At 74.9% G+C, this 55,169-nt stretch carries 53 protein-coding genes, 4 tRNA genes and 1 riboswitch (1 of these 58 running past the window's edge); of the genes, 28 read left to right on the top strand and 29 right to left on the bottom strand.

The window, feature by feature from the left end; genetic code table 11:
- Positions 1 to 69: the 5' end (the start) of an Ig-like domain-containing protein gene (locus tag IE98_RS0126625; protein ID WP_030273160.1), read on the bottom strand. Its footprint begins 2,544 nt before the window's first position; the window shows 69 of its 2,613 coding nt (coding positions 1-69); it begins with the start codon at positions 67 to 69; its stop codon lies beyond the left edge, outside the window.
- A gap of 262 nt (positions 70 to 331) precedes the next feature.
- Between IE98_RS0126625 and IE98_RS0126620 the strand changes: the two genes are divergently transcribed.
- Together IE98_RS0126620 and IE98_RS43145 are read left to right on the top strand one after the other, a co-directional pair.
- Positions 332 to 760, top strand: a complete 429-nt coding sequence (locus tag IE98_RS0126620; protein WP_052391002.1) for a globin family protein — start codon at positions 332 to 334, stop codon at positions 758 to 760.
- Between the two features lie 10 nt (positions 761 to 770).
- A complete protein-coding gene (locus tag IE98_RS43145) occupies positions 771 to 1,970 on the top strand; it encodes a globin domain-containing protein (RefSeq protein ID WP_052391001.1) in 1,200 nt (399 codons plus the stop codon).
- 64 nt (positions 1,971 to 2,034) lie between these two features.
- Here the strand turns inward: IE98_RS43145 and IE98_RS0126610 are convergent.
- The 3 genes from IE98_RS0126610 to IE98_RS0126600 form a co-directional block, all read right to left on the bottom strand.
- A tRNA-Arg gene (locus IE98_RS0126610) sits at positions 2,035 to 2,110 on the bottom strand.
- 36 nt (positions 2,111 to 2,146) lie between these two features.
- A tRNA-Arg gene (locus tag IE98_RS0126605) sits at positions 2,147 to 2,222 on the bottom strand.
- Between the two features lie 251 nt (positions 2,223 to 2,473).
- A tRNA-Ser gene (locus IE98_RS0126600) sits at positions 2,474 to 2,564 on the bottom strand.
- Between the two features lie 232 nt (positions 2,565 to 2,796).
- On the opposite strand from IE98_RS0126600, the gene IE98_RS0126595 reads away from it, so the two are divergent.
- A complete protein-coding gene (locus IE98_RS0126595) occupies positions 2,797 to 6,009 on the top strand; it encodes a PAS domain-containing protein (protein ID WP_030273156.1) in 3,213 nt (1,070 codons plus the stop codon).
- A 7-nt stretch (positions 6,010 to 6,016) separates the two neighbouring features.
- Here IE98_RS0126595 and IE98_RS0126590 read toward each other — a convergent pair whose 3' ends face one another.
- Positions 6,017 to 6,553: a DUF4396 domain-containing protein gene (locus IE98_RS0126590; protein WP_030273155.1), complete on the bottom strand. Its 537-nt coding sequence runs from the start codon at positions 6,551 to 6,553 to the stop codon at positions 6,017 to 6,019.
- 89 nt (positions 6,554 to 6,642) lie between these two features.
- Positions 6,643 to 8,301, bottom strand: a complete 1,659-nt coding sequence (locus tag IE98_RS0126585) for a long-chain fatty acid--CoA ligase (protein WP_030273154.1) — start codon at positions 8,299 to 8,301, stop codon at positions 6,643 to 6,645.
- 189 nt (positions 8,302 to 8,490) lie between these two features.
- On the opposite strand from IE98_RS0126585, the gene IE98_RS0126580 reads away from it, so the two are divergent.
- Positions 8,491 to 9,249 (top strand): group II truncated hemoglobin, encoded by a 759-nt coding sequence (locus IE98_RS0126580; RefSeq protein WP_030273153.1) that lies wholly within the window; start codon positions 8,491 to 8,493, stop codon positions 9,247 to 9,249.
- A gap of 19 nt (positions 9,250 to 9,268) precedes the next feature.
- Here IE98_RS0126580 and IE98_RS0126575 read toward each other — a convergent pair whose 3' ends face one another.
- Complete coding sequence (locus IE98_RS0126575; protein WP_052391000.1) at positions 9,269 to 10,174, bottom strand: DUF1906 domain-containing protein; 906 nt, start codon at positions 10,172 to 10,174, stop codon at positions 9,269 to 9,271.
- 141 nt (positions 10,175 to 10,315) lie between these two features.
- Between IE98_RS0126575 and IE98_RS0126570 the strand changes: the two genes are divergently transcribed.
- Complete coding sequence (locus IE98_RS0126570; protein ID WP_234443681.1) at positions 10,316 to 11,410, top strand: EamA family transporter; 1,095 nt, start codon at positions 10,316 to 10,318, stop codon at positions 11,408 to 11,410.
- A gap of 439 nt (positions 11,411 to 11,849) precedes the next feature.
- Here IE98_RS0126570 and IE98_RS0126565 read toward each other — a convergent pair whose 3' ends face one another.
- Both IE98_RS0126565 and IE98_RS0126560 read right to left on the bottom strand, forming a co-directional pair.
- Positions 11,850 to 13,214, bottom strand: coding sequence for an FAD-binding oxidoreductase (locus IE98_RS0126565; protein ID WP_030273147.1), 1,365 nt, complete (start codon positions 13,212 to 13,214; stop codon positions 11,850 to 11,852).
- 167 nt (positions 13,215 to 13,381) lie between these two features.
- Complete coding sequence (locus tag IE98_RS0126560) at positions 13,382 to 13,999, bottom strand: hypothetical protein (RefSeq protein WP_030273145.1); 618 nt, start codon at positions 13,997 to 13,999, stop codon at positions 13,382 to 13,384.
- 358 nt (positions 14,000 to 14,357) lie between these two features.
- On the opposite strand from IE98_RS0126560, the gene IE98_RS0126555 reads away from it, so the two are divergent.
- Positions 14,358 to 15,302, top strand: a complete 945-nt coding sequence (locus tag IE98_RS0126555) for a hypothetical protein (protein ID WP_063749007.1) — start codon at positions 14,358 to 14,360, stop codon at positions 15,300 to 15,302.
- 108 nt (positions 15,303 to 15,410) lie between these two features.
- A complete protein-coding gene (locus IE98_RS0126550) occupies positions 15,411 to 15,800 on the top strand; it encodes a peptidase inhibitor family I36 protein (protein ID WP_043175178.1) in 390 nt (129 codons plus the stop codon).
- A 168-nt stretch (positions 15,801 to 15,968) separates the two neighbouring features.
- Here IE98_RS0126550 and IE98_RS0126545 read toward each other — a convergent pair.
- A tRNA-Ser gene (locus IE98_RS0126545) sits at positions 15,969 to 16,054 on the bottom strand.
- A gap of 90 nt (positions 16,055 to 16,144) precedes the next feature.
- A complete protein-coding gene (locus IE98_RS0126540) occupies positions 16,145 to 17,815 on the bottom strand; it encodes a S1C family serine protease (RefSeq protein ID WP_030273140.1) in 1,671 nt (556 codons plus the stop codon).
- A gap of 245 nt (positions 17,816 to 18,060) precedes the next feature.
- Positions 18,061 to 18,204, top strand: a riboswitch (TPP riboswitch).
- Here IE98_RS0126540 and IE98_RS0126535 point away from each other — a divergent pair.
- The 4 genes from IE98_RS0126535 to IE98_RS0126520 all read left to right on the top strand — a co-directional run bounded on the left by IE98_RS0126535 (position 18,197) and on the right by IE98_RS0126520 (position 22,444).
- Positions 18,197 to 19,576 (top strand): purine-cytosine permease family protein, encoded by a 1,380-nt coding sequence (locus tag IE98_RS0126535; protein ID WP_030273138.1) that lies wholly within the window; start codon positions 18,197 to 18,199, stop codon positions 19,574 to 19,576. (Overlaps the previous riboswitch by 8 nt.)
- A gap of 210 nt (positions 19,577 to 19,786) precedes the next feature.
- Positions 19,787 to 20,533, top strand: coding sequence for a glycerophosphodiester phosphodiesterase (locus tag IE98_RS0126530; RefSeq protein ID WP_030273136.1), 747 nt, complete (start codon positions 19,787 to 19,789; stop codon positions 20,531 to 20,533).
- Positions 20,534 to 20,773: 240 nt separating this feature from the next.
- Positions 20,774 to 21,343 carry an ATP-binding protein gene (locus IE98_RS0126525; RefSeq protein WP_063749006.1) on the top strand — a complete coding sequence of 190 codons (570 nt, stop codon included), beginning with the start codon at positions 20,774 to 20,776 and terminating at the stop codon, positions 21,341 to 21,343.
- Between the two features lie 120 nt (positions 21,344 to 21,463).
- Positions 21,464 to 22,444, top strand: a complete 981-nt coding sequence (locus IE98_RS0126520; protein WP_030273132.1) for a DUF5926 family protein — start codon at positions 21,464 to 21,466, stop codon at positions 22,442 to 22,444.
- Positions 22,445 to 22,655: 211 nt separating this feature from the next.
- Here the strand turns inward: IE98_RS0126520 and IE98_RS0126515 are convergent, their stop codons facing one another.
- On the bottom strand, positions 22,656 to 23,306 hold the full coding sequence (locus tag IE98_RS0126515; RefSeq protein WP_030273130.1) for a bifunctional DNA primase/polymerase: 651 nt from the start codon (positions 23,304 to 23,306) through the stop codon (positions 22,656 to 22,658).
- A gap of 478 nt (positions 23,307 to 23,784) precedes the next feature.
- Between IE98_RS0126515 and IE98_RS0126510 the strand changes: the two genes are divergently transcribed.
- Positions 23,785 to 25,233: a PP2C family protein-serine/threonine phosphatase gene (locus IE98_RS0126510; RefSeq protein ID WP_043175176.1), complete on the top strand. Its 1,449-nt coding sequence runs from the start codon at positions 23,785 to 23,787 to the stop codon at positions 25,231 to 25,233.
- A gap of 113 nt (positions 25,234 to 25,346) precedes the next feature.
- Positions 25,347 to 26,840 carry an aminopeptidase P family protein gene (locus tag IE98_RS0126505; RefSeq protein ID WP_030273127.1) on the top strand — a complete coding sequence of 498 codons (1,494 nt, stop codon included), beginning with the start codon at positions 25,347 to 25,349 and terminating at the stop codon, positions 26,838 to 26,840.
- Between the two features lie 495 nt (positions 26,841 to 27,335).
- Here IE98_RS0126505 and IE98_RS0126500 read toward each other — a convergent pair whose 3' ends face one another.
- A complete protein-coding gene (locus IE98_RS0126500) occupies positions 27,336 to 27,788 on the bottom strand; it encodes a rhodanese-like domain-containing protein (protein WP_043175175.1) in 453 nt (150 codons plus the stop codon).
- A gap of 193 nt (positions 27,789 to 27,981) precedes the next feature.
- Here IE98_RS0126500 and IE98_RS0126495 point away from each other — a divergent pair, with 193 nt between their 5' ends.
- On the top strand, positions 27,982 to 28,959 hold the full coding sequence (locus IE98_RS0126495) for a helix-turn-helix domain-containing protein (protein ID WP_043175197.1): 978 nt from the start codon (positions 27,982 to 27,984) through the stop codon (positions 28,957 to 28,959).
- Between the two features lie 19 nt (positions 28,960 to 28,978).
- Here IE98_RS0126495 and IE98_RS0126490 read toward each other — a convergent pair whose 3' ends face one another.
- A complete protein-coding gene (locus tag IE98_RS0126490) occupies positions 28,979 to 29,743 on the bottom strand; it encodes a MerR family transcriptional regulator (RefSeq protein ID WP_030273121.1) in 765 nt (254 codons plus the stop codon).
- A 173-nt stretch (positions 29,744 to 29,916) separates the two neighbouring features.
- On the opposite strand from IE98_RS0126490, the gene IE98_RS46770 reads away from it, so the two are divergent.
- Entirely contained in the window at positions 29,917 to 30,774 is an 858-nt protein-coding gene (locus tag IE98_RS46770) for an aquaporin (RefSeq protein WP_234443679.1), read from the top strand.
- On the opposite strand, the gene IE98_RS0126480 is transcribed toward IE98_RS46770, so the two are convergent.
- The 7 genes from IE98_RS0126480 to IE98_RS0126450 form a co-directional block, all read right to left on the bottom strand.
- Complete coding sequence (locus IE98_RS0126480; protein WP_030273117.1) at positions 30,660 to 31,220, bottom strand: flavodoxin family protein; 561 nt, start codon at positions 31,218 to 31,220, stop codon at positions 30,660 to 30,662. The two genes, IE98_RS46770 and IE98_RS0126480, sit on opposite strands and share 115 nt — an antisense overlap.
- Before the next feature lie 121 nt (positions 31,221 to 31,341).
- Entirely contained in the window at positions 31,342 to 31,767 is a 426-nt protein-coding gene (locus IE98_RS0126475; protein WP_030273115.1) for a PPOX class F420-dependent oxidoreductase, read from the bottom strand.
- Positions 31,768 to 31,860: 93 nt separating this feature from the next.
- On the bottom strand, positions 31,861 to 32,283 hold the full coding sequence (locus IE98_RS0126470) for a MarR family winged helix-turn-helix transcriptional regulator (protein ID WP_030273112.1): 423 nt from the start codon (positions 32,281 to 32,283) through the stop codon (positions 31,861 to 31,863).
- A gap of 257 nt (positions 32,284 to 32,540) precedes the next feature.
- Complete coding sequence (gene trxA, locus IE98_RS0126465; RefSeq protein WP_030273111.1) at positions 32,541 to 32,870, bottom strand: thioredoxin; 330 nt, start codon at positions 32,868 to 32,870, stop codon at positions 32,541 to 32,543.
- An 11-nt stretch (positions 32,871 to 32,881) separates the two neighbouring features.
- On the bottom strand, positions 32,882 to 33,322 hold the full coding sequence (locus IE98_RS0126460; protein ID WP_030273109.1) for a MerR family transcriptional regulator: 441 nt from the start codon (positions 33,320 to 33,322) through the stop codon (positions 32,882 to 32,884).
- A gap of 55 nt (positions 33,323 to 33,377) precedes the next feature.
- Complete coding sequence (locus tag IE98_RS45100) at positions 33,378 to 33,800, bottom strand: hypothetical protein (protein ID WP_052390997.1); 423 nt, start codon at positions 33,798 to 33,800, stop codon at positions 33,378 to 33,380.
- A 95-nt stretch (positions 33,801 to 33,895) separates the two neighbouring features.
- Positions 33,896 to 34,366 carry a MarR family winged helix-turn-helix transcriptional regulator gene (locus tag IE98_RS0126450; protein ID WP_030273105.1) on the bottom strand — a complete coding sequence of 157 codons (471 nt, stop codon included), beginning with the start codon at positions 34,364 to 34,366 and terminating at the stop codon, positions 33,896 to 33,898.
- A gap of 124 nt (positions 34,367 to 34,490) precedes the next feature.
- Here IE98_RS0126450 and IE98_RS0126445 point away from each other — a divergent pair, with 124 nt between their 5' ends.
- Complete coding sequence (locus tag IE98_RS0126445) at positions 34,491 to 34,901, top strand: organic hydroperoxide resistance protein (RefSeq protein WP_030273103.1); 411 nt, start codon at positions 34,491 to 34,493, stop codon at positions 34,899 to 34,901.
- A 93-nt stretch (positions 34,902 to 34,994) separates the two neighbouring features.
- Here the strand turns inward: IE98_RS0126445 and IE98_RS0126440 are convergent, their stop codons facing one another.
- The 3 genes from IE98_RS0126440 to IE98_RS0126430 form a co-directional block, all read right to left on the bottom strand.
- Complete coding sequence (locus IE98_RS0126440; protein WP_030273101.1) at positions 34,995 to 35,753, bottom strand: sporulation protein; 759 nt, start codon at positions 35,751 to 35,753, stop codon at positions 34,995 to 34,997.
- 88 nt (positions 35,754 to 35,841) lie between these two features.
- Positions 35,842 to 36,786 carry a M56 family metallopeptidase gene (locus tag IE98_RS0126435; RefSeq protein WP_030273100.1) on the bottom strand — a complete coding sequence of 315 codons (945 nt, stop codon included), beginning with the start codon at positions 36,784 to 36,786 and terminating at the stop codon, positions 35,842 to 35,844.
- Positions 36,787 to 36,789: 3 nt separating this feature from the next.
- Positions 36,790 to 37,245 (bottom strand): BlaI/MecI/CopY family transcriptional regulator, encoded by a 456-nt coding sequence (locus tag IE98_RS0126430; protein WP_030273099.1) that lies wholly within the window; start codon positions 37,243 to 37,245, stop codon positions 36,790 to 36,792.
- Between the two features lie 230 nt (positions 37,246 to 37,475).
- Here IE98_RS0126430 and IE98_RS0126425 point away from each other — a divergent pair, with 230 nt between their 5' ends.
- Positions 37,476 to 38,051, top strand: a complete 576-nt coding sequence (locus IE98_RS0126425; RefSeq protein ID WP_030273098.1) for a TerD family protein — start codon at positions 37,476 to 37,478, stop codon at positions 38,049 to 38,051.
- 24 nt (positions 38,052 to 38,075) lie between these two features.
- Here IE98_RS0126425 and IE98_RS0126420 read toward each other — a convergent pair whose 3' ends face one another.
- From IE98_RS0126420 to IE98_RS0126410, 3 genes are all read right to left on the bottom strand, one after another.
- Positions 38,076 to 38,957 carry a GNAT family N-acetyltransferase gene (locus tag IE98_RS0126420; RefSeq protein ID WP_030273097.1) on the bottom strand — a complete coding sequence of 294 codons (882 nt, stop codon included), beginning with the start codon at positions 38,955 to 38,957 and terminating at the stop codon, positions 38,076 to 38,078.
- Between the two features lie 137 nt (positions 38,958 to 39,094).
- The gene (locus tag IE98_RS0126415; protein ID WP_052390996.1) at positions 39,095 to 39,586 is read right to left on the bottom strand and encodes a hypothetical protein; all 492 of its coding nucleotides are present in this window, start codon (positions 39,584 to 39,586) and stop codon (positions 39,095 to 39,097) included.
- A gap of 295 nt (positions 39,587 to 39,881) precedes the next feature.
- The gene (locus tag IE98_RS0126410) at positions 39,882 to 40,823 is read right to left on the bottom strand and encodes an AfsR/SARP family transcriptional regulator (RefSeq protein ID WP_159401075.1); all 942 of its coding nucleotides are present in this window, start codon (positions 40,821 to 40,823) and stop codon (positions 39,882 to 39,884) included.
- Between the two features lie 422 nt (positions 40,824 to 41,245).
- Here IE98_RS0126410 and IE98_RS0126405 point away from each other — a divergent pair, with 422 nt between their 5' ends.
- The 7 genes from IE98_RS0126405 to IE98_RS0126375 all read left to right on the top strand — a co-directional run bounded on the left by IE98_RS0126405 (position 41,246) and on the right by IE98_RS0126375 (position 50,239).
- On the top strand, positions 41,246 to 42,733 hold the full coding sequence (locus IE98_RS0126405) for a vanadium-dependent haloperoxidase (RefSeq protein WP_030273093.1): 1,488 nt from the start codon (positions 41,246 to 41,248) through the stop codon (positions 42,731 to 42,733).
- A 27-nt stretch (positions 42,734 to 42,760) separates the two neighbouring features.
- Positions 42,761 to 43,309 carry an HPP family protein gene (locus tag IE98_RS0126400; RefSeq protein WP_078661322.1) on the top strand — a complete coding sequence of 183 codons (549 nt, stop codon included), beginning with the start codon at positions 42,761 to 42,763 and terminating at the stop codon, positions 43,307 to 43,309.
- Positions 43,310 to 43,377: 68 nt separating this feature from the next.
- Entirely contained in the window at positions 43,378 to 44,244 is an 867-nt protein-coding gene (locus IE98_RS0126395; RefSeq protein WP_052390994.1) for a sulfurtransferase, read from the top strand.
- Positions 44,237 to 44,653: a cupin domain-containing protein gene (locus IE98_RS45095; RefSeq protein ID WP_030273079.1), complete on the top strand. Its 417-nt coding sequence runs from the start codon at positions 44,237 to 44,239 to the stop codon at positions 44,651 to 44,653. Before IE98_RS0126395 ends, IE98_RS45095 begins: the two co-directional genes overlap by 8 nt.
- A 143-nt stretch (positions 44,654 to 44,796) precedes the next feature.
- Complete coding sequence (locus IE98_RS0126385; protein WP_030273077.1) at positions 44,797 to 45,294, top strand: cobalamin B12-binding domain-containing protein; 498 nt, start codon at positions 44,797 to 44,799, stop codon at positions 45,292 to 45,294.
- Positions 45,291 to 48,536, top strand: a complete 3,246-nt coding sequence (locus IE98_RS45090; RefSeq protein WP_052390993.1) for an FAD/NAD(P)-binding protein — start codon at positions 45,291 to 45,293, stop codon at positions 48,534 to 48,536. The genes IE98_RS0126385 and IE98_RS45090 overlap by 4 nt, the downstream gene beginning before the upstream one ends.
- On the top strand, positions 48,533 to 50,239 hold the full coding sequence (locus IE98_RS0126375) for an AMP-binding protein (RefSeq protein ID WP_052390992.1): 1,707 nt from the start codon (positions 48,533 to 48,535) through the stop codon (positions 50,237 to 50,239). The genes IE98_RS45090 and IE98_RS0126375 overlap by 4 nt, the downstream gene beginning before the upstream one ends.
- 28 nt (positions 50,240 to 50,267) lie before the next feature.
- Here the strand turns inward: IE98_RS0126375 and IE98_RS0126370 are convergent, their stop codons facing one another.
- Positions 50,268 to 50,858 (bottom strand): TetR/AcrR family transcriptional regulator, encoded by a 591-nt coding sequence (locus IE98_RS0126370; protein ID WP_030273070.1) that lies wholly within the window; start codon positions 50,856 to 50,858, stop codon positions 50,268 to 50,270.
- A 123-nt stretch (positions 50,859 to 50,981) separates the two neighbouring features.
- On the opposite strand from IE98_RS0126370, the gene IE98_RS0126365 reads away from it, so the two are divergent.
- Together IE98_RS0126365 and IE98_RS45085 are read left to right on the top strand one after the other, a co-directional pair.
- The gene (locus IE98_RS0126365; RefSeq protein WP_030273068.1) at positions 50,982 to 51,527 is read left to right on the top strand and encodes a carboxymuconolactone decarboxylase family protein; all 546 of its coding nucleotides are present in this window, start codon (positions 50,982 to 50,984) and stop codon (positions 51,525 to 51,527) included.
- Positions 51,528 to 51,643: 116 nt separating this feature from the next.
- Positions 51,644 to 52,624: a LysR family transcriptional regulator gene (locus IE98_RS45085; RefSeq protein ID WP_052390991.1), complete on the top strand. Its 981-nt coding sequence runs from the start codon at positions 51,644 to 51,646 to the stop codon at positions 52,622 to 52,624.
- A gap of 48 nt (positions 52,625 to 52,672) precedes the next feature.
- Here the strand turns inward: IE98_RS45085 and IE98_RS0126355 are convergent, their stop codons facing one another.
- A complete protein-coding gene (locus IE98_RS0126355; protein WP_030273063.1) occupies positions 52,673 to 52,948 on the bottom strand; it encodes a hypothetical protein in 276 nt (91 codons plus the stop codon).
- 218 nt (positions 52,949 to 53,166) lie between these two features.
- Here IE98_RS0126355 and IE98_RS0126350 point away from each other — a divergent pair, with 218 nt between their 5' ends.
- Together IE98_RS0126350 and IE98_RS0126345 are read left to right on the top strand one after the other, a co-directional pair.
- The gene (locus IE98_RS0126350) at positions 53,167 to 53,859 is read left to right on the top strand and encodes a response regulator (RefSeq protein ID WP_030273061.1); all 693 of its coding nucleotides are present in this window, start codon (positions 53,167 to 53,169) and stop codon (positions 53,857 to 53,859) included.
- Positions 53,860 to 54,146: 287 nt separating this feature from the next.
- A partial coding sequence (locus IE98_RS0126345; protein ID WP_043175186.1) for a cbb3-type cytochrome c oxidase subunit I occupies positions 54,147 to 55,169 on the top strand: 1,023 nt, incomplete at its 3' end.

Below are 55,169 nucleotides of genomic sequence, written 5' to 3'. Positions count from 1 at the left end.
AAGTCCGGCGGCCGCCGCGGCCGCCAGGACCCGGCGGGCGGGGGACGTCGGGCGGAACCGTCGGTTCATCCGGCGCTCCTTCGCTGCCGTGGCCGGGCCGCAGCCGGAGATGACGCGGCCATAACATCCGACAAGAGCGAAGCACGGCCGACGGGCCGTCACGTTCCGACACCCGTGCACGCGTCCCGAGGTGCACCCGATTGGTCGCCGCTCCCCGCGGCCGCCGCACCGGCGGTTTCCGGCCGGATCGCGATCCGGCCGCCCGGGGCTCTCCGATCACGTCCCGAGGCACCCTGTTCGACATGACGGACCGTCAGTAGAGTCGGCCCACGTGAGCATCGACCCCATACTCGTGAAGAGCAGTTTCGCCGCCGTCGAGCCCCACGGCACCGAGGTGACGGCCTGGTTCTACCAACACCTCTTCGAACACCACCCGGCCGTCCGGCCGCTGTTCGCCGAACACCTGGACGACCAGCAGGACCGACTGTTCGCCGCGCTCGGCGCGCTGGTCGAGCACCTGGAGGACACCGACACCCTGGTCGGCATCCTCACCGACCTCGGCCGGCGGCACGCCGGCTACGGCGCCCTGCCGGAGCACTTCCCGGCGGTGGGCGTCAGCCTGCTCGCCACCCTGCGGCACTTCGCCGGCGACGCCTGGTCGCCGCAGGCGGAGGCGGCCTGGGCGGCGGTCTACGGCGTGGTCGCGGACACCATGGGACGGGCGCTGGTGGCCGCCGGCCCGGCCGGGGCGGACGGGTGAGGACGCGCAGGTGGCCTTCGACCCCGCGGTCCTGCGGGCCGGCCTCGCGGTGGTCGAACGCCGCGCCGACCAGCTGACCGCCTACTTCTACGCCCACCTGTTCGCCCACAACCCGGGTGTCCGCGCGCTCTTCCCCGAGCGGATGGAGGAGCAGCGCGACCGGCTGCTCGCCGCGATCACCCATCTGGTGCAGCGCCTGGACGAGCCCGAGCGGCTCGCCGGCTACCTCGCCGCCCTCGGCCGCGACCACCGCAAGTTCGGTGCCGGGCCCGAGCACTACCCGGCCGTGGGGGCGAGCCTGCTCGCCGCCCTGCGGCGGTTCGCCGGCTCCGCCTGGAGCGAGGAGCAGGAGAAGGCCTGGACGGAGGCGTGGACTGTGATCTCCCAGGCGATGATCGACGCCGCCGAGGCCGTCCCCGCCGGCACCCCGGCCTGTTGGCAGGCGGAGGTGGTGCGGCGGTGGCCCGCCGCCCCGGACGTGACGGTGCTCACCCTGGCGCCCGACCGCCCCTACCCCTTCGCCCCCGGCCAGTACCTCACCCTCTGTTCGCCGCGGGTGCCGCAGGTCTGGCGCCCGTACTCGATCGGCTGCGCGCCGCGCGCCGACGGCACCCTCGACGTGCACGTCCGCCGGGTGCCCGACGGCCTGCTGTCGCCCGTCCTGGTCGACGCGGTGCGGCCGGGCGAGCAGTTGCGCCTCGGGCCGCCGCTCGGCGCCGCGGTCCTCGACCCGGTCTCCCGCCGGCCGCTGCTGGCCGTGGCCGGGGGCACCGGCTGGGCCCAGGTCAAGGCGGTGGTCGAGGCGCTCGCCCGGGAGGGCACCCGGCCGGCCACCGTCCTGCTCGGCGCCCGGTGCGACGCCGACCACTACGACCTGGACGCGGTGCGCGACCTCGTCGAGCGGTACGTCCGGCTGGAGGTGGTGCTCGCCGCCCCCGCGGACGGGGCCGGTCGGGCCGAGGCGGTGGCGCTGCTGCACGCGGGACTCGACCGGCTCGGCGACTGCGCCGGACGGGACGTGCTGCTGAGCGGCCCGCCCGACCTGGCGCCGGCGGTCGCCGCCCGGCTGACCGCGCTCGGCGCGGACCCGTCGCTCGTCCGCCACGACCCGGTGCCGCGGACGCTGGACCGCAGCCGTCCGGCCAGCGCGGCGGAGCGCTTCCTGCAGCCGCGGGACATCGCCTGGATCAACCGCACCGAACTGGCCTGAGCCGCCCCGGAACGGGCGGCGACGACAACGACGAAGGCCCCGGACGATGTCCGGGGCCTTCGGGTGGTGCGCTCAGCAGGATTCGAACCTGCAACCTCTTGATCCGTAGTCAAGTGCTCTATCCGTTGAGCTATGAGCGCCTGGGCGATCCCCTGGAGGACCGCTGCGGCGGGTTGTGGTGCGCTCAGCAGGATTCGAACCTGCAACCTCTTGATCCGTAGTCAAGTGCTCTATCCGTTGAGCTATGAGCGCTCGCCCTGGCGGCTGGCCTCCGGGGCGGTGCGGGGACAACATTACATGACCGTCGACCGGGGGTGAAATCGATTGATCCCGGGCGCCCGCGGCGCCTCCCCGGGCACCTCCGGAGCCACCCCCGGGCACCCTCCGGACGCGCTCGGGGGCCGCGCCCGGGACGTGCTCTGCGGTGTGCCCGGGACGCACTCGGCGGTGCGCCGGGAAAAGCGAGAGCCCCGTCGACAGTGTCGACGGGGCTCTCCACGAGGCGGAGGCTGAGGGATTTGAACCCTCGATGGGCTTGAAGGCCCAAACCGCATTAGCAGTGCGGCGCCATAGACCGGACTAGGCGAAGCCTCCTCCACCCGGACCGCGACCGGAACCCCGGAAGCACTCCGTGCGCAAGTGATGATGCCACAGCCCACGGGCCCGACACCAACCACCGACAACGTTACTAGGCGGGTCGTCCACAGCGCAAAGAACAATGAGATACTGCCGGGGCCCGAGGAGAGCGCGAGCCGCGAGCGCCCGCCGTGACAACCAGCCGGCGAGCCCCGCCGACGTGGCCCAAGCCGTGAGGAGACCTGTCGACGTGAGCAGCAGGCCGACCCGAGGCGCTGCTCGCCTCGCCGCGATACTCGATGCGCTGCCCGACGCGCTGCTGCTGGTGAACAGCAACGGCACCGTGGTGGACGCGAACAAGGCCGCCGTGGAGGCCCTGCAGGCCCCCGGCACCTCGTTGGTCGGGCGGGGCGTGCTGGACCTCCTGCCCGAGTTCGACCCCAGCCGGATCCCCGGCTCGATGCGCCCGGCCACGACCGAGGCGGAGGGGCTGGACAAGCCGGTCCGGATGACCGCCCGGCGCACCGACGGCGGGACCTTCCCGGTCGAGGTGTCCGGCAACGACTTCACCGACGACGGCGCCGCCGGCGAGGGCCGCGGCTACGTCCCCTACGACCCGTACCGCGAGGGCTCGGGCCAGGACCTGCTGCTGCTGCTCGTCCGCGACCTGTCCGGCCGGCTCGGCGTCGAGGCGGAGCTGCGCCGGCAGCACAAGCAGACCGAGATGATCCTGCGGGCGGCGGCCGAGGGCGTGCTGGGCGTCGACCTCGACGGCCGGGTGGTCCTGGTCAACCCGGCGGCGGCGCACATACTCGACTACCGGGCCAGCGAGCTCGGCGGCCGGGAGCTGCACCCGCTGGTCCTGCACTCCCAGGCGGACGGCACTCCGGTCGCCGCGGAGAGCTCCGCCCTGATGGACACCCTGCTGTCCGGGCGCAAGCACCGGGTGCGCGGCGCCGTGCTGTGGCGCAAGGACGGCACCCCGGTCACCGTCGACCTCACCACCGCCCCCGTCCGGGACGGCGACCAGCTGGTCGGCGCGGTGATGACGTTCACCGACCGGACGAAGGAGCTCGCGCTCGTCGCCCGCAACGAGCACCTCACCGCCGTCCTGGAGACGGAGCTCGGCGACGCCCTCACCGCACTGCACCGCCGGATCGACGCGCTCGCCGCGGACCCGGCCGGGCAGCTGTGGCCGGAGGCCAACTGGACGCTGCGCCGGCTCGCCGACGAGTGCCGCCGGTTCGGCACCCTGATCGAGGGCGTGCTCGCCCACCAGGCCTTCGAGACCGCCGCGGAGAGCGGGCGGCAGCAGCTCAAGCGCAAGCCGGTCGGGCTGGACGCGGTCGTCCAGCGTGCGGTGGAGCACGCCGGCGAGCTGGTCGGCCCCGGGCGGGTGCGCTACTCGGTGCACGCGGCCGCCGTCGACGTGACCGCCGACCGCGAGCGGCTGGCCCGCGCGCTCGCCCACCTGGTCGCGGACGTCAGCGGCATCACGCCGTCGCTGGACGCGCCCGGGACGGGTGCGTCGCCGACCCTCGGCGTGCCGGCCCTGCCCCCGGTCGGCGGCGAGGCCCCGATGGTGGTGGTCGCGGCCGCGCAGCGCGGCGAGGTCGCCCGGATCGAGGTCCGCGGTCCGGCCCGGCGTTCCAGCCCCGTCCACCTGCCGATCGCGCGCGGCACGGTCGAGCGCCACGGCGGCGTGCTGCAGCGGCACGAGCTGCCCGGCGGCGCGGGGACGACCTACGTGGTCGAGCTGCCGCTCGACCCGGCGGCGGCGCGCGCGGCGGACCGGCCGAGCGTGCCCAAGGAGACCGACACCGCGATGCTGCCGGACCTCCCCGAGGTCCGGTCGGCCGAGCCGCGGGAGAACGGCCCGGCCGAGCCGGCCGGACGCAACCGGCAGGAGCCCGCCGACCACGACCGCAGCGGACCGGTCCCGCTCGGGCCGATGGCGGTCGCCCCGGTCGAGCAGGCACCGGAGCGCCGTGCCGCGGCCGCCGAGGGGGACACCCCGCCGGGCGGCGTGCCTGTGGACGCGGCCGCCCGCCCGGCGGCTGACGGCCCGTCGGAGCCGGCGTCCGGCGAGGAGTCCCGGCCGTCCCGGCGCCGCCGCCGGGCCGCGGCCGACGAGACCCCGGCCGGCGCCATCGCCCTGCCGGGGGTGCCGGAGCCCGGCCTGCCGGTCTACCCGGGTCTGGAGAACGCGCTGCCGGCCGGTCCGCCCGCCGTGGCCGCGCCGCCCGTGCAGCCGACCGGCCGCCGCCGCCGGCTGGCGGTGCCGGCCGAGCCGGAGCCGGCCGCGTCCGACGCCGCGCCGCAGCAGCCCGCCCCGGACGCCCTGCCGGTGCCGGCCGCCGCCGCACCGACGCCGGGTGCCGAACTCGAACCGGCCCGGCCCGCCGTGCCCGAGCCCGCCGTGCCCGTCCCGGCGCAGCCGCAGCCGGTCGGCAGCGGCCTCGGCGAGCTGAGCCCGCCGCGGCCGCTGCAGAACGCCTTCGCCGCGGCCTTCCCGAGTGCCTTCCCGCAGCCGGAGGCCGTCGCGAACGGCAACCGGCCCGGGGCCCCGGAGCTGCCGGCGCTGCCCGCGCCGACCCGGCCCGCGGAGCCGGCCGCCGCGAGCGCGCCGGAGCCGCGGACACCTCCCCGACCGCTGTCCGAGCTGGCCCCGGCCGGGGCGGCGCCCGTCCCCACCGACGAGCCGACCGTGCTGGTGCCGGCGATCGACGGCGGGCCGCGGCGGCTGCTGGTGTGGCCCGAGCCGGACGCCTCCACCAGGCAGGCACTGCAGGACCGCGGCTACCGGCCGGTGATCGTGCGCTCCCGGGAGGAGGTCGACGCGCAGGTGTCGGGCTTCCCCGCGGCGCTGTTCGTCGACCCGCTGACCGGGCCGATCACCCGCACCGCGCTGGAGTCGCTGCGCACCGCCGCGCTGAACCGGCGGGTGCCGGTGCTGGTCACGGCCGGTCTCGGGCAGGCCGCCCGGGACGCGGCGTACGGTGCCGACCCGGCGGTGCTGCTGCGGGCGCTGGCTCCGCGGGACAGCGAGAACCACGCCCCGCGGGTGCTGCTGGTGGAGTCCGACCCGGACGTCGCCGGTGCGATGATCGCCAGTCTGGAGCGGCGCGGCATGCACGTCGAGCACGCCCCGGACGAGAACGAGGCGGTGGCCCGGGCCAGCAGCGTCCAGCCGAACCTGGTGGTGATGGACCTGCAGCGGATCGAGCGCCGCCAGCTGGGGCTGCTGGACTGGCTGCGCGCCAACGACCGGCTGCACCGCACCCCGCTGGTCGTCTACACCACGGACGGCCTGGACCGGGAGGCCCTGCCGCGGCTGCGGACGGGCGAGGCCGTGCTGTTCCTCGCCGAGCGGTCGACGACCGAGGACGTGCAGTCCCGGATCGTCGACCTGCTCGGCCGGATCGGCTCCCTCTCGGAGGCCGGTACGGTCGCCGGCGGCTGACGCCGGCTCAGTGGTGGGCGTGGGCCGCCGCGTGGCCCCGCCCGCGGGAGATCAGCCAGTGGTTGACCGGCACGGTGAGGGCGAAGGCGATCACCAGGGAGAGCAGCAGGGACGCCCAGAACAGCGGCCTGCCGAGTCCGGCGTCCATGGCGCCGGGGACGGTGACCATGACGGTGTTGTCGATCAGTTCCATGACCAGGATCGACACGGTGTCGGCGGCGAGCGCGACCTTCAGGGCCGCGCCGAGCGGCAGCCCGGCCCGGCGCACGCCGTACATGGTGAGGGCGTAGCCGAGGACGAAGGCCAGCGCGACCGAGAGCACGACGGTGGCGCCGTTGTGCAGGCCGAGGGCGGTGCCGACGACCATGCCGAGGATCTCGCCGGCGGCACAGCCGGTGAGGCAGTGCAGGGTGGCCCGGACGGCGGTGGACCAGCCGGATCCGCGGTCGGCGGCCTGCTGTCCGTGCCCGTGGTGCGGGTGTTCCCGGTGCTCGTGGTACTCGGTGGAATGGTGCTCGGCGGTGTGGTGCGGGTGGTGCTCCATGGTGCGGGCTCCTCTCCCCTCGCGGGTTCCACCGGGAGGAACGACATACCCCCCGGGGGTATTCCCGCGAGGGGAGAGGAGCCCGTCCGTCACTCCTTGCCGAGCGTCGTGACGGCGAGGCGGTCCGCGGCGTAGTCGGCCCGGATCACCTTCTTGTCGAACTTGCCGACCGAGGTCTTCGGGACGGCCTCGACGATCGACCAGCGCTCCGGCAGCTGCCAGGAGGCGACCCGCCCGGCCAGGAAGGCGCGCAGTTCGCGCAGGTCTGCGGTGGCGCCGGGGCGCAGCACCACGGTGGCCAGCGGGCGCTCGCCCCACTTCTCGTCCGGCACGGCGACCACGGCGGCCTCGGCGACCTGCGGGTGGGCCATCAGGTGGTTCTCCAGCTCGACCGAGGAGATCCACTCACCGCCGGACTTGATGACGTCCTTGGCGCGGTCGGTGAGGGTGAGGTAGCCGTCCGGGGTGATGGTGCCGACGTCGCCGGTGCGCAGCCAGCCGTCCTCGCTGAACTTGTCCTCGGGGCGTTCCGGCTCGTGTCCGGCGCCGCCGAAGTAGGCGCCGGCGATCCACGGGCCGCGGACCTCCAGCTCGCCGGCGGCCCGGCCGTCGTGCGGCATCCGCTCGCCGCCGGGGCCGATCAGCCGGGCCTCGACGGAGGCCGGGAAGAGGCCCTGGGTGAGCCGGTAGGGCCACTCCTCCTCGGCGGTGAGGCCGCCCGGCGGCAGCGAGAAGGTGCCGAGCGGGGAGGTCTCGGTCATCCCCCAGGCGTGCACCACGTTGATGCCGTGGCGGTCCTCGAAGGCCTTCATCAGGGCGGGCGGGCAGGCGGAGCCGCCGATGACCACCATGCGCAGGCTGGAGGTGTCGTACGAGCCGGCGTCGAGCTCGTCGAGCAGGCCGGTCCAGATGGTCGGGACGGCGGCGCTGACGGTGGGCCGTACCCGGTCGATCATCTCGGCGAGCGGCCTGGGCTGCAGGTGGCGGTCGGGCATCAGCAGGTTCGCGCCGGACATGAAGGCGGTGTGCGGCACGCCCCAGGCGTTGACGTGGAACATCGGCACGACCGGCAGGGCGGTGTCCCGGGCGGTGAGGCCGAAGCTGTCGGCGGCCATGACCTGGAGGCAGTGCAGGTAGACCGAGCGGTGGCTGTAGACGACGCCCTTGGGGTCGCCGGTGGTGCCGGAGGTGTAGCAGAGGGCGGCGGCCCGCTGCTCGTCGAGCTCGGGCCAGGGGTAGTCGGTCGGGCGGCCGGCGATCAGGTCCTCGTACTCGTGGACGGTGCCGGCGAAGCCGTCGAGCAGCGAGCGGTCGCCCTCGCCGCTGACCACGATGTGCCGGAGGGTGTCGGCGAGCTGTCCGAGCACGCCGGCGAGCAGCGGCAGCACGCTGCCGTTGACGACGATCACGTGGTCGGCGGCGTGGTTGACGATGTAGGCCAGCTGCTGGGCGGGCAGCCGGAGGTTGAGGGTGTGCAGCACGGCACCCATCGACGGGACCGCGAGGTAGGCCTCCAGGTGCTCCGCGTTGTTCCACATCAGGGTGGCCACCCGCTGGTCGCCGGTGACGCCGAGCTCGTCGCGCAGGGCGTGGGCGAGCTGGGCGGCGCGGGCGCCGACCTCGGCGTAGCTGCGGACCACCGGGCCGGTGCCGTCCCAGGTGGTCACGGTGGAGCGGCCGTGGACGGTCGACCCGTGCGCCAGGATCCGGGCGACGGTGAGCGGTACGTCCTGCATGGTGCTGAACACGCGGGTCCTCCTTGACCGGTGGTGGGTCTCGCGGGCGCCGACTCGCAAGTAGTCGCCGCTGACGTGCCGATTCTTTCCCCGGCCGGGGCCCGGTGTCAGCATCCGTGGCGGAGTTGAGACCAGCGTCTCCGGGGCCGGCCGGACGGCGGCGCGGTTGCCCCGTGCGGCGGGCCGCGCTTCAGTCGTGCCATGACCGTCGAGTACATCCGGTACCGGCTCGCCGGGCCGCAGCACCGTGCCGCCTTCGAGGCCGCCTGCCGCCGGGCGGTGGCCGGCCTCGGCGGCGCCGGGGAGTGCGTCGACTACGCGCTGGAGCGCTCGGCCGGCGATCCGGACGGCTACCGGCTGCGGATCCGCTGGACCTCCGACGAGGGACGCCGGGCGTTCTGGGAGGGCCGGGAGGGCGAGGCCCTCGTCGAGGCGGTCGCGCCGTACGCGGAGCCGGCCGGGATGTCGGTGGAGGAGGCGACGCCGGTGGCCGGGCGCGGCGGCTCGACCCCGACGCTCTACGCCTGGGCGGGCGGCGCGCCCGCACTGGAGCGGCTGTTCACCCGCTTCTACGAGCGGGTGGACGAGGACGCGCTGCTGGCGCCGGTCTTCGCCGGCAAGGACCCGGCCCACGCGCAGCACGTCGCGGCCTGGCTGGGCGAGGTGTTCGGCGGGCCGCCGCGGTACAGCACGGAGCACGGCGGGCACCGCCGCATGGCCTCCCGGCACCTCGGCCGGGGGATCACCGAGGAGCAGCGCCGCAGGTGGATCGCGCTGCTGACCGACACCGCGGACGAGGTCGGGCTGCCGGACGACCCGGAGTTCCGCGCGGTGCTGGCGCACTACCTGGAGTGGGGCACCCGGATGGCGGTGCTCTACTCCGGGCCGAATCCGCCGCCGCTGCCCGAGGCTCCGGTGCCGCACTGGGACTGGGGGATCACCCCGCCGTACCGGGGCTGAGCCGGGCGGGACGGCGTCCTCAGCCGACGAACGAGTCGAGCTCGTCGCGGTCGACGGTGAGGGCGTTGCCGCCGTAGGACTCCTGGACGTTCCCGCGGTGCTGGTGGATCCGGCCGTGGTCGGTCCAGAGGTCGGGGTTGAGGGCGCCGGCCCCGTCGGTGGTGTTGGCGTGGTCGTCCCAGCGGGCGTACCAGACGGCGTCCGGCAGCGGGGAGCTGCCGGCCCGGGCCGCGGCGGCCAGGTCGGCGATGCCGGACTCGGCGGAGGAGTAGAAGCCGGCCAGGTGGCCCGCGGCGTGCAGGGCCTGCGTCCATCCGACGGCGAAGTCGGTCACGGCCTGGCTGCAGCGGCTGTCGCCGCCCGGGTAGGCCTCGATGTCGAGGTAGACCGGGCTGCCGTCGCCGAAGCCCAGGGCGCGCATCGCGGTGACGGCCTCGGCCGCCTCCTGCTGCCCCTGGGCGACCGCCCGCGCGGGGTCGATGTGCCGGGGCTTGCTGCCGTTGGTGCTGCACGGCGCCTGCAGGCCGACGTGGGTGGGGACGAAGCGCCAGCCCATCTCGCGGGACTGCGCCACCCAGTCGGCGGTCAGCCGGGACTGGGCGCAGCCGCGCTGGGAGCCGCTCACGTAGATGCCGACCGCGCCGTACGGCGAGTCGTCCCACCAGGTCTGCATGGTGGCGAGCGACGGTGCGGTGCACGCGTCGAAGCCCGGGCCCTGGTAGAGCTCGCCGGCAGGCAGCCGGGCGCCGGAGGCGGGGTCGGCGGCCGGGTCGGCGAGGACGGTGCGGGTCAGCCGCGGCGCGGCCGGGAGCGGTGCGGTCGGGGCCGCCGGGGCGGGCGCGGCGGAGGCCGCGGGGGCGCCGACGGTGCCGAGCAGCAGGACGGAGGTGGCCGCGGCCAGCGCGGCGGTTCCCAAGGAGCGCACTTCACAGTCGTACTGACGGATCGTCGGACCCGTCCGTCAGGCGCGCGCCGCCCGGCCGCCGATTCACCCGACCGGTGGGCCCGTCCCGCATAGTGGTAACGGGTTTGCACCCTTGTCACTCCTTACGTCAGACTCGGCGGCATGTCCGCTGCCAACACCTTCGAGCCGCTCCGCGCGGCTCCCACCGGCGACGCCGTCGCCGACGCCTTCGCCATGCCGCCCTCCCCCAAGGGCGAGCCCGCCGGCGAGCGCGGTGGTTGGCGACGACGCGGCCCCGCCGCCGCTGCACCCCCGGACGGGGGCACGGGCACCACCCGGGCCGAACGGCACCGGCCACCGGCCGGCCGTCCCGGACGGACCACCACCCCGCAGCGGCGCCTGGGATCGATCCCGGCGCCGCTGCTCTGTGTGGCGGCCATGGTCACCTGCCAGCTCGGCATCGCCTCCTCCAAGTCGCTGTTCGGCGTGCTCGGCGTCGGCGGGGCCACCTTCCTGCGGCTGGCCGTGGCCGCGGTGGTCCTGCTCGCCGCCACCCGGCCCCGGCTCCGCGGCCGCAGCCGGCGCGACCTGGCCTCGGCCGTGCTGCTCGGCTTCGCCTCCGCCGGGATGACCCTGCTGTTCGCGGGCGCGACCGACCGGCTGCCGATGGGCACCGCCTCGACCATCGAGTTCCTCGGCCCGCTCGCCGTGGCCATCGCCCTCTCCCGCCGGGCGAGCCACCTGCTGTGGGCGCTGCTCGCGGCGGGAGGCGTGGTGCTGCTCACCCTGCTCGGCGAGGGCTCCGGCGGCGCGGCCCTCGACCCGGTCGGCCTCGGCTACGCCTTCGGCGCGGCCGCCTGCTACGCCGGGTACATCCTGTTCACCGACAAGGTGGGCGCGGTGTTCAAGGGCTTCGAGGGGCTGGCCGTCTCCTTCACGGTCGCCGCGCTGGCCGTCGCGCCCTTCGGTGCGGCTCCGGCCTGGCACGGGCTCGCCGCCGCTCCGTCGCCCGCCCTGGTGCTGCTCGCGGTCGGCGGGGTGGCACTGCTCTTCCCGGTGGTTCCGTACGCGCTGGAGATGACCGCCCTGCGGCGGATGCCGCAGCGGGTGTTCAGCGTGCTGGTGAGCCTGGACCCGGCGGTCAGCGCCCTGGTCGGGCTGGTCGTGCTGGGGCAGCTGCTCGGCGGGGTGCAGCTGGCCGGCATCGGCTGCGTGGTCGCGGCCAGTGTGGGGGCCACGCTGACGGTGCGGCGCTGACGGCGCGGCCGTCGGCGGATCGAGGGGCGGGCGGTGCCGTGTCGGCACCGCCCTCCCGTCGGGCTGCGGAGACCCTTTCCGTGCCCTGGTGTCCGTGCCCCCGGCCGCCTGTCGGCCGCTCACCGCTCGGCGCCCCCGCCGGCGGATGGTGCGGCCGTTGTTCTCGGGCCGTCCGGGGTGTCGGCTCAGTCCGCGGCGGCCGCCGGGGTGCAGGTCCGGTGCGGCGCGGTGAAGCTCTCCATGCATGTCCTCCGTGGCCTTGATCGTCGGCGGGGCCCGCCGGAGAGAAGACTCCCGCAACAAGTCGACAAAGGCATAGCTCGACGTACCCTTTTCGCCCTTTAGCGTGATGTCGGGTCGGACTTCCGCAGCTAGGCCGTGCGCTGCCGCCTCCGCCGGGGGCGCACGGGACCGTCCGCACGCCCCTGCCGGGCGGGGTTCAGAGCGCCTTGCCCGGGTTGAGGATGCCGAGCGGGTCGAAGACCGCCTTGATCTGCCGCTGGAGCTCCAGCCCGACCGGACCGATCTCGCGGGCCAGCCACTCCCGCTTGAGCAGGCCGATGCCGTGCTCGCCGGTGACCGTGCCGCCGAGCTCCAGTCCGAGCGCCATGATCTCGTCGAAGGAGGCCCGGGCCCGGACGGTCTCGTCCGGGTCGGCGGAGTCGAAGATCACCACCGGGTGGGTGTTGCCGTCCCCCGCGTGGCTGACCACTCCGATCGTCAGCCGGTGGCGTTCGGCGATCGCGGCGACGCCGTCCAGCATCTCGCCCAGCCGGGAGCGCGGCACCGCCACGTCGTCGATCATCGTGGTGCCGAGCCGCTCCATCGCGGGCAGCGACAGCCGGCGGGCCTCCAGCAGCATGTCCGACTCGGCCTGGTCCTCGGCCGGGACGACCTCGCTCGCGCCGGCCTCCCGGCACAGCCGGGCCACCTCGGCCAGCTCGGCCTCCTTCGCCGGGCCGTCGAAGGCGACCAGCAGCAGTGCCCGGGTCGACTCCGGCAGCCCCATCCGGGCCATCGCGTTGACCGCGCGGACGGTCGTCGCGTCCATCAGCTCCATCAGCGAGGGCACGTGGCCCCCCGCCATCACCGCGCAGACGGCGGCGCTCGCCGACCCGGTGCTGGGGAACTCCGCCGCCAGCGCGAGCTGCGGGGCGGGGGCGGGCCGCAGCGCCACCACTGCGCGCACCACCACCCCGAGGGTGCCCTCGGAGCCGACCAGCAGCCGGGTCAGGTCGTAGCCGGCGACGCCCTTGGCCGTCCGGCGGCCGGTGCTCAGCAGCCGGCCGTCCGCCAGCACCACGTCGAGGCCGAGCACGTACTCGGCGGTCACGCCGTACTTCACGCAGCAGAGGCCGCCGGCGCCGGTGCCGATGTTGCCGCCGATGGTGCAGGACTCCCAGCTGGACGGGTCCGGCGGATAGGCGAGGCCGTGACCGGCGGCGGCCCGCGAGAGCTCGGCGTTCACCACGCCCGGCTCGACGACGGCGAGCCGGTCGACCGGGTCGATCTCCAGGATCCGGTTCATCTTCACCATCGACAGCACGATGCAGCCGTCCACGGCGTTCGCCCCGCCGGACAGGCCGGTGCGGGCGCCCTGCGGGACCACCGGTACCCGCAGTTCGGTGGCGGTGCGGAGCACGTGCTGCACCTGCTCGACGGTCTCCGGGAAGACCACCACGGCCGGCGACCCGGCCTCGCAGAACCCGGCCATGTCGCGGGCGTACGCGGCGACCACGTCCGGATCGACGGCGACCGCCGCCTCCGGGAGCCCCGACACCAGCCGGTCGACCAGATCACCCACGGCAGCCTCCGCCTCTCGCGCGTCCCGTCCGCTCTGCACTCTGCCCCCGTCGGGCGGGCGCGGCAAGGACGGTGCGCAAAGACCGATCGGCACCCCTGACGGACGGTCAGGGGTGCCGGAGCGGCGGAGCCGCCCGGCGCGGCGGCGGGTCTCTTCGCCGGTCGGACTCAGCCGTGGTCGGCGGGCCGGTCCAGGAGGACCACCTCGAACTCCTCCAGGCTGCGGACGCTGACGCCGGCCGCCGGGGCGTTCGCGGCCCGCAGGGCGGCCTGCGGGCCGCGCGAGGCGTCCAGGGCGGCGCGGTCGCGGAAGATCGTGCCGACCGAGGCGCGGCCCTCCGTGCGGTTCACCAGCAGGGTGGCCGAGACGAAGCCGTCCAGCTGCCCCATCCCGGGCAGCATCGTGGCGCGGAACCGCTCGACCAGGCCGTCGATCCGGGCCGGGTCGACGTCAGCACGCACCATCCGGAACCCGGCGCCGGGCGAGGCCGGGGCGGGCGGGCTGAAGGCCGCCGCCTCCCAGACGTCCACGGCGACCGTGCCCGCGAACGGCGCCAGCAGGGCGGCCCGGCGGGCCTTCAGCGCCTCGTCGCTGTCGCGCTGGGCCTGCTCGCTCTCCCACCAGGACCCCATGGCGATCTTCCCGACCGTCCGGTCGGCGAACAGGCCGTAGCCGCGGTAGCCGGGGCGGCCGGTGAGCAGGCCCAGGGCCTCGGCGCGCAGCGCGTCGAGCGCCTCGTCGATCCGGGCGGGGTCACCGGTGGCGTAGAGGGTGCGGACGTACATGGAGGTCTTCCTGTCGTCGGCCCGGCACCCGGCACGGCGCCGGGTACGGGCACGGCATACGTCCATCGGACGGCGCCGGCCCGCTCCGGGCAACGCGGGAGACCCGTCCGGGGGCGGGACCCGCCCCTTCCCGGGGTCGGTGCTCCGGCCCGGGCGCCGAGGCTCCCGGCCGGCGGCGCCGGGCACGACGGGCGCGCGACCGCCGCGATACCTCCACGCACCACGATGGCGTCCAGGGCGAGGGCTCACCCGGCGGCCCCCTGCCAACGGACCGGAAGAGGACGCGGGACGAGATGCGGATGATGTGCAAGCAGCTGGCCACGGGTCCGACGGTGACCGCGATCGGGGCTGTCCGCGTATGAGTTCCGCCGTGCATCAGCGATCGACCGGCAGGGGTGTGCGGGTGGGGCTGGCCGGGCTGGCCGGGCTCATGTGCCTCGCGCTGGCCGGTTGTTCGTCGTCCGGGCGGCCGGCCGCAGCGGCGGTGCCGACCACGCGGTCGCCGTCCGCGCTCCCGGCCGGTGCTGATCTGCATCTTCCCGTCGAGCCGTATCTGTTCTCCGAGGCGGAGGCGGAGAAGCTGACCAGGGCGGGAGCCGTGCTGCGCAAGGCGTGCATGCGGCGGTTCGGTCTCGACTACGCCGTCGGCCCCGCCGGCCCGCCGACCGGACCGCGCACGTTCATGGACCGCCGGTACGGCGTGACGGACCGGGCCGAGGTGGCGGCGAACGGCTACCACCTCGGCGACCGCGACCCGCACGCCCACCCGAGCCGCCCGCCGCAGTTCTCCGCCGAGCAGCAGCAGGTGCTCACCGGGCAGCTCCCGGGGAAGACCGCTGCGGACGAAACGAACCTCCGGGTCAACGGCGTACCGGTGCCACCCGGCGGCTGCTACGAGGAGGCGAGGCGCGGCCTGGCCGGCGCGGGGGAACTGGGCCCGAGCAGCGTGGCCCAGCAGGCCAACTTCCAGACCTTCAAGGCCAGCATGTCGGCGGCGCAGGTCACGAAGGCGTTCGAGGCGTGGTCCGGCTGCATGAAGAACAGGGGTTACTCCTACCCCAATCCGATGGATGCCATCGGCGACCGGCGCTTCCTGGGGGACTCACCCACGCCGCTGGAGCTCCAGGTGGCGACGGCCGACGTGATCTGCAAGCAGCAAGTGGATCTGATCGGCACCTGGTTCACGGTCGAGGCTTCCCTGCAGAAGGAACTGATCGCACGGCAGCAGGCGGAATTCACGGCGGCGCTCGCAGCGAAGACCGAGCAACTCGCCAAGGCCGACGCCGTGCTGCGCGATCGGTGAACCCAGTGGGCTGACACATTTTCACGTCCGGGCGCGCCCACCCTTCCCCAGGCACGCCGGGGGACTGCACCCACGCCCGGAACGTCCATGAAGAGAGGATCAAAAGAAGTGAAGCGTTCCCTCAAGCTCTCCGCAGTGGCCCTGGGCGCTGCCCTGCTCGTCCCCGGCCTCGCCACCGCCGCGCAGGCCGACACCCGCGACTGCCCGGAAGTCGAATTCTGCCTCTTCTACAACTCGAACCAGCAGGGCTCCCACATGGTGGTGCAGGACAGCACTCCCGACCTCGCCGGGTACACCTTCACCAGCCCCGGCAACGGCCGGGGCCAGCGCGTCAAGAACAACGCCGCATCGGCCGTCTCCAACGTGTGCGTGACGGTCACGGTGTTCTACAACTCGAACTACAGCGGCCCGAGCGACATGTTCAACTACCGCAATGCCAAGAACCTGGTCAACACGTACAACGAGAACGCCTCGGTGAAGTTCGCCCGCGACTGCTGAGCCCACCGGCGCGGCCCGGCTCGTCGGACGCCGGATCCGTTCCACGGGTGCTCCGCACGCCCTGACAGGAGGGGTGTCCGAGCGGGACGGTCCGGGACGGGAAACGCAGAGGGCGGGTACCGACTGGTGTCGGTACCCGCCCTCTGCCGGTACTCCGTACCTCACACGCGGAGGGTGTGGGATTTGAACCCACGGTGACCAGAGGCCACGACAGTTTTCAAGACTGTTCCCTTAGGCCGCTCGGGCAACCCTCCTGGCGGAGGCCAGCCTAACGGGTCGGAGCGGGTTCGGTGCACTCCGTTCACAGGGACGGGGTGCCCGGGGCCGGGTGACCCCGGGTCGGGTCAGTTGTCGCCCTTGCGCTCGCCGAGGACGACGACGGTCTTGGCGGTCTTGCCGTCGCGGGTGTACTCGACGTCGACCTTCTCGCCCGGCTTGTGCGTCCAGATCTCGGAGACCAGGGTCGGGCCGCTGTCGATCGGGATGCCGCCGAGCTTGGTGATGACGTCGCCGGGCTTGAGGCCGGCCTGGTCGGCGGGGCCGCCGGGGGTGACGGCCGGGGTGCCCTGGACGGCGTTGGTCTGGATCTGGGCGCCGTCGCCCTTGTAGTCGTCGTTGCGGAGCACGCCGAGGATGGCGTAGACCGGCTGGCCGTCCTTGATCAGCGTCTCGGCGACCCACTTGGCCTGGTTGATCGGGATCGCGAAGCCGAGGCCGATGGAGCCGGCCCGGCCGTTGCCGCTGGTGTTGGACTGGATCGCCGAGTTGATGCCGATCACCGCGCCGGAGGCGTTGAGCAGCGGGCCGCCGGAGTTGCCGGGGTTGATCGAGGCGTCGGTCTGCAGGGCGTTCATGTAGGACGCCTGCGCCCCCGTCTCGTCGCCGGAGGCGACCGGGCGGTCCTTGGCGCTGATGATGCCGGTGGTGACGGTGCCCTCGAGGCCGTACGGGGCGCCGATGGCGATGGTGGCGTCGCCGACCGCGACCTTGTCGGAGTCGCCGAGCGGCAGCGGGTTGAGCTTGTCCTTCGGCGGGTTGTCGAGCTTGATCACCGCGACGTCGTAGCCCTGGGCGCGGCCGACCACCGAGGCGGTGTAGGACGAGCCGTCGGAGAACTTCACCGTGAGCTTGCCGCCCGAGGCCGCCGGGGCGACCACGTGGTTGTTGGTGAGGATGTGGCCCTCGGTGTCGAAGACGAAGCCGGTGCCCGTGCCGGACTCCTGCGAGCCCTGCGCCTTGATGGTGACGGTGCTCGGCAGCGCCTTGGCGGCGATGCCGGCGACCGAGTCGGGGGCGCGGTCGGTGACCTTGCGGCTGTCGCTGACGCTGACCGTGGTGCTCGTCCGGCTGGTGCCGCCGGAGCTGTCGTCACCGGCGACCGCGGCGCCGATGGCACCGCCGGCCACGCCGGCGACCAGGGCGACCGCGGCGATCAGAGCGACCAGGCCGCCGCGCTTGCGACGCGGCGGCTGGCCGCCGACGGACGGGTACGGGTACCCGGGACCGCCGGGCTCACCCGGATTGCCGGGACCGCCGGGACCGCCCGCCGGGTGGCCCCAGCCGCCGACGGGGTGGCCGGCGCCGAACGGGTGGTGCACCTCGCCGGGCGGCATCGGCCCGGCCGGCGGCGGGGCCGCCGGGGTGCCGTACGGGTCGGTGGCCGCGGCGGGCGCCGCGTACGGGTTGGCCGGCTGCGGCTGCGGCTGCTCCGGGGCGGAGGCCACCGCGGGCGGCGGCGCGTCGACGTACCCGGAGCCGGCGGGGACGGCCGGCGGCGGCGCGTCCAGGTAGGACGGTGCCGCGGGGACGGCCGGCGGCGGCGCGTCGACGTACGGGGGTGCGGCCGGGGCCGGCTCGCTCAGCTTGGAGAGAGCGAGCGTGGGCGCGGACTCGACGACCGGCGACGGCCCGTCGGCCGCCGCGGTGTCAGGAGCCGGACCCACCGTGCGGGGCCCGCCGGAGGACAGCTGCTCCTCCTGCGGCCCGGTGGACCCACTCGCGTGCTCGTTGCTCACGGACGACCTCCATAGCTGACAGATCCTTGGCCCATAGTGTTTCGCATGGCTGATTCGGTTGCCGTAAGGAGCCTCCTGAAGAACGGCTAAGAATCCTTAGCCGTCCCTGACAGGATGCGTCCGACCTGCGGCGGAACGCGGAAGGCGGGGCGCGGCACGCGGTCGGCGGCCGGCGGTCCCGCGATGCGGAACGAAAACCTCCGGCCCTTGGCGTGCGCGGCCGGGTTCGTTAGCCTGTCGTCCTCATCTGAACACGCGGGAGCTTGGACCTTCCAGGCTGAGAGTGCGCCGATCGACCGGCCGGGCGGAGTCCGGGGCCGGACGAGGGGGCGCTGACCGCCTGAACCTGTCCGGGTAATGCCGGCGTAGGGAGTACCGGCCATGACGGCTGTTTCGCCTGCCCCTGTTCCCGATGTCGAGGCCGGCCGGCGCGTCGAGGCGCCGCTCGTGCTGGACACCGCCCCGCCGAGGACGCTCGACTTCCGCGCCCAGTTCGCCCTCTGGGCCAACCTCGGGGTCAGTCTGATCGGCTTCCAGAGCGCCGCCACCGTGCTCGGCGCCGCCGGCCACGAGCTGTCCTTCGCCGCGGCGGTCACCGCGATCGTCACCGGCACGGTGATCGGCACCGCGATGCTGGGCGTGGCCGCGCTGATCGGCGCCCGCACCGGCGCGCCGGCGATGGCGGTGCTGCGCGGCCTGTTCGGCACCCGGCTGTCGTACCTGCCCACGGTGCTGAACATCCTGCAGTGCATCGGCTGGGGCGTCTTCGAGCTGATCGTGATCGCGGGCGGCGCCCAGACGGTGGCGGGCACCCAGGGCTGGCGCTGGCTCTTCGTGCTGCTGGCCGGCACGCTCACCACGGCGCTCACCATCTGGCCGCTCGGCTCGATCGCGGTGCTGCGCAAGTACGTGGCGGTCGCGGTCGGCGTGGCGATGGTCTACTTCACCGTCCAGCTGGGCCGGCAGGGCTTCCCCGACCCGGGGGCGGGCAACTGGGACGGCTTCCTCTCGGCGACCGACGCGATCGTCGCGGTGTCGATCTCCTTCGTGCCGCTGGCCGCGGACTACACCCGGCACGCGCGCACGCCCGGCTCGGCGTACTGGGGCACCTTCACCGGCTACTCGCTGGCGCAGGTCTGGTGCTACGTGCTCGGCCTGATCGCGCTGCTGCAGTCCGGCGGCGACACCTCGAAGATCTTCTCCTCCTTCACCGGCGTCGCGGCCGGCTGGGCCTTCCTGCTGGTGCTGGTCGTCCGCGAGACCGACCAGTCCTTCGCGAACGTGTACTCGACCGCGATGTCGGTGCACAACCTGCTGCCGAAGGTGGACCGCCGGCTGCTCACCGGCGGCATCGGCGTCCTGGTGACGCTGCTGGCGCTGCGGGTCCAGGAGGGCGAGTTCAACGACACCTACGCGAGCTTCCTGTACCTGATCGGCGCGGTCTTCGTGCCGCTGCTGGCGGTGCTGGCGGTGGACTACTTCCTCGGGGCCGGCCGCAACGGCTGGGACACCGGCCAGGACGCCCCGGCCCGCTGGCTGATGCTGCTGCCGTGGGCGCTGGGCTTCGCGACGTACCAGTTCCTGGCGCCGACCGCGGTGGCCGGCTGGTGGACGGACTTCTGGCAGGGGCTGCAGTCGGCGGTGGGCTTCACCCCGCAGCCGTGGACCTCGGCCTCGCTGTTCGGCTTCCTGGTGCCGGCGCTGGCGACCTGGGCGCTGACCCCGCTGACCTCGCGCCGCCCGGCCCGCAGCGAGGGCTGAACCCCGCAGCGGGCACCCGGCCGGGTGCCCGCCGGCCTCCGTCCGGTGCCGCCGACCGCCGGACGGAGGTGTTCACCACGGGTTTCCCGTGCCGAATCCGATCGGACATCCGCGCACTCGTAGGGTGTTGATGTGGACACTCAGAAGATCCGCCGCACCGCGCCGGCGACCCCCGCCGTCCCGGCGCCCGACCGCACGGCCGTCCGGGTGATCGCGCACCGCGGCTCCTCCGCGGCCCTGCCCGAGCACACCCTGGAGGCGTACGCCCGGGCGATCGAGGAGGGTGCGGACGGGCTGGAGTGCGACGTCCGGCTGACCGCCGACGGCCGGCTGGTGTGCGTGCACGACCGCACCGTGCGGCGCACCTCGGACGGCCGGGGCGCGGTGTCCGCGATGACGCTCGCCCAGCTCTCCGAGCTCGACTTCGGCTCCTGGCACTCGCCCGGGACCTCGCAGCCGAGCTCGATCCTGACCCTGGCCGGCCTGCTCGAACTGGTCGCCGACGCCGGCCGCCGGGTGGAGCTGGCCATCGAGACCAAGCACCCCACCCGGTACGCGGGCCGGACGGAGGCCGAGCTGGTGCGGCTGCTGGACCACTACGGGCTGCTGCCGCGCAGCCCGGAGGAGTCCAGCGTGCGGATCATGAGCTTCTCCGAGCTGTCGCTGCACCGGGTGCGCCGGGCGGTGCCCGCGGTGCCGACGGTGTACCTGCTGGAGCGCCGGCTGCCCGTGCTCGGGCGGACCCGGTCGCTGCCGGGCGGCGCCGCCATCGCCGGGCCCGGGATCGAGCTGGTGCGCCGGGACCCCGGACTGGTGACGGCGCTGCGCCGGGCCGGGCACCGGGTGCACGTCTGGACGGTCGACGAGCCCGAGGACGTCGAGCTCTGCCTGGAGCTGGGCGTGGAGGCGCTGATCACCAACCGGCCGCGCGAGGTGCTGGACCGGCTCGGCCGCTGAGCGCACCACCCGGGCTCGCCGATGTGCGAAGGGCGCACGGCGGGGCGCGGAGTTCTGACAGAAGCTCAGGGAACGCTCAATTCCTCGGACTTTCACAACAGACCGTAAGCGGTTTATCGGTGGTTGAATACGGTGGGTCGCTGCCCTCCGGAATGTCCGTGCGCGATCGCCGAACGGTCGTTTCCGACGCATTCCCAGGGGGCATCCATCCCTCGGCAGACGCTGAAGGAGGTCCCGGGGGTGGCGTTGATGGTGGCGCGTGCTGTGCCCGAAAAGACAGGGCCGACTTCGTCGACCATGGCGGTGCCGCACGGTCCGGCCGGCGTCGGAGCGGCACGTCGGAGGATGCGCCGGGAGCTCGGCGAACGGGCGGTACCGGAGCCGGTCGTCGACGACGCGGTGCTGATCCTCTCCGAACTGCTCAGCAATTCCTGTCGTTACGCCCGGCCGCTCGGAAACCTCTCGGAACTGGTCGGGCGGACGACCGCCGACATGGTGGACGCGGTCCTCGTCCGGGCGGTGACGGCGTCCCGGCAGAGCGGTGCGGACGCGGCGGAGGAATGCGATCCGGGCGGGATCCTGGTCCGCTGGTGGACGCACGCGGACGGCATCGTCGTGGAGGTCACCGACGGCGGTGCGCCGACCCGGCCGCGGCCGGCCAGCCCTTCGCTGACCGCGCGCGGCGGCCGGGGGCTGAGCATCGTCGGCAAGCTCGCCGACGCCTGGGGCGTCCGCGACGCGCCGGGCGAGGTGACGGTCTGGGCCGCCCTGCCCGTCCGGCCGGAGCGGCGCGACGACCCGGCGGCGTAGGCCGGGTACGGGGCGCGCGGGCACCACCGGGGCGACCCCGCGGGGGTGCGTCCGGACCGGTCGCCGGCGGGAACCTCAGTAGGCTGCGGGTGCACTGTCGCCGTTCCCGGGAGCCCCGCCATGGCCAAGAAGGCCGCAAAGTCCTCGTCGCAGCCCAGCACCGCCACCGCCACCGGCGAGATCCCGGTCGTCGGTGCCCGCGAGAAGTGCCCGTGCGGCTCCGGCCGCCGGTACAAGGCCTGCCACGGCCGGGAGGCCGCGCACGCCGTGCAGGAGCTGGTGCACCGCCCGTTCGAGGGCCTGCCGGGCGAGGCCGACTGGGTCGCCCTGCGCGAGCTGGTCCCGGCCGCGACCGTGCCGCTGGCGCTGGCCGCCGGGGTGGCGGACGGTGCCGTCGGCGAGGTGCCGTCGGTGACCCTGGCCACCGTGCTGCCGCTGGCCTGGCCCGCGCTGCGCCGGGCGGACGGCTCGATCCTGCTGGGCCTGCAGACCCAGTCGAGCTCGGGCGACCTGAGCCGCGACCTGGCCGACGCGCTGGAGCTGGCGCTCGCCACCGAGCCGGGCACCCCGGTGCCGTCCCGCCGGACCGTGCCGGGCGGCCGCCGCCTGCAGGACCTGCTGGACACCTCGGCCGGCTTCGTCCCCGCCGTGCACACCGGCTTCGAGTTCTGGCTGGAGGACGCCGAGTCCGCCACCGGCGAGGTCGCCGCCTCGCTGGAGCGGGCCAACGCCTCGGCCATCCCGACCGAGAAGGTCGTCTCCGTGGACGCCGCCTACTGGTGCGGCACCCCGGACAAGAACCACCTGCGCTGGGTCATGACCGTGCCCGAGGAGGAGCTGCTCGACGCGCTGGCGCGGCTGTCCGCGGCCGACCGCGCCTCGCTGGGCGAGGACACCAAGCTGGTCGGCTCGTTCCGTGCGCACGGCCTGACCGTGCCGGTGTGGGACCTGCCGGTGGAGTTCTCCGCGAAGGACTGCGAGCAGCCCGCCGCCGAGTTCGCCGAGCGACTGGCCGGTGCGCTCGCCGAGACCGCGCCGCTGACCGCGGAGGAGCGCCGCGCCCGGGCCAACCTGGTGAGCCGTCAGATCACCCTGAACTGACGGGGAATGTGACTCCGGTCACATTTCCTCCGGTGGGACGAAAATGCCAGGTCGGCCATGGGCGGACAAATTGGCTCCCCGCCGGATCTTTGTTACTGTTTAAACAGTCCGGTCGCTGGTGCATCCCCCGTCGCCAGCGACCGGATTTTCCATTCCCGGGGAACGCCCGGTGACGACCGGCGGAGCCCCTCGCGAGGCCGCCGAGGACCACTCAGTACGCCAGCCGGCTGCCGTCCGGCTCGGCCACGCTCGCCACGATCAACCCCTCCAGCAGGGTGCCGACCTGAGGCAGCCACAGCCCGCCGCCCACCGGCGGTGACACCCAGTGCACCCCGCCGGCGCCGGTCTGCGTGGGCGGCAGCAGCACGTAGCCGCCGGGCCCGTGGTAGCGCAGCGAACCGGGCACCCAGGGCCGCTCCGCCAGCAGCCCGCCCAGCTCCTCCAGCGTGAACGGCGCGACCAGCAGCACGTACCGCCCGGGCACGGCCAGCACCGGACCGACCGGCACGCCCAGGTCCGCGAAGTACCGCAGCACCCGCTCGCCCGCCGCGGCGGGCAGGCTCACCCCGCACACCGACCGGCCGGTGGCGACCAGCACCGGCGCGCCGGGCGCCCGGTGCTCCCACCACCACTGCACCATCCGGCCGTCCGTGCTGGCGGCCGCGAGCGGCGGGTCGTGCGGATGGGCCCCGGCCAGCGGACAGCGCTGCTCCCCGCAGCTGCACGGGCCGAACGCCCCGCGGACGGCGCGTGCACCCGGCACCACCGGCCAGCCGCGGTCCGCCGCCTCCAGCGCCGCCAACAGCAGCGCGCCCTGCTCCCGCCGGCGGCTCCCCGGCCACCGCAACTGCATCCGACGCATGGGTGCTCGTTCCTCTCCGCGACCGTGGGGACCAGGACGACCGCCGGCGCCGGGCGCGGGCGGTGTGAGACGAGGGAGGGGGAGGCACCCGGAGGCTCCCGGCCGCACGGCCCCTGGAACGAGAATCCCTCATACGGCCGGATGGACGCGCGCTGCGGGCCGCCGGTTCCACCGTACGAGTGAGTCGGCCGTCGCCCGGGGAGCGGCCGCGAGGCGGAAGCATACGATCCGGACCGCAGATTGACCGAGCGTCAGCCCGAGCAGCCGCACGGCGCAGCCGCGGGCCCGCCGCCGCGCGCCCCGGCACCGTCCGCCGGCGGCGAGCGCGGCGGCCCGGAGAGACCTCGTCACGCTTATGGACATGCCCCGATCGGCCTGTGTACAAGTGGTGGATTGCTGCCGAACAGTGAGATAGCACTCGTTCTGTCCGGTCTCGGGAGTCCTGCGTGACACGTACCAGTATGTGGGGAGTTGCGACATGACCGACGCCCAGCCGAGCGGACTGGCCGTGAGCGGTGCGGCGCTGCCCGGCACGGCAGCGTGCGGAGCGGCCCCGGCACCCTGCGGCACGGCCCCCGCGGCGGCCGTCCTGACGCCGGTGCACCCGCTGTCGGAGCTCTTCGGCGACGAGTTCGCCGACCAGGCCGACGGCGGACTGCAGGACCGTTTGGCCGGATGGCTGTCCGATTTCACCAGCCTCCACGAACACACCGAGCTGCTCGCCCGCGCCCGGGGGCTGGACGCGGCGCTGGCCGCCGTCCTGGAGTCCGGCGCGGCCCTGCTCGGCGCCCGGCGCGGCCTGATCACCACCACCGCCCGCGGCAGCGGCCGCACCGTCGGCCTCGGCCTCGACCGCTCCGGCATCGGCGCGCTGGAGACCGTGCCGGCCGAGCACGGCCCGTTCGCCGGGCTGCTCAGCCGGGCCGGCGGCGGCGGACAGCTGCTGGTCGCCGACCTCGCCGACGACCGCTCGGTCGGCCCCCGGTTCCGCGAGGTCGCCGCCCAGCTCGGCCTCGGCGCCTGCTTCTCCGTCCCGCTCGGCACCCCCGAGGACGGTCCGCTCGGCGCCGCCGCCTGGTTCTACGACGAGCCCGCCGACCCGGGCGACCGCCGCCGCCACCTCCTGCACCGCTACTGCGAGTTCGCCGGGCCGGTGCTGGCCGGCCAGCTCGCCGCCGACCGGTCCCGGCGGGCCACCGACGCCCTGCGCCGCGGCCTGCTGCCGGACCGGCTGCCCGTGCTGGACGGCGTCCGGCTGGCCGCCCGCTGCGTCACCGCCGGGCTGGAGCAGGCCACCGGCAGCGACTGGTACGACGCGGTGGAGCTGCCCGACGGCACCCTCGCCCTGACCGTCGGCAGCGTCTTCGGCGACGGACCGGGCGCGGGGCCGGCCTCCGCCCCCGGTGCGGCCGCCGCGATGGGCCGGATCCGGGCCGCGCTGCGCGCCTACGCCGTGCTGGAGGGCGAGGACCCGGTCTCCGTCCTCGGCGACCTCGAACTGCTGCTCAAGACCACCGAGCCCGCCCGCACCGCCACGGCCGTCTACGCCTGGGTGCAGCCCGCCGAGCGGCGGGTCACGCTGGCCGGCGCCGGGCACTGCCCGCCGATCCTGGTCACCCGCGACGAGGCCCGCTTCGTCGAGACCTCGCTCTCCGCCCCGCTCGGCGTGCTCAGCTGCTGGGAGGCGCCCGGCGTCGAGCTCGCCGCCGACCGCGGCGACCTGCTGCTGCTCTACACCGAGGGGCTCGCCCGCCGCTGCGGCCCGAGCCTGCACGCCGGGCAGGCCGCGCTGCGCCGGGCCGCCGCCGACGCCCCGCGGGACGTCCGGCTCGACCCCGACCGGCTCTGCGCGCACCTGCTGGAGGCCACCGGCGGCGCCGACGCCGGCACCGACGACCTGGTGCTGCTGGCCCTGCGCTTCTGCTGACCGGCCCGGACGGCCGTTCGGTCCGTCCTCGTACCATGGTGGGCACGGCCGCCCGACCACGTCGCGATCCGACGTGCCCCGGGCGGGGAGACGCGCGCAAGGAGGCGACGTACGTGACCGAGGACCGCACCCCGGCAGTGTCCGACAACCCCGAGGGCCTGGCCGCCGAGGAGGAGGACCAGCCGATCAAGGGCCGCAAGAACGGCCTGTACGGGGAGGTCTCCGACGAGCTGGCCGCGTCCATGAAGTCGGGCTGGGCCGACACCGAGCTGCACGGGCTGCAGCCGGTCGCGCAGGCCCCCTACGCCGCCGTGCGCCGGGCGGCGCTGTCCGCCGCGTTCCCGGGCGAGCGGCTGGTCGTCCCGGCCGGCCGGCTGCGGGTGCGCGCCAACGACACCGACTACCCGTTCCGCGCCGCCAGCGAGTACGTGCACCTGACCGGCGACCAGACCGAGGACGCCGTCCTGGTGGGCGAGCCCACCGGGGACGGCCACGACTTCGCGCTGTACCTGCTGCCGCGCTCGGACCGTGAGAACGGCGAGTTCTGGCTGGACGGCCAGGGCGAGCTGTGGGTCGGCCGCCGGCACAGCCTGGAGGAGGCGCAGGCCCTGCTCGGCCTGCCCGCCCGCGACGTCCGCAAGGCCGCCGAGGAGCTCGCCGCCGTCGAGGGCGTGCCCACCCGGATCGTCCGCGGCTACGACGCCGCCCTGGAGGAGGCGCTCGCCGGTGTGCTCGACGAGGAGCGCGACGACGAGCTGAAGGTCTTCCTGTCCGGGCTGCGCCTGGTCAAGGACGCGTGGGAGGTCGGCGAGCTGCGGGCCGCCTGCGACGCCACGGTGAAGGGCTTCACCGATGTCGTCCGCGAGCTGGGCCAGGCGGTCGCCACCTCCGAGCGCTGGATCGAGGGCACCTTCTGGCGCCGCGCCCGGGTCGAGGGCAACGACGTGGGCTACGGCTCCATCTGCGCCGCCGGCCCGCACGCCACCACCCTGCACTGGGTGCGCAACGACGGCGACGTCCGCCCCGGCGAGCTGCTGCTGCTCGACGCCGGCGTGGAGACGAACACCCTGTACACCGCCGACGTCACCCGGACGCTGCCGATCAACGGCCGGTTCAACGAGCTGCAGCGCAAGATCTACGACGCGGTGTACGACGCGCAGGAGGCCGGCATCGCCGCGGTGCGGCCGGGCGGCCGGTTCCGCGACTTCCACGACGCGGCGCAGCGGGTGCTGGCCGAGCGCCTGCTGGCCTGGGGCCTGCTCGACCCGTCGGTGTACGACGTCGAGAAGGTGCTGGAGCTGGGCCTGCAGCGCCGATGGACGCTGCACGGCACCGGCCACATGCTCGGCCTCGACGTGCACGACTGCGCGCACGCCCGCCGCGAGGAGTACGTGGACGCGGAGCTGGTGCCGGGCATGGTGCTCACCGTCGAGCCCGGCCTGTACTTCCAGCTGGACGACCTGACCGTGCCGGAGGAGTACCGCGGTATCGGCGTCCGGATCGAGGACGACATCCTCGTCACCGGGGACGGCAACGAGAACCTCTCGGCCGGCCTGCCCCGCAGCGCCGACGACGTCGAGTCCTGGATGACCGGCCTGGCCGGCTGATCCCGCGGCACGCACGGCGGCCGGGCACCCGCACGGGGCGTCCGGCCGTCGCCGTCCCGGGCGCGGCTCCCCGGGCCGCCGGGACGGCTGCGGGACGGGGCGCCCGGCGGCGCTGCCGGACACCCCGCGGGCGGATCAGCGGCGGGCGCCGCGGCGGCCCCAGCCGGACATCCGGATCGGGGCAGGGACGTTCTTCGTGAATCGGGAGACAACGGGCGCGCTCATGGCATGACCCCCCAGAGAGATCGCTGCGGATGTGGTGGTGGTGGATGTGTGGCGAGGCCCGCCGGTGGGCTCTGCCGCACCGGCCCCGTCCCCCGGGCCCTCGTCCTGACGAATCAGCATCCTCCCCGACGGACGGGGCGGGCTCCCACTGCTTTTTTCACTGCCCCGCCCCGAAACCGCCGCCGGTCTCGGACACATCTTCAGATTAGGCCCGGGCACTGACAATCCGGCCGTGCCAAGGCCTCCACCGCTGCCCCGTTCCGCGGGCGGTCAGCAGACCAGCCCGAGGTCGGCGGGGCCGGCCGTGCGCGGGTCGATCGGGCGGCGGCCCTCGGTGGGCCAGCCCTCGCGGACCCAGTACTCCAGGCCGCCGATCATCTCCTTGACCTCGCGGCCGAGCGCGGCGAGCCGCATCGCGCCCTTGGTGGAGCCGTTGCAGGCGGGCCCCCAGCAGTAGACGACCAGCAGTCCGGCGGGGAGGGCGGCGACCCGCTCGGCGGTGATCTCCGAGACCGGGAGGCTGATCGCACCGGGCAGGTGGGCCTTGCGGTGGGCCCCCTCGGCGCGGACGTCGACCAGGGTGAAGTCCTGCTGCCCGTCGCGCATCGCGTAGTGGACGTCGGCCGGGTCGGCCTGGCAGCCGAGGCGCTCGGCGAAGAAGGCGAAGGCGCGCTCGGGGGCGGGGGCGGGGATCTCGGTCACGGGCGAGGCGGCGGCGGTCATCTGCGGGCTCCTGTCGGTCCGGTCGGCGGTCTGCTGCGACGGGATCGATCCTCGCGGTGTGCCGGGCGGCCCGACAGTGGCGTGGACGACTACACTCGCCAAGATCCCGCCAGCCCGGACGAAGGGGGCCGCCGTGCCCGTCCACCCGCCGAGCGGCCCGGTGCCGGTGACCGTCGGCCGCCGCCCGGAGCCGGTGCACACCGTCGCCGTCTACGCCTTCGACGGCATGGCGCCGTTCGAACTGGGGGTGGTGGTCGAGGTGTTCGGCCTCGCCCGGCCCGAGCTGGGCGGCCTGCTGGCCGCGCCCTGGTACGACGTCGCGGTCTGCGCCGACGAGCCCGGCACGCCGCTGAACGCGGTCGGCGGGTTCTCGCTCACCGCCCGGCACGGGCTCGACGACCTGGCCGCCGCGGACACGGTGATGGTGGTCGCCGTCCCGAACCCGTTCGGCGGCGCGGTCTCGCCCGGCCTGGTCGACGCGCTGCGCACCGCGCACGAGCGCGGCGCCCGGATCGTGTCGATCTGCTCGGGGGCCTTCGCGCTCGCCGCGGCCGGCCTGCTGGACGGCCTGGAGGCGACCACCCACTGGCGGTACGCCGACCTGCTGCAGCAGCGCCACCCGGCGGTGCGGGTCAACCCGGACGTGCTGTACGTGGACAACGGCACGGTGCTGACCAGCGCGGGCAGCGCCGCGGGCATCGACCTCTGCCTGTACCTGGTGCGGCGCGACCACGGCGCCCGGGTGGCCAACACGGTGGCCCGCCGCTTCGTCGTGCCGCCGCACCGGGACGGCGGGCAGGCCCAGTTCATCGAGGCCGCGGTGACACCGGTCGCGGCCGAGGACGACGGCGTCGCGCGCTCCATGCAGTGGGCGCTCGACCAGCTCGCCGGACCGCTCACCGTGCCGCTGCTCGCCCGTGCGGCGCGGATGTCCGAGCGCTCGTACCTGCGGCACTTCACCGCCCGCAACGGCACGAGTCCGATGCGCTGGGTGACGGCGCAGCGGATCGCCGCCAGCCTGCCGCTGCTGGAGTCCCCGGAGGGGACGGTGGAGGAGATCGCCGCGGCGGTCGGCTTCGAGAGCGCCGCGACGTTCCGGCACCACTTCGGCCGCACCATGCGGGTCTCCCCCACCGCCTACCGCCGCACCTTCGGCCGCGGCGCGGCCTGACGGCCGGGCCGCGGGCCGCTCACGCCTCCCGGCGGTCGGCGTTGGCGACGATGGCGTCGCGCAGCCACCGGGCGAGGCCGGGGGCGATCTTCTCGTAGGTGGCGGTGAACCGGGGGTCGGCGAGGTACATCTCGCCGAGGCCGCGGTGGATGGCGTAGGTGCACTCGTAGAAGTTGCCGGTGATGTGCTGCCGGTGCTCCTCGGCGAGGGCGGAGCCCTCCTCGGAGTCGGCCGCGGTGCCGGCGGCCAGGGCCTCGGCGAGGCGGGTGTTGAGCACGTCGGCCTCGGCCTTGATCCGCAGCCAGTCCTCCTTGGCGTAGCCGCCGGTGCGCCGCTGGGACTCCTTCCAGGCGTCGGTGCCGCCCCAGCGCTGCTCGGCCTCGTCCTCCCAGCTCTCCTGGTAGTCCTTCCCGAACACCTCGAACTTCTCCTCCGGTGTCAGCCGAATGCCCATCTTCTGTGCCTCCATTGCTCGTTCGACGGCCGCGGCGAGTTCCTGGAGGTGCCGGATCCGGTCGCCGAGGAGCCGGTGCTGCCGGCGCAGGTGTTCGTTCGGCGAGACGGAGCGGTCGTCCAGGATGTCCGCGATCTGGTCGAGGGGGAAGCCGAGTTCGCGGTAGAACAGCACCTGCTGCAGCCGGTCGAGGTCCTCGTCCCGGTAGCGGCGGTAGCCGGCGGGGGTGCGGCCGCTGGGCGACAGCAGGCCGATCTCGTCGTAGTGGTGCAGGGTGCGGACGGTGACCCCGGCCGTACCGGCCACCTGGCCGACCGAGTAGCTGTTCATCGCGGGTGCTCCCTCCTCGTTGCCTCCAGCCTCCGGCCTCACGGTGCGTGAGGGTCAAGCCGGTTCCCGCGGGACGGTCCGTGCGAGTCTCCGAGCGGATGCCGGCCGGGCCGGGGCGCGGCCTGGCGCACCGGACAATTGTCGCCGCCCGGCCGCCCGGACACGATGGCGGGATGAGGACGAGTGCCCTGTTCAGGCGGCTGGCCGCGGAGGCGGTCGGCACGGCGGTGCTGGCCGCGGTGCTGATCGGTTCGGGGCTGCGGGCGGCGCAGCCGGCGCCCGGCGGCTCGGCCGCGGTGGGCGCGGTGCTGGCTCCGGCGCTGGCGCTGGGGGTGCTGCTCACGGTGCTGGCGCCGGTCTCCGGGGCGCACCTGAATCCGCTGGTCACCGCCGCCGTGTGGTGGACGGGGCGGCGCGGCGGCGGCCCGCCCGGGCGGGAGCTGGCCTGCTATCCGGTGGCGCAGCTCTGCGGTGCGGTGGCGGGTGCGGCCGTGGCGAACGCGATGTTCGGCCGTCCGCTGCTGGAGGTCTCCGGGCGGCGGCTGGCCGCGGGGCCGCTCTGGCTGGCGGAGGCGGTGGCGACGGGGGTGCTGCTGCTGGTGGTGTGCGGGCTGCGGCACGTCGGGCGGGGCCGCTGGGCGCCGGTGGCGGTGGCAGGGTGGGCGGTCGCGGCCTGCTGGGGGACGTCGTCGGGGGCGTTCGCCAATCCGGCGGTGACCGCGGGCCGGGCGCTGTCCGACGGGGCGGCCGGGATCGCGCCCGGCTCGGTGCCGGGGTTCGTGCTGGCGCAGTGCGCGGGCGCGGCCGCGGGTCTGCTGCTGGTGGCGCTGCTGTTCGGCCCGCGGGCGACCACGCCGGACGGCGCTGCCGGTCCGGTCGGTCCGGTCGGTCCGGTCGCCGCGGCGGGCCGGGGTGGTCAGGGTACGGCGAGGAAGGACTTGGCGGCGAGCAGTGCGTCCTCGTCGGCGAGCACGTCGCCGGGCCGGCTGCCGGAGCCGAGGAGCAGGCCGCCCCAGTGCATCGACAGGTAGTCGGCACTGCGGCGGAGCATGCCGGCGAGCGGGTCGGCGTCGGAGGGGTCGGTGCCGGCGTAGGCGCTGACGGCCCGGAGGGTGCGGCCGGCCATCCGCGCCTTGAAGTCGGTGCCGGGGGCGCGCATCCAGCCGGTCCAGTGGTCGAGGTAGTGCTTGACGGGCGTGCTGACGCTGTACCAGTACAGCGGGGAGACGATCACCAGGTCGGTGGCGTCGAGGGTGGCGTCGAGCAGGGTGCGGGCGTGGCCGGTCGGCGGCGGGTAGCTGCCGTCGTGGCGCTGGTCGGCGAACGTGGGCAGCGGCAGGTCGGTGAGGGTGAGCCAGCGCTGCTCGGTGCCGTCGGGGAGGTGGTCGGCGGCACGGCGGGCGAGCAGTTCGGCGTTGCCGCCGGTGCGGGTGGAGCCGAGCAGGAACAGGAAGCGGCGCGGGGCCTGGTCGGCCATCGGGTCTCCGGGTGTCGTCGTGCGGCGCGGGCCGGCGGTGGCCGGCCGAGGCGTGCAACAACGCGGCGCGCGGCGGTTCTTCCCGCCGCGCGCCGGGGCGCCGGGTGCTGCGGCCGCGGTCTCAGGCTGAGGTGGCGCCCTGGGCGTCGACCTTCTCGATCCTGAGGCGGACGAGGAGTTCGCCGGGGACGCCGTTGCGGGCGGCGAACTCCTCGGCGCGGTCCTCGCCCATGTAGCGGGCGGCGATCCGGCCGGCCCAGTGGCGCAGTTCGGCCGGGTCCTCGGAGAGTTCGGCGCGGCCCTGCACCAGGACGAAGGAGTAGGGCGGCTGCTGGTCGTCGACGCAGAGCATGGCGCGGGGGTCGCGGGCGAGGTTGCGTCCCTTGACGGTGCTCGCGCCGGTGTTGAGCACGATGTCGCCGCCGTCGAGCACGAACCAGACGGGTGTGACGTGCGGTCGTCCGTCCGCGCGGGTGGTGGCGAGCTTGCCGGTGCGGGTGCCGTGGGAGAGGAAGGCGCGCCATTCGGGCTCGGTCATCCGTGTCATGGCGCCATCCTGTCGGCTGCGGCCGGGCGGCCCGGGGCGGCACGCCGTCGTCCGGGCGGCCCGGTGGGGGCCGGGTGTGCCCGGGGCGGGGCGTCAGTCCCCGGCGCCGTACCGGGTGAGGTAGCCGGCGAACCGCTCGATGTCGGCGTCCGTCCAGTCGGTGAAGCGGTCGCGGAAGGCGAGGCGGCGGCGCTCGGCGGCGTCGGCGAGCAGCCGCAGGCCGTCCTCGGAGGGGCGCAGCAGCTGGCCGCGCTGGTCCTCCGGGTCGGGTTCGCGGGTGATCAGGCCGAGCTTCTCGAGGGCGGTGACCTGTCGGCTGACGGTGGACTTGTCGAGCATGAAGTGGGCGGCCAGGTCGGCGGCGCGGCAGCTGCCGCGCTCCTTGACCAGGTCGAGCATGCTGTAGGTGACCAGCGACAGGTCGGGGTGCATCTGCGCGGCCTTGTGGCGGGCCCGGCGGGCGAACGCGGTGAGCTCGCGCTGGATGGCGTCCAGGGCGGCGTCGCGGTCGGGCATGCGTGCTCCTTCGGTGGGGGACGGCGGGGACCACCGTACGGCGCGCGGACGCGGTGTCCGGAACCGGCCACCAGGTTGCACTTTACAACCGAAGCCCGGAGGAGTACGTTCCGGTACGGACGGGTTCGCGGGCGGCGGCCCTGGACAAGCCGCCGCCCACCTCCCCCGTTCCTCGCGCCCCCTCCCCCGGCACCGGGGACGGACGTGGCGCCTCGGAGCACGTCGCTTCAGAACACCTCGCCTCGGAGCTCGTCGCTTCAGAGCACGTCGGCGAGCTCGCGCAGCAGCCGGGCCTTCGCGCGGGCACCGACCAGGCTCTTCACCGGCTCGCCGCCGCGGAAGACCATCAGGGTCGGCATCGAGAGCACGCCGTAGCGGGCCTGCGTCTCCGGGTTGGTGTCCACGTCGAGCTGGACGACCCGCAGCCGGTCGGCCTCCTCCCGGGCGACGTCGGCCAGCACGGGGGCGATCATGCGGCAGGGCGGGCACCAGGCGGCGGTGAAGTCCACCAGCACCGGGCCGTCGGCCGCGAGCACCTCGGCGGCGAAGGTGTCGTCCGTGACCTCGTCGATTCCTGCGAACGCCATGGGGTTCCTCTCTAGGTCGGGTCGGGGCGGCCCGGGCGGGGGCCGGGGTGCGGAGCCAGCTCGCAGCGCGGTTCGGGCCCGCCGGGCAGTTCGGCGGCGGCTTCGAGCTCGGCGCGGGCGAGCTGGGCGGCGACCTCGTCGCGGACGGCCTGCAACCGGGCGACGACGGCGTCGAGTTCGGCGAGCTTGGCCCGGTAGACGTCCAGCGAGGCCGGGCAGGAGTCGCCCGCGGGATGTCCGGCCTGCAGGCACTCGACGAAGGGCCGGGTCTCCTCCAGTCCGAAGCCGAAGTCCTGCAGGATGCGGATCTGCCGGAGCAGCCGGAGGTCCTCCTCGTCGTACTCGCGGTAGCCGTTGCCGGTGCGCCGGGCGGGCAGCAGTCCGCGCGACTCGTAGTACCGCAGGGTCCGTGTGGTGGTGCCCGCGCGCCGGGCCAGCTCGCCGATCCGCATGCCCTCGACGGTAGACCTTGCCGCGGACGTCAACGCCAGCCCGTCGGGCCGGGAATCAGCCGGCGGCGTCCCGGAGGTCGGCGACCGTCCGGTCGGAGCGGCGCACGGCGTACCGGACGTGCAGCAGCGCGCCGCCCGCCCACCGCTCGTCGACGGCGACCAGCGCGAGCCCGCCGGCCGTGCCCGCGGGGCGGGCCGTCCAGGCGTCCGGGGCGGCGGCCGCGCGGAAGACCGGATCGGCGCCGGGGTGGCCGGCCTGCCAGTCGTCGAGGCGGGCGTTCAGCTCGGGCTCCAGCCACTCGGCGCGCACCCCGGAGGGGGTCCGGCCGGGGCCGGCGCCGCGCACGGCGTCCGCGTACGCGGCCAGGAAGTCGCGCACCAGTGCCGCATCGGCGCCGACCGGAGCGGGGGCGGGGGCGGGGGCGGCCGCCAGGGCCAGGTAGGCCGTGGCGGCGAGGCCCGCGAGCAGGGTGCGCACGGCGCCCAGCCGACCACGGGCCCGGGGCGCCGCGGCGGCGACACACGGGCCGTCACCCGGACGGGCCGGGCCGAACCAGGCCGGGCCGGGCCGGCTCAGAGCGTGGCGGCGGCCTCGTCCAGGGCGGTGGTGATCCGGCCGAGCAGCTGCTGCAGCCGGGCGAGCTCCTCGACGGTGACCGAGGAGGAGCGCAGGATGCGGCGGGGCACGGCCTCCAGGGCCTGCTCGCGGAGGGCGGCGCCCTCCTCGGTGAGGCGGACGGTGACCGAGCGCTCGTCCTCGGCGCTGCGCTCGCGGCGGACCCGGCCGGCCGCCTCCAGCCGCTTGATCAGCGGGGAGAGCGTGCCGGAGTCGAGCCGCAGCCGTTCGCCGATCTTCTTCACCGGCAGGTCGCCGTGCTCCCAGAGCACCAGCATCACCAGGTACTGCGGGTAGGTGAGGCCGAGGTCCTTGAGGACGATCCGGTACACGCTGTCGAAGGCGCGCGAGGCCGCGTGCAGCGAGAAGCAGATGTGGCGGTCGAGGCGGAGCAGGTCCCCCTCGGGCACCGCTGGCAGTGCGGTCATGGCTCCCAGGATAGCCGGGTCGCCGGCATTTAAGTTGTGCGCAATTTAGTTGTGTGCTCTACTTGTGGTCGCAGGGCAGCCGGGACCTCCGGCCGCCGCTCCGATGTGGGAAGAGGACGGGTCCATGGACGCGCTGTACACCGCTGTCGCCACCGCCAACGGCCGCGAGGGTCGGGCCGTGAGCTCCGACGGGCAGATCGACCTCCCGCTGGCCATGCCCCCGGCGCTCGGCGGCAACGGTCAGGGCACCAACCCCGAGCAGCTCTTCGCGGCGGGCTACGCGGCCTGCTTCGCCAGCGCCCTCGGCCTGGTCGGCCGGCAGTCCAAGGTCGACACCGGCGACGTCTCGGTGACCGCCGAGGTCAACATCGGCAAGGACGGGACCGGCTTCGGCCTCTCGGTGGTGCTGCGCGTCGAGGTGCCCGAGGCGATCGCCGGCGAGACCGCCGAGCTGCTGGTCAAGCAGGCGCACGAGGTCTGCCCGTACTCCAAGGCCACCCGCGGCAACATCCGGGTCGAGCTGGTCGTCGAGTAACCGGCACGGCGCGGGAACGGGGGAACGGGAACGGCGGACCGCCGGGGCAGGGAGAGTGCCCCGGCGGTCCGCCGTTCGTCGTTGCGGGTGCCGCTACAGCGCGGCGCGGATCCAGCCGTCCACCACGGACGTCAGGTCCTGCTGGGCCGCCGCGTGGTCGAGGTGGTGCGTGCGCACCGAGTCGCCGCCGTGCAGGAAGCCGCGCTTGTCGAACTCCAGGACCACCTCGACGCCGTACGCGTCGGCGATGAAGGTCACCTCGATCTCGTTGCAGCGGTGCGCGTACTGCGGCGCCGCCCGGAACTCGATCTCCTGGTAGAAGGGCAGCGTCTGCCGGGTACCGCGGATGTGGCCGGCCTCCAGGTCGGCCCGGGTGAAGCGGAAGCCGAGCGCGAGCAGGGCGTCCAGCACCCGCTGCTGCACCGGCAGGGCCTCGACCGCCAGCGGGTCGGCGTCGCCCTTGTCGAGCTGGCCGGCGATGTCCACCTCGGTGCGCACGCCGAGCGCCATGCCCGACAGGTGCTGGCCGGCGATGGAGGTCGCCGGGGTCTCGAACGGCACCGGGAGGGCGAACGGCACCGCGCGGTGCTCGCCGGCCGCCAGCCGCAGCGGACCGCTGACCACCGCGGAGGCGAAGGTCTTGTTGGTGTGCCCCTCGTGGTCCTCGTACTCGACCTCGACCCGGGCGACCAGGCCGAGGGTGATGCCGTTGATCTCCGCGTCGCGCTCGCCGCCGACCAGGTTCACCTGGCCGTGGATCGTGCCGCCGGGGTGCACGGTCGGCGTGGACAGGACCGTGTCCACGGTGGGTCCGCCGACGCCCAGCGCGCCGAGAAGCCGCTTGAACACCATCGGTGCTCTCCTTACCGAATCGGGGTGGTGAGGTGGCCGATCGTACTTTGCCCGCCCTTGACCCGGACGGCCCCGACCCGGCACGCCGTCACAGCGGCGTGGCGGCCTTCAGCACCAGGAGCAGCGCGGTGGCCGCGTTCAGCGCGGAGAGCGCGGAGACGGCGGTGCCCGCCGCGGCCAGCATCGCGGCCGGGCCGGCCGGGCTGTCCGCGGGCGGCCAGGCGCGACCGGACGGCACCGGTCCGAGCAGCGCCGCGACCCGGCGCGGCACCGGACCGGGCGCGGGGTCGGCGAAGGCGGGCAGCCCCGGCAGGCCCGACTCGTGGGCCACCAGGGCCGCCCGGGCGACCGCCCGGGCCGTCGTCCGCCGGTCGCCGACCGCGCCCGCGGCCTCCTCGTCGGCCCACCGCTCGGTGGAGTACGCCACCGCCCGGTGCAGCGGCCGCAGGAACGGGTTCACGCAGGCGGCCAGCCGGGTGGCCAGCAGGTAGCGGTGGTGGCGGTGCGTCAGATGGGCCTGTTCGTGGGCGAGCAGGGCAGCCCGCTCGTCCTCGGCCAAGTGCCCCAGCATGCCGGTGGAGACCACGATCCGGCCGGGGCCGCCGGGCAGCGCGTAGGCGTACGGGCGGTCGTCGGGCAGCACCGCGGGCCCGTCCCCCGCCGGGAGGTCGGCGACGGCGCGGCGCGCCCGGGCGGCGACCCGCAGCCGGCCCGCGAGCGTGCGGGCGACCGCACCGAGCACCACCGCGAGCATCGCGATCGAGGCCGCGCCCACCTCCACGTGGAAGGGCACCATGTCGCGCACCTCGGGGTCGGACCAGCTGTCCGGCAGCGGGTTGCCGGGGATCTGAGCCGTCCCCAGCACCCCGAGCAGGCCGAGGCAGAGCGCGCTGCACCCGGCCATCGCCAGGCCGAACCCGGTCAGCAGCCGGGTCGCGGCACGCGGGTGCAGGTGCTGCTCGGCGAGCCGGGAGATCGGCAGGGCGGTCAGCGGCAGCACCAGCGGCAGGAAGAGGAAGACGAGGACGGCCACGGCTCAGCCCTCGCGGTGGGCCGGCCCGTCGCGCTCCGGGTCGCCGCCGGCGGGCTGCGCCGCGCCGTCCGAGGCGCTGTCCAGCAGGGTCCGCAGCAGCACCTCGTCGTGCGGGAGCAGCGCGGAGACGAAGCTGGCGAGCACCGCGTCGCGGTCGGCCTCGCTGTCGAGCACCCGGCGCATCTTCAGGGCGGCGAGTCCGGCCGCGTCGGCGGCCGCCTGCCAGTGGTACGAGCGGCCGGAACGGGTGCGCGAGACGGCGTTCTTGGCGTGCAGCCGGGAGAGGATGGTGACGACCGTGGTGTAGGCGAGTCCGCCGTCCAGCCGCTGCTGGACCCAGCCCGCGGTGGCCGGTCCCGGTGCCTCCCGCAGCACCTCCAGCACCTGGGCCTCCAGCTCGCCCTGACCGCGGCGGCGGGCCCGGAACCCGCCGGCGGAGGGCTCGCGCTCCTGGACCATCCCGGCGCCTCCCGTGCGTCCCGGCAGGGCTGCGCCCGCCCGCTGCTGCGCGCCGCGGGTGCGACGGCGGCGCCATCCTACTGAGCGGTTCGGCCGGGGCCCTCCGGCGAGTGCGCACCGGGCTGCGGGGAAGGGCCCGTCCGGCCTCTACAGTGCTGTAGATTCATGGCTCACAGTGATCGGATCGGCCGGGCGGACGGGCCCGGTGCGGCACTCCGGGAGGGGAAGCCATGGGAGTCTCGCTGGCCAAGGGCGGCAACGTCTCGCTGAGCAAGGAGGCCCCGGGGCTGACGTCGGTCATCGTCGGTCTCGGCTGGGACGTCCGCTCGACCACGGGCGCCGACTTCGACCTCGACGCCAGCGCCCTGCTGTGCGGCGAGAACGGCCGGGTGATGACCGACCAGCACTTCGTCTTCTACAACAACCTGGCCAGCCCGGACGGTTCGGTCGAGCACAGCGGCGACAACCTGACCGGCGGCGGAGACGGCGACGACGAGCAGATCAAGGTCGACCTGGTCGGCGTGCCGCTCGCCGTCTCGAAGATCGTCTTCCCGGTGTCGATCTACGACGCCGAGAGCCGGCTGCAGAACTTCGGCCAGGTCCGCAACGCCTTCATCCGCGTGGTCGACCAGGCCACCGGCCGCGAGGTCGCCCGCTACGACCTCTCCGAGGACGCCTCCAGCGAGACCGCGATGGTCTTCGGCGAGCTCTACCGGTACGGCGCGGACTGGAAGTTCCGCGCGATCGGCCAGGGCTACGCCTCGGGCCTGCGCGGCATCGCGCTGGACTACGGCGTCAACGTCTGACCGACCGGTCCCGCCCGGGGACCGTCACAGGTCCAGCCGGTAGTGGCAGAGGCGGCGCGTCGGACGGTAGCCGAGGGCTTCGTTGGCGCGCCGCATCGGCGTGTTCTCCTCCGCGGTGTCGGTCTTCAGCCCCTCCAGCGCCGGGTGCCGGCGCCGGGCGGTGCCGATCGACGCCGCCTTCATCCAGCCGGTCAGTCCGCGGCCGCGGTGGGCGGGCAGCACGCCCGTGCCGTAGTGCCGGCCGGCGCCGGTGCCGTCGCCCGGCACCACCAGTTCGGTGAAGGCCACCAGGGCGCCGTCCTCCTCGGACAGCACCGCGACGGTGTGCAGCAGGTCGCCGCGGGCCGCGACCGCTTCGGCCGCGGCCCGCAGCCGCTCCGCCGTCCAGCGGACCGGGCGGTGGCCCGTCCCGCCGAGCGGCATGTCGTCCATCGCCGGGCGGGCGGCGAGGTAGCGCTCCAGCAGCTCGTCCGGGACGGCACCGTCCCAGTCCACCAACCGGTAGCCGGGGTGCGGCCGTTCGACGCGGGCGGCGAGCGCGGCCCCGTCCGCGTCGGCCAGCGGCAGCCGGGTCTCGATCAGGACGAGCACCCGGCGCAGCCCGCGGGCGGCGAGGAAGGCCTCGCCGGGCCCGCCCTCCTCGGCGACGGCGAGCAGGACCTCCCGGCCGTCCGCCCTGGCCGCGGCGGCGGCGGCCTCCAGCAGCAGGGCGCCGGTGCCGCGGCGGCGCCCGGCCGGGTGCACGGCGATCTCCGCCTCGGCCAGGTGGGCCTGTTCCTCGCGGTCGGAGAGCGTCAGGAAGGCCGTTCCCACCGGTGACCCGTCGTCGTCGGCGGCGAGCCAGGCGGCGCGGCGCCGGTGCGGGCCGGCGGAGGGGTCGGTGAGGGCGGTGAGGCGGATCGGCACGGCGGCTCCAGGCACTCCGGGCGGACGGCGGGCCCGGCGACCGTAGGCAGCACCGGCCCCGCGCCGCAAAGCAATTACGGCTCCGCCCCCGCCCCGGGCGCAGGCCCGCCCCACGGGCCGTAGGGGCGCCGCAGCTCCTAGGCGCCGTCGCGGTGTCGGCGGGAGCCGGTGGTGACGACCAGGACGGCGGCGAGCAGCACCAGGTTCTTCACCACGAACTCGCCGACCAGGGTGAGCAGCAGCGGGTTGCCGTCGTCGAAGGCCGAGCCGGGCATGAACAGCAGGACGCCGAAGGTGCCGCACAGGTGGGCGCCGAGCACCGGCAGGGCGAGCAGCAGACCGCGGCCGGAGAGCAGCCAGAGGCCGAGCAGCACCTCGACCCAGCCGAGGGCGGGGACGACCCAGCCGCCGGGGTGGCCCGGGATGGTGCCGGTCACCAGGACGCCGGCCGGGCTGCGCTCGATGATCTTCAATATGCCGAACCACACGTACAGCACGCCGAGTCCGGCCCGCAGCAGGGTCAGGCCCCAGCGGTGGAGTCCGGGGAGCAGACGGGCGGTCACGGTCCGCGGCGCGGGCGCGGCGGTCAGCAGCGGGCCGGGCGGCTTGAGCTCGGGGGTCACGGTCACGGCGGATTGCCTCCAGAACACGGCGGATGACGGGTCGGGACGGGTCGACGCGGGCAGGGCGCAGCGGCGCGGGGAGCGGTGCGCGGACCGGTCCCGGCAGGTGTCTTCGAAGGGCGCTCGGACGGTCGTTCAGGGGCGCGCGGGGGCACCTCCCGGCCGGAGGCCGGGGGGACCGCGCGATGCGGATGCGGCCCACCGCGCGGACCGGGGGTGACTCGGACTCGCCACGAGCACCGTTCCCGGACCGCGCGGTCGCCCGAGCCCTGCGGGCACACGTCGCCCGTCGAGGACGGTCCTAGGGGGCGTCGTGGCGGCCCGTGGCCGGCCGGTGCAGGCTTCGCAGGCTGCGGACGCCCTTGTCGCCGCCGTCGTGCGGCCCGCCGGGCCGGCCGCCCGTGTCTCGGGCCGCCGGCTCGCGGCCGCCGAGCTCCCGCCGGAGCAGTTCCCGGTAGGTGGCCCGGTAGGTGGTGGCGGCGATCCGGTTGCCGGCCGCCAGGTAGGCGGCGACCAGCGTCTCGTGCGCGCTCTCGCGCAGGTTGTCGGCGTGGATGGCGATCAGGGCGGCGTCCACCGCGGCGCCCACCCAGCCGGCCTGGACGAGCCGGAAGGAGAGTGCCTCCAGGGTGTGCAGGCGCTGTTCGCGCCAGCGCATCCGGTGGTGGTCGAGCCAGTCCTCCTCCCAGTCGGGCAGCAGGTCGTTTCCGAAGTCGCAGGCGGCGGCCCGGCCGAGTTCCTCGGCGTCCAGCGGGAGCGCGAGGTTGAGCACCCGGGTGGCGGTGGTGCGCAGTTCGCCGAGGTCGGTGGTGACGTCCGGGGCGAGCCGGAGCCGTTCCCGGCCTTCGTGGAGCAGGTCGGCGCGGCAGCCGGGGAGCCGGTGCAGCGCGGTGCGCAGGGCCGCTCCGGCGCGGGCGGGTTCCAGGCCCGGCCAGAGGACGGCGGCGGCCCTGGAGCGGGTGAGACCGCCCTGTTCGACGGCGAGCAGGGCGAGCAGGCGGCGGGCGCCGATGCCCGGCTGGACCTCCTCGCCGTCGAGGTGCAGGGCGAAGCCGCCCAGCAGGTCGATCCGCACGCCCGTCGCGGGGCACGGACGGTGGCCGTCCGGGCCGTCGGCGGCCCGCAGGGCGCGCGGGCGCGGTGGTGGTGGAGAGGGGTCGGTCGCGGCGCTCCGGCGCGCCTGACCGCCCCTGGCGGTGGTGACGCCGCGGATGCCGACGCCTCCCGGAAGTGCTTGGATCATGGCTTGCCCCCGTGTTCGCACCGTAGGTCCGCCCGGGGGCGGTCCGTGGCGTCGCGGCGCCGGGGGCGGGCACCTCGCCGCGGTGTCGTCCGCGCTGCGGTGCCGTGCCCGGTGCCGCTCGCCGGTCCCGCTCCCTGGTGTCGGGCGGCCTGTTTTCCACGCTAACCACCGCGGGTCGGCGGCAGCGAGCGCCATCGCCGCATTGCATGGGAGCCATAGAAGAAGCCGATCGACGTCCGGACGGGCACCGCTCGTCTGAGCAGCATCGATTCCGGCCCGCACAAATGTTTGACGAGACACCGTCAGCTCCCGTGCAACACGGTGCAATGCGGCTGCAACGTTCATGCCACGAACCGTCACATACCTTCCGCACAAAGCCGCTTCCCCGGCCGTCGGCCCGAACGCGAGAAGGAACGACACCGATGACCCTTCCCCTCCCCACCCGAAACACCACCCGCCGCCGGGTCATCGCCGCCGGACTCGGCGTGGCCGGCGCGCTGGCCCTGCCCGCCACCGCGTGGGCCTCCGAGACCCGCACCGGCCGCCGCGCGGCGGGCGCGCACCAGGTCAGCGTCATCGTGCGCTGGAACCAGGCCGTGATGGACGCCATCCTCGCCGAGTACAAGCTCGCCGGCACGGTGTTCGGCCCGGCGACCATCAACGCCCGGGCGCTGGCCGTCATCCACAACGCGATATACGACGCCTGGGCCTGCTACGACTCCTGCGCGGTCGGCACCCGGTTCGGCGGCTCGCTGCGCCGCCCGCGCCGCGAGCGCACCCTCGCCAACAAGAGCGAGGCGGTCAGCTACGCGGCCCACCTCGCGATGCGCGACCTCTTCCCGAACCAGGCGGCCGCCGCCGACTCCTTCATGCTCAGCCTCGGCTACGACCCCAACGCCCAGGCCGGCCCGAACACCCCGGCCGGGATCGGCCGCCGCACCGCCCAGGCGGTGCTCGACTTCCGCCACCAGGACGGCGCCAACCAGGGCGGCGGCTACGTCGACACCACCGGCTACACCGCGGTGAACCAGCCGCAGTCGATCGCCGCCTTCGACCCGGCCCTGGTCACCGCGCCCGAGCACTGGACCCCGCTGATCGTCGGCGGCAAGGCGCAGAAGTTCCTCACCCCGCAGTTCTCGGTGATGACGCCGTTCGCGCTGACCCGGCCGGACCAGTTCACCGTGGCGGCCCCGCCGGCCTACCCGTCCACCCGGATGTCGGACGCGATCGAGGAGCTGGTGGACATCAGCGCCGGTCTCACCGACGAGCACAAGGCGATCGCCGAGTTCTGGCTGGACAACGACGTCACCCCGCCCGGCGCGCAGCAGTCCTGGGCCCGGTTCGTGTCGGCCCGCGACGGCTACGGCATCGACGAGGACGCGCCACTGTTCTTCGGCCTCAACATGGCCGAGTGCGACGCCGCGATCGGTTCCTGGGCGGTCAAGCGGCAGTACGACTTCGCCCGCCCGTCGACGCTGGTCCCCTACGACCGCCGCGGCCAGCAGATCCGCGCCTGGGGCGGCCCCGGCCAGGGCACCGTCACCATGGACGGCGTGCACTGGCGGGCGTACGTGGCGGTGCCGGGCTTCCCCGCCACCGTCTCCGGCCACTCGACCTTCTCCGGCGCCGCGGCCGAGTTCCTCCGCCGCTTCACCGGCACCGACTCGTTCGGCGACTCCTACCTGTTCAAGGCCGGCACCTCGACCGTCGAGCCCGGGCTGACCCCGGCCGTGGACGTGACCCTGCAGTGGCCCACCTTCACCGCCGCCGCCGAGCAGGCCGGCATCTCCCGGATCTACGGCGGCATGCACTGGAGCTTCGACAACGGTCCCGGCCTGGAGATGGGCCACAAGATCGGTGTGGTTGTGCACCGCAAGGCCATGGACCTCCTCCATGGCTCGCACAACTGACGCCGTCACCACGGGAGCTGACACACCATGACGAACCAGACCGCCAATCGGCCGGCCTCCGCGGCCGGTCCGGCCGCCGGGACGGGCGGGGGCCTCGGCGGCCGCGCGCCGGCCTTCGCAGGCACCCGGGCCACCGTCGCCGGCACGCTCGCGACCATCGTGTCGCTGCTGGTGCTGGCCGTGATCGGCAAGGCGACCGACTCGCTGCTGCTGATCGCGCCGCTCGCCGCGACCGCGATGATCATCTGCGCCAGTCCGGCCCTGCCGCCGGCCCAGCCGCGCAACGTGCTGCTCGGGCAGATCGGCTCCGCGGTGATCGGCTACGCGGCCGCCGCGGTCGCCGGCCACTCGCTGTGGACGGCCTCGGTCGCGGCCGGCCTCTCGGTCGCCCTGATGGGCGTGCTGCGGGCCGTCCACGCGCCGGCCGCCGCCACCGCGGTGCTGGTGGTCGTCCAGCACCCGGCCCCCGCACGGTTCCTGCTGCTGCTCGCGGCGGGCAGCGTGCTGCTGATCCTGGTCGGCCTGCTGGCCTCCAGGATCGGCGCGATCGGCAAGTACCCCACCTACTGGTGGTGACCGCACCCGGCGGACCGGCGGCCCTCGGCCGCCGGTCCGGCCGGCCCAGCGATCCGAAGGGAGAAACGATGGACCGCGAGAGCGTCCTGGTCGACTGCGACTGGGTCCGGACCCACGGCTCCGACGGGGGCGTCGTCCTCGTCGAGATCACCGACGGCGGCCCGAACCCGGGCGGCCGGATACCCGGGGCGGTCAGCCTCGACTGGACGACCGACCTGCAGGACCGCGTCCGCCGTGACCTGATCGGCCCGGAGGCGTTCGCCGCCCTCCTCGGCCGGCACGGCATCGGCCCGGACGACACGGTCGTGTTCTACAGCGGCAACAGCAACTGGTGGGCCGCGGCCGGCTACTGGCAGTTCCGGCTGCACGGCCACCGCGAACTGCGGCTGCTGGACGGCGGCCGCGCCCGCTGGGAGGCGCTCGGCGGCGACCTGACCGTCGAGGCGCCCGTCCGGACGCCGGTGGAGTACCCCGTCCGCCCGCTCGACGCGTCGCTGCGCGCCCACCGGGACACCGTCCTCGGCGGCATCGGCGCGATCAACCTGGTGGACTGCCGCTCGCTGGAGGAGTACCTCGGCCAGCGCACGGCCCCGCCCGGGGTCCCGGACGACCAGGGTGTGCGGCCCGGCCACGCCGAGTCCGCGCAGCACATCCCGTGGAGCGCGACCGTCCGCCCGGACGGCACCTTCCGCGACGCGGAGGAGCTGGAGGCGCTCTACAGCCAGCTCGACAAGGACGCGCCGACCGTCGTCTACTGCCGGATCGGCTGGCGGTCCGCGCACAGCTGGTTCGTGCTGAGCGAGCTGCTCGGACGCCCCGGCGTCGCCAACTACGACGGCGCCTGGCGGGAGTTCGGCTCCCTGATGGGCGCCCCGATCGTCTCCGGGCCGCTGCCCTGGGGCGTCGTCCGCACCTCGGAGGTGGCCCGTGCCTGACGTGACGGTGATGCGCGACGTCCTGCGCAACGGCTTCGACCAGACCGACCTGCCCTGGGTGCCGTGGACCGAACCCGGCCGCGTGGGCGTCGAGTTCGTCGTCCTGTGGGGGCCGGACGCGGAGCGGGGCGAGGACTCCGCGGCGCTGCTGCTGCGCTTCCCGCCCGGCGCGCACGGCGACTTCCACGAGCACCTGGGCCACGAGCTGATGCTCGTCCTCGACGGGGTCCTCGACCACAGCGACGGCCGCAGCTTCGTCCGCGGCGACCTCGTCGTGGAGGAGCCCGGCACCCGGCACCAGATGTCCAGCGCCGAGGGCTGCACGGTGCTCGCCGTCCGGGCCCGCCCGGCCTCGGCCCGCACGCCCGAGGCGGACGAGATCACCACCGGGGTCGGCGCCGACGCCTGACCCGTCGTCCGAACCGCTGCCGGGTACCGGAGCCGCGCCCACCACGGCGCCCCGGTACCCGGCCGCCGCACGACGGGCGCCCGCCACCCGCGGCAGCGCCCGTACCCGCCCGGCACAGCCCCGTCGCCACCCGAGGAGTAGCCATGTCGCCCACCCGAACCCTGACGCCGTACCCGCTGCGCCCCGCCGCTGCCGCGCCGGAGCCAGCCGAGAGCCGCCGCGTGCTGCTCACCACCGGGTCCTCCGACGCGCACACCTGGAACCTCGTGCACCTGCAGCTGCTGTTGGAGGAGAACGGCCACTCGGTGCTCAACCTGGGCCCGTGCGTGCCGGAGCAGCTGCTCGTCGACACCGCGCAGCTGACCCGCCCGGACCTGGTGGTGTTCAGCTCCGTCAACGGCCACGGCCACCTGGACGGCCTGCGGGCGGCCAGGGCGCTGCGTGCCGAGCGCAGCACCGGCGACATCCCGCTGGTGATCGGCGGCCTGCTGGGCATCTCGCCGGAGGGCGCCGAGCAGCGCACCGCCGAGCTCCTCGCGGCCGGTTTCGACCAGGTGCACAGCGACGGCACCAAGCCCGACGTGCTGCTGGCGTACCTGGCCCAGCTGCCCGCCACCTGTACCGAGCGGGCCGCCGCGTGACCCGCTCACCCGCCTCCCCACCGGACCTCGGCGCCTACGTCCGCGCCGCCGCCGGCGCCGGCGAGCTCGTCGTCCAGCCCCGCATGGGCATGGCCGTCCCCAGCGAGATGGCCGCCGGCCTGACCGCGGTGGCCGGGCTCTCAGAGCGCACCGTCGGCACCATCACCCTCGACAGCTACACCCGGGTCGGCGACCACAGCGCCGCCGTCGCGGCCGTCCGGGCCGGCAAGCCGCTGAACGGCTTCCCGCTGGTCGGGCACGGCCCCCGGACCACCGCCAAGGTCGCCGCCGCGGCCGGCCGGCACACGCCGGTGCAGGTGCGGCACGGCTCCGCCGACCCGCGGGCGATCTTCCGCACGATGGCCGCCGCGGGTCTGGGCACCAGTGAGGGCGGCCCGGTCTCGTACTGCCTGCCGTACGGGCGCACGCCGCTCGCCGAGTCGGTCGCCGCCTGGCGGGAGGCCACCCGCTTCCTCGCCGAGGAGAGCCGCGCCAACGGGATCCGCGCGCACCTGGAGTCCTTCGGCGGCTGTCTGCTGGGGCAGCTCTGCCCGCCGTCGCTGCTGGTCGCGATGTCGGTGCTGGAGTGCCTGTTCTTCGCCCAGAACGGCATGACCAGCGTCTCGCTCAGCTACGCGCAGCAGACCAGCCCGCAGCAGGACGTCGAGGCGCTCGCCGCCCTCCGCCTGCTCGCCGAGGAACTGCTGCCGCCGACCGTCGACCGGCACGTCGTCCTCTACACGTACATGGGCGTCTTCCCGCGGAGTGTGGCCGGGGCGGGCCTGCTGCTCAAGCGCAGCGCGGACCTCGCCGTCCGCGGCGGCGCCGAGCGCCTCATCGTCAAGACCGAGACCGAGGCGCACCGGATCCCGACCGTGGCCGAGAACCTGACCGCGCTGCGGGCCGCCGCCGCGCAGGCCCGGCGCACCCGCCGGGAGCTCGCCGAGGCACCGCGCGAGGTCTCCGGCGAGGCCGGCGAGGTGCTGCTGGAGGCGCGGGCGCTGATCACGGCGGTGCTGTCGCTCTCCGACGACGTCGGCACCGCGCTGCTGCGGGCGTTCCACCGCGGCGTCCTCGACATCCCGTACTGCCTGCACCCGGACAACCGGGGCGCGGCCCGCGGCACCATCGGCGACGACGGCCGGCTGCGCTGGTCCGAGGTCGGCGCGATGCCGCTGCTGGCCACCGTGGGCCGTTCCGGGGCGATGACCTCGAACCGGCTGTCGCTGATGCTCCGCCGGGTCGCCGAGCAGCACGACCGGGAGGCCGCCCGCGAGGCCCCGGAGCCGGTGGCCGCGCCGGCCGCGCCGACGCCGCTGCGGATCGGTCTGATCGGCGGCGGGCCGCGCGGCCTGTCGATCCTGGAGCGGCTGGTCGCCCGGTGCGCCGAGCGGCCGCCGGCCCGGCCGGTGGAGGTCACCGCGGTGGACCCGTACTGCATCGGGGCCGGCCGGATCTGGCGGCCGGAGCAGTCGCCGTGGTTCCTGATGAACACCCCGGCGCGCGAGGTGACGATGTTCTCGGGGCCGTCCGACGGCGGCCCGGCGAGACCGGGCGCCGGCCCGACCCTCGCCGAGTGGTGGGCCGTCGCCGACCCGGAGAACGCCGACCCGGAGGGCTACGCGCCGCGCGTCGTCTACGGGCGGTACCTGCGGTTCGTGCTGGGCCTGGTGCTGGACGCCCGGGTGCCGGGGCTGACGATCCGTCCGGTGAAGGCCAGGGCGCTGACCACCGACCGCGGCCCGGCCGGGGACGGTACGGGCGAGCCGGTGCACCGGGTGCGGCTGGACCGCGGCGACGTGATCACCGTGGACCGGCTGGTGCTGGCCTCCGGCCACCCCACCAACGAGCTGGACGAGCAGCAGCGCGAGTGGCTGAACTTCGCCGAGGAGCACCCGCCGCTGCGGTACGTGGTCGGCGACTCGGCGGCCGAGATGCCGCTGGACGCCGTGCCGCCGGGCGCCACCGTCGGTGTCCTGGGCATGGGGCTGACCTTCTACGACGTGGTCTCGGCGCTGACGCTGGGCCGCGGCGGCCGGTTCCTGCCCGCGGAGGGCGGCGGCCTGCGCTACCTGCCCAGCGGCCGCGAGCCGCGGATCGTCCCGGCCTCCCGCAGCGGGATCCCGCTGCTGACCCGCGGCCGGAACCAGAAGACCGCCGAATTCCGTTATCGGGCGAGGCTGTTCACCCCGGAGCGGATGGCCGCGATGCGTGCCGCGGGGCCGCTGGACTTCCAGTCCCAGGTGCTGCCCTGGCTGCTCGCGGAGATGAACATCGTGCTGCTCGGCACCCGGCTGCGGCACGCCGTCGGGCCGGACGCCGAGCGGGAGTTCGGCGAGCTGGCGGCGGCCGTCCACCGGGAGGAGCCGCCGAGCCCGGCGGCGCTGGCCGTGCTGGCGGAGGGCTTCGGGCCGGCCGGCGAGCCGCTGGACGCGCTGTGGCGCCTCGCCCGGCCGTTCGCCGGACGCCGGTTCGCCTCGCCCGCCGAGTACCGGCAGGAGCTGGCCGACTGGCTGCGCGAGGACCTCGCGGACGCCGTCCTGGGCAACTACGAGGGCCCGGTGAAGGCCGCGAGCGACGTGCTGCGGGACGTCCGGGCGACCATCCGCTCGGTGGTCGACTTCGGTGGGCTGACGCCCGACTCGCACCGCCGCTTCCTGGCGGACTTCAACCCGGTCGCCGCGGTGATCTCCACCGGCCCGCCGGCGCAGCGCTCGGAGCAGTTCCTGGCGCTGCTGGCGGCGGGGGTGGTGGAGCCGGTCGGTCCGGCGGCCCGATTCCGGGCCGACCGCGACCTGGGCTGCTTCACCGTCGAGTCCGGCCAGGTGGAGGACTCCCGGGTGCGGCTGGACGCGCTGGTCGACGCCCGGGTGCCCAGCACCGACCTGCGCTCGGACCGCGACCCGCTGATCCGCGGCCTGCTCGCCGACGGGGTGATCCGCACCTTCGTCAACTCCTGGGCGGGCGGCGCGTTCGACACCGGCGGGCTGGCCACCACGGACACCCCGTTCCACCCGGTGCGGGCGGACGGCGGGATCGAGCGGACGATGTTCGTCCTCGGCATCCCGAGCGAGCACACCCGCTGGTTCACCCAGGTCGGCAGCGGTCGGCCGGGCCCGTGGGGCGCCTTCACCCGGGACGCCGACGCGATCGCCGAGGCCCTGCTGACCGAGGCGGCGCCGCGGGCCCGGCAGACCGCTGCCGAGCCTGCCGGGGCACTCGCCGGGCGGGCCGCCCGGTGAGCGGGCGGCCCGCGGCCTGGTGGACGCACCGCCGGACGGCCGCGCACGAGGAGTACCGGGCCGCCCGCGACCTGCTGCTGGAGCTGCGCGGCGACCGGGTGGCGGCCTGCGCCGCGTTCCGGTCTCCGCGGGCGGCGGAGTTCAACTGGGCGCTGGAGTGGTTCGACGTGGTCGCCGCGGACAATCCGCGGCCGGCGCTGCGGCTGCTCTCCCGGCCGGACGCCGCGGGCCGCACGACCGTGGCCGAGGAGCTGTCCTACGACGGGCTGTCGGCCCGCTCGGACACCCTCGCGGTGGCGCTGGCCGGCCTCGGGGTGCGCCGCGGCGACCGCGTCCTGCTGCTGCTCGGCACCCGCGCCGAGCTGTGGGAGAGCCTGCTCGGCTGTCTGAAGCTGGGTGCGGTGGTGGTCCCCTCGTACCAGGACGTGACCCGGGAGGAGGCCGCGGACCGGATCGGGCGCGGCCGGATCCGGCACGTGCTGTGCTCCGAGGAGGCGGCCGGGCTGCTGGACGGCCTGCCGGTGCCGGGGCTGCGGATCGCGCTCACCGACCGGCCGGCGGCCGGCTGGACGCGCTACCCGGACACCCGCTCCGCACCGGTGCCGTTCCTGCCGGACGGCCCGACGCGCTCCGCCGATCCGGCGTTCTGCTACTTCACCTCGGGCACCACCTCGCTGCCGAAACTGGTCGAGCACACCCATGCCAGCTATCCGGTCGGGCACCTGTCGAGCCTGTACTGGAACGGGCTGCGGCCGGGCGACCGGCACCTCAACCTGTCCGCCCCGGGCTGGGCGAAGCACTCCTGGAGCAGCTTCTTCGTCCCGTGGACGGCCGAGGCCGTGGTGCTGGCGCCGCCGGACGGTGGTCTGCCGCCGGAGGTGCTGCCCGGGGTGCTGGCGGACCACGGCGCGGACAGCTTCTGCGCCCCGCCGAGCGCCTGGCGGGCGATGCTGCCGCACCTGCACCGCACCCGGTCGGCCGTGCGGCTGCGCGAGGCCACCGCGGCGGGCGAGCAGTTGACCGCGGAGGTGTCGGCGGCGGTGGCCGCGGCCTGGCAGGTGCAGGTGCGGGACGGCTACGGACAGACCGAGGCCACCGCGCTGATCGGCCGCACCCCGGACGATCCGGCGCCGATCTCGCCGCTGGGGCACCCGCTGCCCGGCTGGACGGTGGTGCTGCGGGACCCGGCGACCGGTGCCCCGGGCGAGGCGGGCGAGGTCTGCCTCGACCTCTCCGAGCGCCCGGCCGGCCTGATGGCCGGCTACGCGGACGACCCGGAACGCACCGCCGCCGCACTGGCCGGCGGCCTGTACCGGACGGGCGACGTCGGCGAGCGCTGCGCGGACGGCTCGATCCGGCTGCTCGGCCGGCTGGACGAGGTGTTCAAGTCGTTCGGGCACCGGGTGTCGCCGGTGGAGATCGAGGCGGTGCTGCGCGCGCACCCGGAGGTCGCGGACGCGGCCGTGGTGCCGCGTCCGGACCCGGCCGGCGGGCTGGTGCCGTACGCGGTGGTGACGACCCGCCACGAGCCGCCGCACGGGGCCGGGGCGGCCCGGTTGCGCGGTGAGCTGCTGGCGCGGGCCGCGGAGCGGCTGGCGCCCGTGTTCGTGCCGCGCGGGCTGGAGTTCGCGGCCGAGCTGCCGCGGACCCGGTCCGGCAAGGTGCGCCGCGCGGAGCTGGCCGCGCGGTTCGCGGACGGCTGACCGGGATGCCCCGGTCGGCCGGCCGCGTTCAGCAGTCGGGCAGCGGCAGGTGCTCCTCGCGCTCGGCGGTGGCGAGCAGCGCCTCGGCGACGGCCCTGGCGCGCGGCGCGGCGTCGGTGGTGCGCTCGCGGAGCGCGGCGACGATCGCGCCGTCGCCCAGCAGGGCGAGCTGGCCGGCCAGGGTGCGGTGGCCGCGGTACCCGGCGGCGGCGAGCAGGCCGTCCAGGTACTCGATGACCTTCTCCTTGTGCTCGGCGGCGACCCGGTGCGCGGGGCTGGCCGGGTCGGCCTCCTCGACCATCGTGTTGATGAACGCGCAGCCGCGGAAGTCGGCCGCGGCGAAGCGCTCGGCGAGTCCGTCGAAGAGCGCGAGCGCGAGGTCGTCGGTGCCGCGCGGGCTGGCTTCGACGGTGTCGGTCAGCCAGCTGCGCCAGGCGGCGTCGCGGCGCTGGAGCACCTCGACGACCAGGTCGTCCTTGCTGGGGAAGTGCCGGTAGAAGGAGGCGCGGCCGACGCCGGACTCGCTCAGGATCCGCTCGACCCCGACCGCGCGGATGCCCTCCTCGTAGAACAGCCGCTCAGCGGCGGTGAGGAGTCGTTCTCTCGCATTGCTCGGCATCCGCAAACGGTACCACTCGGTTCTGATTTTTCGATGGACGTTGACGAAAGTCGGTACCGATCGGTACCGTCCTAGCTGTTTGGTACCGATCGGTTCCATCTCCGCCGCAACCGAGGAGACACCATGTCCCGTCTGCCCCTGCTGACCACCGAGACCGCCAACGAGGAGCAGCGCGAACTGCTGGAGAGCACGCTCAAGCAGCTCGGCAAGGTCCCGAACCTGTACGCGGCGCTCGCCAACGGCCCGGCCGCCCTGCGCGGCTACCTGGCTATGCGCGAGGCCCTGGTCGGCGGCACCTTCAGCACCAAGCAGCGCGAGCAGCTCGCCCTGTTCATCGCCCAGCGCAACAGCTGCACCTACTGCGTCTCCGCGCACACCATGCGCGGCGGCAAGGTCGGCCTGAGCCAGGAGCAGCTGCTCGACACCCGCCGCGGCACCGACACCGACCCGCACATGGACCAGGTGCTCAAGCTGACCGGCGAGGTCATGGCGAGCGGTGGCCGGGTCTCCGACACCGTGCTGGCCGAGGCCCGTGCGGCCGGCGTCACCGACGCGGAGATCGCCGAGATCGTCGGCCACGTCGCGCTGAACGTGCTGTCCAACTTCTTCAACCACGTCGCCGAGCCGGAGCTCGACTTCCCGCTGGTCGACGCCCACGACCTGGCCTGACGGCCCCGGCGGTCGCGGGGCGCCCGGAGTCGGCACTCCGGCGCCCCCGCCGCCCGCCGGCGGCCGCCTCCACCACCACACCGGCACCACCCGGGCGGCATGCGGGAGCAGCAGCAGTGGACATCGACGTCAAGACCCTGAGAACGTTCTGCGAGGTCATCAGAACCGGCTCGTTCACCAGCGCCGCCCACCGGCTGGGCTACTCCCAGTCGAGCGTGACGGCCCAGATGCGCGCCCTGGAGCGGCAGGTGGGCGCTCCGGTCTTCCACCGACTGCCCAACGGGGTGCGGCTCACCCCGGCGGGCTCCACCCTCCGCGGCTACGCCGGCCAACTGCTCACCCTGGTGGGCGAGATGGAGGAGGCACTGCGGGGGCCCTCGGCCACCGCGCCGCGGCTGCGGGTCGGCCTGGTGCCGGCCCTGGCCTACGGCGAACAGCTGGCCAGGATCGCCCAGTTCGGCCGTCGCCTGCTGCCCGGCGTGCAGCTGGCGCTGCGGGTGATGGGCACCGCGGAGATCCATGCGGCACTGCGGACCGGCGGTCTGGACGGTGCCTTCCTGCTGACCGGCCGCGAGCACCGGCCGGCACCCGCGGCACCCGTCCCGGTGCTCAGCGGAGCCCCGGGGCGGGCCGCCGACCGGGCCCGCACCGCGGTGCTCGCCGAGCGCGCCTCGGCCGTCCGCGAGCGGCCCGAGGCACCGACCGAGATCCCCGTCCAGGACCTGGAGTTCACCCCCAGCACCAGCGTCGGGGCGCGGCCGCCCGCCTGCCACCAGGTCGTGGTGGCCGACCCGGACTGCCCCTCGCAGCGCTGGCTGCCGGAGTTCCTCCGGCTGCGCGGCGGCGAACCGCCGGAGAGCCTCGAACTCGGCTCGATGGACGGGGTGCACGCCACCGTGACGGCCGGGCTCGGCTGCGCGATGCTGCCGACCGGGCTGGCCGCCCAGCCGTACGGCGGTGGCCTGGCGCCGATCCCCGGTGTGCCGCGGATGCAGTGGACGGTCTCCCTGCTGGCCTCCCGCACCAAGGAGTTCCGCGAGGGCCACCGCCAGGGACTGGCGGACGCCATCCGGCTCGCGCTGACCTGCCCGGCCTGACGGACCGGAACCGGACGGGCCGCGGCGCGCGGCCCGACGGCCGGCCGGTCAGCCCTGCGGCGACAGGTCGTGGCGGTGCACCTCGTGCACGCGGTACGGCACACCGGGCACTCCGATGCCGAGCGCCCGCATCCGCTCCGCGAAACGGTTCATCGACTCCGCGGAGTCCCACAGGTCGACGACCCGGACGCCGTCGCCGGTCACGGCCGCGACGTGGGCCGGGCAGCCGGCGAAGATGCCGTCCTCCCGGGCGAGCCGCTCCCGGAACTCCTCGTACTGCTCCGTGGTCGCCCCGGGCAGGTCGACCTCCACGAGAACCGCCATCCCATCCAGCCTCTCCTCGGTCCGGCGCCGCCACGTCCGCCACGTCCGCCGCGTCCGCCGCGTCCGCCGCGGCAGGGTGCGCCCCCCCGATCTCGGGCCGGCCGGAGGGTGCCGCAAGCAGGGCCGTCCGGCCCTGTCGGCGGCCGTGGGCGGCCGGGGAGAATGCGGTGGCCCCTCCGCGGCGGACCGGGCCGGGAAGCATCGGAAGGAGAGGTGCCATGCTCGACGGCACGGTACGGACGGGTGCCGAGGGGCCGGTACGGGTCTTCCTGCTCGACGACCACGAGGTGGTGCGCCGGGGCGTACAGGACCTCCTCGACTCCGATCCCGGGCTGACCATCGTGGGGGAGGCCGCCACCGCCGAACAGGCCCTCGCCCGGGTGCCGGCGCTGCGGCCGGACGTGGCGGTCCTCGACGTCCGGCTGCCGGACGGCGACGGCGTGACCGTCTGCCGCGAACTGCGCTCCCGGATGCCGGAGCTGGCCTGCCTGATGCTGACCAGCTTCGACGACGAGGAGGCGCTGCTCGACGCCATCATGGCGGGTGCCTCCGGGTACGTGCTGAAGCAGATCTCCGGCACCGACCTGGTCTCCGCCGTGCGCACGGTGGCCGCCGGGCAGTCGCTGCTCGACCCGGGGGCCACCGGCCGGCTGATGGCCCGGCTGCGCCGCCGGGCGGACGCCCCGCAGCCGTCGCCGCTGCCGGCGCTCACCGAGCGCGAGACGCAGATCCTCCAGCTGGTCGGCGAGGGGCTGACCAACCGGCAGATCGGCGAGCGGCTCTACCTGGCCGAGAAGACCGTCAAGAACCACGTCTCCCGGCTGCTGGCGAAGCTGGGCGTGGAGCGCCGGGTGCAGGCCGCAGTCCTCGCCACGCAGGTGGCCGCCGACCGGGCTCCCGACCGCCACTGATCCTCCGCCGGGGGATTGGCCCTCCGCCCGGGGACGGCCGAGGCCCCGCCCGCCATGGGTTCGCATACGCAGCATTGGGCCGGACGGCGGAGCCGAACGTCACCGGGCCGGGGACGGTGGACCCCGCGGCCCGGGGACCAACGGCCCTGGGGCGCCCGCCCGGGCGCGTCGGAGCATGGAGCGCCGCCGGCCGGAGCGGACCCGGATGCCCCTGCACCCGCTCGTCCCGACTCCGAACCGCCGTGCGGCGGTCCGGGGTTCGGCGAGCAAGCGAAGGAGAGCGTCCGGTGGCTGCCATCGAGGCGACGGAGGGGACGGCCGGCGGGCCCGCCCGCGGACGACGGCCGGGGGCCGCAGTGGTGCGGTGGTTGACCACCACCGACCACAAGGCCATCGGCACGCTGTACCTGTGGTCCGCGTTCGGCTTCTTCCTGATCGGCGGCGTGCTCGCGCTCGTCATGCGGGCCGAACTGGCCAGGCCGGGGACGCAGATCCTCTCGAACGAGCAGTTCAACCAGGCGTTCACCATGCACGGCTCGATCATGCTGCTGCTGTTCGCGATGCCGCTGTTCACCGGCTTCGCGAACTGGATCATGCCGCTGCAGATCGGCGCCCCGGACGTGGCCTTCCCCCGGCTCAACATGCTGTCTTACTGGCTGTTCATGTTCGGCTCGCTGATAGCCGCGGCCGGTTTCGCCACCCCGCAGGGCGCCGCCGACTTCGGCTGGTTCCTCTACGCTCCGCTCTCCGACGCGGTGCACTCCCCCGGCGTCGGCGCCGACATGTGGATCATGGGCGTCACGCTGTCCGGCTTCGGCAGCATCCTCGGCGCCGTCAACTTCATCACCACAATCATCTGCATGCGCGCACCCGGCATGACGATGTTCCGGATGTCGATCTTCTGCTGGAACGTGCTGCTGACGGCCGTCCTGGTGCTGATCGTCTTCCCGGTGCTGGCTGCCGCGCTGCTCGGGCTGGAGGCGGACCGCAAGTTCGGGGCGCACGTCTTCGACCCGGCCAACGGCGGCGCCATGCTGTGGCAGCACCTGTTCTGGTTCTTCGGCCACCCTGAGGTCTACATCCTGGCGCTGCCGTTCTTCGGGATCGTCTCGGAGATCGTCCCGGTCTTCAGCCGCAAGCCGATGTTCGGCTACTCCGGCCTGATCGCGGCCACCATCGCGATCGCCGGCCTGTCGGTCACCGTCTGGGCGCACCACATGTACGTCACCGGCCAGGTGCTGCTGCCGTTCTTCTCCTTCATGACCTTCCTGATCGCCGTCCCGACCGGTGTGAAGTTCTTCAACTGGGTC

It is taken from the genome of Streptomyces sp. NRRL B-24484 (assembly GCF_000717715.1).
Taxonomy (GTDB): Bacteria; Actinomycetota; Actinomycetes; order Streptomycetales; family Streptomycetaceae; genus Kitasatospora.
Note: the sequence above shows the minus strand (reverse complement) of the source record. Positions and strands in the feature narration are given on the sequence as shown.

What these genes read in the sequence shown, in the direction of transcription:
- IE98_RS0126515 (WP_030273130.1), bottom strand. Translation starts at nt 23,306, where the DNA reads ATGCGTCGGATGCAGTTGCGGTGGCCGGGGAGCCGCCGGCGGGAGCAG.
- IE98_RS0126395 (WP_052390994.1), top strand. Translation starts at nt 43,378, where the DNA reads ATGGACCGCGAGAGCGTCCTGGTCGACTGCGACTGGGTCCGGACCCAC.
- trxA (WP_030273111.1), bottom strand. Translation starts at nt 32,870, where the DNA reads ATGGCGTTCGCAGGAATCGACGAGGTCACGGACGACACCTTCGCCGCC.
- IE98_RS0126475 (WP_030273115.1), bottom strand. Translation starts at nt 31,767, where the DNA reads ATGACACGGATGACCGAGCCCGAATGGCGCGCCTTCCTCTCCCACGGC.
- IE98_RS0126425 (WP_030273098.1), top strand. Translation starts at nt 37,476, where the DNA reads ATGGGAGTCTCGCTGGCCAAGGGCGGCAACGTCTCGCTGAGCAAGGAG.
- IE98_RS0126460 (WP_030273109.1), bottom strand. Translation starts at nt 33,322, where the DNA reads ATGCGGATCGGCGAGCTGGCCCGGCGCGCGGGCACCACCACACGGACC.
- IE98_RS46770 (WP_234443679.1), top strand. Translation starts at nt 29,917, where the DNA reads ATGAGGACGAGTGCCCTGTTCAGGCGGCTGGCCGCGGAGGCGGTCGGC.
- IE98_RS0126445 (WP_030273103.1), top strand. Translation starts at nt 34,491, where the DNA reads ATGGACGCGCTGTACACCGCTGTCGCCACCGCCAACGGCCGCGAGGGT.
- IE98_RS0126385 (WP_030273077.1), top strand. Translation starts at nt 44,797, where the DNA reads ATGTCGCCCACCCGAACCCTGACGCCGTACCCGCTGCGCCCCGCCGCT.
- IE98_RS0126400 (WP_078661322.1), top strand. Translation starts at nt 42,761, where the DNA reads ATGACGAACCAGACCGCCAATCGGCCGGCCTCCGCGGCCGGTCCGGCC.
- IE98_RS0126590 (WP_030273155.1), bottom strand. Translation starts at nt 6,553, where the DNA reads ATGGAGCACCACCCGCACCACACCGCCGAGCACCATTCCACCGAGTAC.
- IE98_RS0126520 (WP_030273132.1), top strand. Translation starts at nt 21,464, where the DNA reads ATGGCCAAGAAGGCCGCAAAGTCCTCGTCGCAGCCCAGCACCGCCACC.
- IE98_RS0126405 (WP_030273093.1), top strand. Translation starts at nt 41,246, where the DNA reads ATGACCCTTCCCCTCCCCACCCGAAACACCACCCGCCGCCGGGTCATC.
- IE98_RS0126560 (WP_030273145.1), bottom strand. Translation starts at nt 13,999, where the DNA reads ATGTACGTCCGCACCCTCTACGCCACCGGTGACCCCGCCCGGATCGAC.
- IE98_RS0126490 (WP_030273121.1), bottom strand. Translation starts at nt 29,743, where the DNA reads ATGAACAGCTACTCGGTCGGCCAGGTGGCCGGTACGGCCGGGGTCACC.
- IE98_RS0126470 (WP_030273112.1), bottom strand. Translation starts at nt 32,283, where the DNA reads ATGCCCGACCGCGACGCCGCCCTGGACGCCATCCAGCGCGAGCTCACC.
- IE98_RS0126510 (WP_043175176.1), top strand. Translation starts at nt 23,785, where the DNA reads ATGACCGACGCCCAGCCGAGCGGACTGGCCGTGAGCGGTGCGGCGCTG.
- IE98_RS0126440 (WP_030273101.1), bottom strand. Translation starts at nt 35,753, where the DNA reads ATGGTGTTCAAGCGGCTTCTCGGCGCGCTGGGCGTCGGCGGACCCACC.
- IE98_RS0126430 (WP_030273099.1), bottom strand. Translation starts at nt 37,245, where the DNA reads ATGGTCCAGGAGCGCGAGCCCTCCGCCGGCGGGTTCCGGGCCCGCCGC.
- IE98_RS0126500 (WP_043175175.1), bottom strand. Translation starts at nt 27,788, where the DNA reads ATGACCGCCGCCGCCTCGCCCGTGACCGAGATCCCCGCCCCCGCCCCC.
- IE98_RS0126450 (WP_030273105.1), bottom strand. Translation starts at nt 34,366, where the DNA reads ATGACCGCACTGCCAGCGGTGCCCGAGGGGGACCTGCTCCGCCTCGAC.
- IE98_RS0126350 (WP_030273061.1), top strand. Translation starts at nt 53,167, where the DNA reads ATGCTCGACGGCACGGTACGGACGGGTGCCGAGGGGCCGGTACGGGTC.
- IE98_RS0126570 (WP_234443681.1), top strand. Translation starts at nt 10,316, where the DNA reads ATGTCCGCTGCCAACACCTTCGAGCCGCTCCGCGCGGCTCCCACCGGC.
- IE98_RS0126480 (WP_030273117.1), bottom strand. Translation starts at nt 31,220, where the DNA reads ATGGCCGACCAGGCCCCGCGCCGCTTCCTGTTCCTGCTCGGCTCCACC.
- IE98_RS0126535 (WP_030273138.1), top strand. Translation starts at nt 18,197, where the DNA reads ATGACGGCTGTTTCGCCTGCCCCTGTTCCCGATGTCGAGGCCGGCCGG.
- IE98_RS0126370 (WP_030273070.1), bottom strand. Translation starts at nt 50,858, where the DNA reads ATGCCGAGCAATGCGAGAGAACGACTCCTCACCGCCGCTGAGCGGCTG.
- IE98_RS0126555 (WP_063749007.1), top strand. Translation starts at nt 14,358, where the DNA reads ATGAGTTCCGCCGTGCATCAGCGATCGACCGGCAGGGGTGTGCGGGTG.
- IE98_RS0126410 (WP_159401075.1), bottom strand. Translation starts at nt 40,823, where the DNA reads ATGATCCAAGCACTTCCGGGAGGCGTCGGCATCCGCGGCGTCACCACC.
- IE98_RS0126580 (WP_030273153.1), top strand. Translation starts at nt 8,491, where the DNA reads ATGACCGTCGAGTACATCCGGTACCGGCTCGCCGGGCCGCAGCACCGT.
- IE98_RS0126365 (WP_030273068.1), top strand. Translation starts at nt 50,982, where the DNA reads ATGTCCCGTCTGCCCCTGCTGACCACCGAGACCGCCAACGAGGAGCAG.
- IE98_RS0126355 (WP_030273063.1), bottom strand. Translation starts at nt 52,948, where the DNA reads ATGGCGGTTCTCGTGGAGGTCGACCTGCCCGGGGCGACCACGGAGCAG.